This window comes from Streptomyces sp. NPDC048197, assembly GCF_043202395.1.
Classification (GTDB): domain Bacteria; phylum Actinomycetota; class Actinomycetes; order Streptomycetales; family Streptomycetaceae; genus Streptomyces; species Streptomyces siderophoricus.
Genome location: NZ_JBIDAJ010000045.1, coordinates 1 through 56,037, shown reverse-complemented (window position 1 = coordinate 56,037; position 56,037 = coordinate 1). Strand labels below are relative to the sequence as shown.

General features: G+C 70.0%; 51 protein-coding genes and 1 pseudogene. 24 read left to right on the top strand and 28 right to left on the bottom strand.

The annotated features are described in order from the left end of the window. Nucleotides 1-98: 98 nt before the first annotated feature. Complete coding sequence (locus ACGF4C_RS35350; protein WP_393572135.1) at nucleotides 99-539, top strand: hypothetical protein; 441 nt, start codon at nucleotides 99-101, stop codon at nucleotides 537-539. Between the two features lie 206 nt (nucleotides 540-745). Here the strand turns inward: ACGF4C_RS35350 and ACGF4C_RS35345 are convergent, their stop codons facing one another. Both ACGF4C_RS35345 and ACGF4C_RS35340 read right to left on the bottom strand, forming a co-directional pair. Next, on the bottom strand, nucleotides 746-1,174 hold the full coding sequence (locus ACGF4C_RS35345) for a VOC family protein (RefSeq protein ID WP_393572133.1): 429 nt from the start codon (nucleotides 1,172-1,174) through the stop codon (nucleotides 746-748). A gap of 161 nt (nucleotides 1,175-1,335) precedes the next feature. After that, on the bottom strand, nucleotides 1,336-1,782 hold the full coding sequence (locus ACGF4C_RS35340; protein WP_393572131.1) for an SRPBCC family protein: 447 nt from the start codon (nucleotides 1,780-1,782) through the stop codon (nucleotides 1,336-1,338). A gap of 322 nt (nucleotides 1,783-2,104) precedes the next feature. On the opposite strand from ACGF4C_RS35340, the pseudogene ACGF4C_RS35335 reads away from it, so the two are divergent. Then, a pseudogene (locus tag ACGF4C_RS35335) lies at nucleotides 2,105-2,940 on the top strand (RNA methyltransferase). 278 nt (nucleotides 2,941-3,218) lie between these two features. On the opposite strand, the gene ACGF4C_RS35330 reads toward ACGF4C_RS35335, so the two are convergent. Continuing rightward, nucleotides 3,219-3,893, bottom strand: coding sequence for a 2-phosphosulfolactate phosphatase (locus tag ACGF4C_RS35330; RefSeq protein ID WP_393572129.1), 675 nt, complete (start codon nucleotides 3,891-3,893; stop codon nucleotides 3,219-3,221). Between the two features lie 259 nt (nucleotides 3,894-4,152). Then, a complete protein-coding gene (locus tag ACGF4C_RS35325; RefSeq protein ID WP_393572127.1) occupies nucleotides 4,153-4,950 on the bottom strand; it encodes a phytanoyl-CoA dioxygenase family protein in 798 nt (265 codons plus the stop codon). A 304-nt stretch (nucleotides 4,951-5,254) separates the two neighbouring features. Between ACGF4C_RS35325 and ACGF4C_RS35320 the strand changes: the two genes are divergently transcribed. Continuing rightward, nucleotides 5,255-5,761: an anthrone oxygenase family protein gene (locus ACGF4C_RS35320; RefSeq protein ID WP_393572125.1), complete on the top strand. Its 507-nt coding sequence runs from the start codon at nucleotides 5,255-5,257 to the stop codon at nucleotides 5,759-5,761. 249 nt (nucleotides 5,762-6,010) lie between these two features. Here the strand turns inward: ACGF4C_RS35320 and ACGF4C_RS35315 are convergent, their stop codons facing one another. The 4 genes from ACGF4C_RS35315 to ACGF4C_RS35300 form a co-directional block, all read right to left on the bottom strand. Beyond that, nucleotides 6,011-6,970 carry an alpha/beta hydrolase gene (locus ACGF4C_RS35315; RefSeq protein WP_393572123.1) on the bottom strand — a complete coding sequence of 320 codons (960 nt, stop codon included), beginning with the start codon at nucleotides 6,968-6,970 and terminating at the stop codon, nucleotides 6,011-6,013. A 1,384-nt stretch (nucleotides 6,971-8,354) separates the two neighbouring features. Further along, the gene (locus tag ACGF4C_RS35310; RefSeq protein WP_393572121.1) at nucleotides 8,355-9,362 is read right to left on the bottom strand and encodes a MerR family transcriptional regulator; all 1,008 of its coding nucleotides are present in this window, start codon (nucleotides 9,360-9,362) and stop codon (nucleotides 8,355-8,357) included. Nucleotides 9,363-9,365: 3 nt separating this feature from the next. Continuing rightward, the gene (locus ACGF4C_RS35305) at nucleotides 9,366-10,067 is read right to left on the bottom strand and encodes a HEAT repeat domain-containing protein (RefSeq protein WP_393572119.1); all 702 of its coding nucleotides are present in this window, start codon (nucleotides 10,065-10,067) and stop codon (nucleotides 9,366-9,368) included. 247 nt (nucleotides 10,068-10,314) lie between these two features. Further along, a complete protein-coding gene (locus ACGF4C_RS35300) occupies nucleotides 10,315-10,929 on the bottom strand; it encodes a TetR family transcriptional regulator (RefSeq protein ID WP_393572117.1) in 615 nt (204 codons plus the stop codon). Nucleotides 10,930-11,040: 111 nt separating this feature from the next. On the opposite strand from ACGF4C_RS35300, the gene ACGF4C_RS35295 reads away from it, so the two are divergent. Next, a complete protein-coding gene (locus ACGF4C_RS35295) occupies nucleotides 11,041-11,976 on the top strand; it encodes a zinc-binding dehydrogenase (protein ID WP_393572115.1) in 936 nt (311 codons plus the stop codon). A gap of 333 nt (nucleotides 11,977-12,309) precedes the next feature. Then, nucleotides 12,310-12,795, top strand: coding sequence for a GDSL-type esterase/lipase family protein (locus ACGF4C_RS35290; protein WP_393572113.1), 486 nt, complete (start codon nucleotides 12,310-12,312; stop codon nucleotides 12,793-12,795). A 289-nt stretch (nucleotides 12,796-13,084) separates the two neighbouring features. Here ACGF4C_RS35290 and ACGF4C_RS35285 read toward each other — a convergent pair whose 3' ends face one another. Then, on the bottom strand, nucleotides 13,085-13,711 hold the full coding sequence (locus ACGF4C_RS35285) for a TetR/AcrR family transcriptional regulator (RefSeq protein WP_393572111.1): 627 nt from the start codon (nucleotides 13,709-13,711) through the stop codon (nucleotides 13,085-13,087). A 249-nt stretch (nucleotides 13,712-13,960) separates the two neighbouring features. Between ACGF4C_RS35285 and ACGF4C_RS35280 the strand changes: the two genes are divergently transcribed. The 4 genes from ACGF4C_RS35280 (at nucleotide 13,961) to ACGF4C_RS35265 (ending at nucleotide 19,010) form a co-directional block, all read left to right on the top strand. Next, nucleotides 13,961-14,812 carry an NmrA/HSCARG family protein gene (locus ACGF4C_RS35280; protein ID WP_393572109.1) on the top strand — a complete coding sequence of 284 codons (852 nt, stop codon included), beginning with the start codon at nucleotides 13,961-13,963 and terminating at the stop codon, nucleotides 14,810-14,812. Nucleotides 14,813-15,224: 412 nt separating this feature from the next. Then, the gene (locus ACGF4C_RS35275; protein WP_393572107.1) at nucleotides 15,225-16,130 is read left to right on the top strand and encodes an NADP-dependent oxidoreductase; all 906 of its coding nucleotides are present in this window, start codon (nucleotides 15,225-15,227) and stop codon (nucleotides 16,128-16,130) included. Between the two features lie 70 nt (nucleotides 16,131-16,200). Next, on the top strand, nucleotides 16,201-16,941 hold the full coding sequence (locus tag ACGF4C_RS35270) for an aminoglycoside 3'-phosphotransferase (RefSeq protein WP_393572105.1): 741 nt from the start codon (nucleotides 16,201-16,203) through the stop codon (nucleotides 16,939-16,941). Between the two features lie 197 nt (nucleotides 16,942-17,138). Beyond that, complete coding sequence (locus ACGF4C_RS35265; protein ID WP_393572103.1) at nucleotides 17,139-19,010, top strand: sulfatase; 1,872 nt, start codon at nucleotides 17,139-17,141, stop codon at nucleotides 19,008-19,010. A 97-nt stretch (nucleotides 19,011-19,107) separates the two neighbouring features. Here ACGF4C_RS35265 and ACGF4C_RS35260 read toward each other — a convergent pair whose 3' ends face one another. From ACGF4C_RS35260 to ACGF4C_RS35205, 12 genes are all read right to left on the bottom strand, one after another. Then, the gene (locus ACGF4C_RS35260) at nucleotides 19,108-20,403 is read right to left on the bottom strand and encodes a cation:proton antiporter (RefSeq protein WP_393572101.1); all 1,296 of its coding nucleotides are present in this window, start codon (nucleotides 20,401-20,403) and stop codon (nucleotides 19,108-19,110) included. Continuing rightward, nucleotides 20,400-21,365: a DUF6282 family protein gene (locus ACGF4C_RS35255; protein ID WP_393572099.1), complete on the bottom strand. Its 966-nt coding sequence runs from the start codon at nucleotides 21,363-21,365 to the stop codon at nucleotides 20,400-20,402. Before ACGF4C_RS35255 ends, ACGF4C_RS35260 begins: the two co-directional genes overlap by 4 nt. Further along, nucleotides 21,352-22,056, bottom strand: coding sequence for an RraA family protein (locus ACGF4C_RS35250; RefSeq protein WP_393572097.1), 705 nt, complete (start codon nucleotides 22,054-22,056; stop codon nucleotides 21,352-21,354). The genes ACGF4C_RS35255 and ACGF4C_RS35250 overlap by 14 nt, the downstream gene beginning before the upstream one ends. Then, nucleotides 22,053-24,269 carry an isocitrate/isopropylmalate family dehydrogenase gene (locus ACGF4C_RS35245; RefSeq protein WP_393572095.1) on the bottom strand — a complete coding sequence of 739 codons (2,217 nt, stop codon included), beginning with the start codon at nucleotides 24,267-24,269 and terminating at the stop codon, nucleotides 22,053-22,055. Before ACGF4C_RS35245 ends, ACGF4C_RS35250 begins: the two co-directional genes overlap by 4 nt. After that, entirely contained in the window at nucleotides 24,266-25,096 is an 831-nt protein-coding gene (locus ACGF4C_RS35240) for a hypothetical protein (RefSeq protein ID WP_393572093.1), read from the bottom strand. Before ACGF4C_RS35240 ends, ACGF4C_RS35245 begins: the two co-directional genes overlap by 4 nt. After that, nucleotides 25,093-26,031, bottom strand: a complete 939-nt coding sequence (locus ACGF4C_RS35235) for a hypothetical protein (RefSeq protein ID WP_393572091.1) — start codon at nucleotides 26,029-26,031, stop codon at nucleotides 25,093-25,095. The genes ACGF4C_RS35240 and ACGF4C_RS35235 overlap by 4 nt, the downstream gene beginning before the upstream one ends. 315 nt (nucleotides 26,032-26,346) lie before the next feature. Beyond that, nucleotides 26,347-27,270, bottom strand: coding sequence for a LysR family transcriptional regulator (locus tag ACGF4C_RS35230; RefSeq protein ID WP_393572089.1), 924 nt, complete (start codon nucleotides 27,268-27,270; stop codon nucleotides 26,347-26,349). A gap of 185 nt (nucleotides 27,271-27,455) precedes the next feature. Then, nucleotides 27,456-28,727, bottom strand: a complete 1,272-nt coding sequence (locus tag ACGF4C_RS35225; protein WP_393572087.1) for a multidrug effflux MFS transporter — start codon at nucleotides 28,725-28,727, stop codon at nucleotides 27,456-27,458. Between the two features lie 44 nt (nucleotides 28,728-28,771). After that, nucleotides 28,772-30,217, bottom strand: a complete 1,446-nt coding sequence (locus ACGF4C_RS35220; protein WP_393572085.1) for an FAD-binding protein — start codon at nucleotides 30,215-30,217, stop codon at nucleotides 28,772-28,774. Nucleotides 30,218-30,385: 168 nt separating this feature from the next. Further along, nucleotides 30,386-30,583, bottom strand: a complete 198-nt coding sequence (locus ACGF4C_RS35215; RefSeq protein ID WP_030413313.1) for a 4-oxalocrotonate tautomerase family protein — start codon at nucleotides 30,581-30,583, stop codon at nucleotides 30,386-30,388. 183 nt (nucleotides 30,584-30,766) lie between these two features. After that, nucleotides 30,767-32,392 carry an MFS transporter gene (locus ACGF4C_RS35210; protein WP_393572083.1) on the bottom strand — a complete coding sequence of 542 codons (1,626 nt, stop codon included), beginning with the start codon at nucleotides 32,390-32,392 and terminating at the stop codon, nucleotides 30,767-30,769. Between the two features lie 24 nt (nucleotides 32,393-32,416). Then, on the bottom strand, nucleotides 32,417-33,766 hold the full coding sequence (locus tag ACGF4C_RS35205) for an NAD(P)/FAD-dependent oxidoreductase (protein WP_393572081.1): 1,350 nt from the start codon (nucleotides 33,764-33,766) through the stop codon (nucleotides 32,417-32,419). 221 nt (nucleotides 33,767-33,987) lie between these two features. Here ACGF4C_RS35205 and ACGF4C_RS35200 point away from each other — a divergent pair, with 221 nt between their 5' ends. The 8 genes from ACGF4C_RS35200 to ACGF4C_RS35165 all read left to right on the top strand — a co-directional run bounded on the left by ACGF4C_RS35200 (nucleotide 33,988) and on the right by ACGF4C_RS35165 (nucleotide 42,909). Next, entirely contained in the window at nucleotides 33,988-34,254 is a 267-nt protein-coding gene (locus tag ACGF4C_RS35200) for an acyl carrier protein (RefSeq protein ID WP_393572079.1), read from the top strand. 11 nt (nucleotides 34,255-34,265) lie between these two features. After that, nucleotides 34,266-35,582, top strand: coding sequence for an NAD(P)/FAD-dependent oxidoreductase (locus tag ACGF4C_RS35195; RefSeq protein WP_393572077.1), 1,317 nt, complete (start codon nucleotides 34,266-34,268; stop codon nucleotides 35,580-35,582). Beyond that, nucleotides 35,582-36,358, top strand: a complete 777-nt coding sequence (locus tag ACGF4C_RS35190) for a thioesterase II family protein (RefSeq protein ID WP_393572075.1) — start codon at nucleotides 35,582-35,584, stop codon at nucleotides 36,356-36,358. The genes ACGF4C_RS35195 and ACGF4C_RS35190 overlap by 1 nt, the downstream gene beginning before the upstream one ends. 54 nt (nucleotides 36,359-36,412) lie before the next feature. After that, nucleotides 36,413-37,531 carry a phenazine biosynthesis protein gene (locus ACGF4C_RS35185; protein ID WP_393572073.1) on the top strand — a complete coding sequence of 373 codons (1,119 nt, stop codon included), beginning with the start codon at nucleotides 36,413-36,415 and terminating at the stop codon, nucleotides 37,529-37,531. Nucleotides 37,532-37,533: 2 nt separating this feature from the next. Further along, nucleotides 37,534-38,928, top strand: a complete 1,395-nt coding sequence (locus tag ACGF4C_RS35180) for an aldehyde dehydrogenase family protein (RefSeq protein ID WP_393572071.1) — start codon at nucleotides 37,534-37,536, stop codon at nucleotides 38,926-38,928. Between the two features lie 96 nt (nucleotides 38,929-39,024). Then, nucleotides 39,025-40,269: an LLM class flavin-dependent oxidoreductase gene (locus ACGF4C_RS35175; RefSeq protein WP_393572069.1), complete on the top strand. Its 1,245-nt coding sequence runs from the start codon at nucleotides 39,025-39,027 to the stop codon at nucleotides 40,267-40,269. Nucleotides 40,270-40,297: 28 nt separating this feature from the next. Beyond that, the gene (locus tag ACGF4C_RS35170) at nucleotides 40,298-41,431 is read left to right on the top strand and encodes an acyl-CoA dehydrogenase family protein (RefSeq protein ID WP_393572067.1); all 1,134 of its coding nucleotides are present in this window, start codon (nucleotides 40,298-40,300) and stop codon (nucleotides 41,429-41,431) included. Next, a complete protein-coding gene (locus ACGF4C_RS35165; protein ID WP_393572065.1) occupies nucleotides 41,428-42,909 on the top strand; it encodes an amino acid adenylation domain-containing protein in 1,482 nt (493 codons plus the stop codon). The genes ACGF4C_RS35170 and ACGF4C_RS35165 overlap by 4 nt, the downstream gene beginning before the upstream one ends. A 47-nt stretch (nucleotides 42,910-42,956) precedes the next feature. Here the strand turns inward: ACGF4C_RS35165 and ACGF4C_RS35160 are convergent, their stop codons facing one another. Together ACGF4C_RS35160 and ACGF4C_RS35155 are read right to left on the bottom strand one after the other, a co-directional pair. Further along, complete coding sequence (locus ACGF4C_RS35160) at nucleotides 42,957-44,396, bottom strand: sensor histidine kinase (RefSeq protein WP_393572063.1); 1,440 nt, start codon at nucleotides 44,394-44,396, stop codon at nucleotides 42,957-42,959. Then, entirely contained in the window at nucleotides 44,393-45,127 is a 735-nt protein-coding gene (locus ACGF4C_RS35155) for a response regulator transcription factor (protein WP_393572061.1), read from the bottom strand. The genes ACGF4C_RS35160 and ACGF4C_RS35155 overlap by 4 nt, the downstream gene beginning before the upstream one ends. Before the next feature lie 146 nt (nucleotides 45,128-45,273). Here ACGF4C_RS35155 and ACGF4C_RS35150 point away from each other — a divergent pair, with 146 nt between their 5' ends. From ACGF4C_RS35150 to ACGF4C_RS35140, 3 genes are read left to right on the top strand one after another with little or no spacing between them, the layout of a single operon-like run. Continuing rightward, nucleotides 45,274-46,635 carry a ferric reductase-like transmembrane domain-containing protein gene (locus ACGF4C_RS35150; protein WP_393572059.1) on the top strand — a complete coding sequence of 454 codons (1,362 nt, stop codon included), beginning with the start codon at nucleotides 45,274-45,276 and terminating at the stop codon, nucleotides 46,633-46,635. Between the two features lie 10 nt (nucleotides 46,636-46,645). Beyond that, nucleotides 46,646-47,086 (top strand): FMN-binding protein, encoded by a 441-nt coding sequence (locus ACGF4C_RS35145; protein WP_393572057.1) that lies wholly within the window; start codon nucleotides 46,646-46,648, stop codon nucleotides 47,084-47,086. Then, on the top strand, nucleotides 47,079-47,849 hold the full coding sequence (locus ACGF4C_RS35140) for an FAD:protein FMN transferase (protein WP_393572055.1): 771 nt from the start codon (nucleotides 47,079-47,081) through the stop codon (nucleotides 47,847-47,849). The genes ACGF4C_RS35145 and ACGF4C_RS35140 overlap by 8 nt, the downstream gene beginning before the upstream one ends. Before the next feature lie 69 nt (nucleotides 47,850-47,918). Here ACGF4C_RS35140 and ACGF4C_RS35135 read toward each other — a convergent pair whose 3' ends face one another. Beyond that, nucleotides 47,919-48,821, bottom strand: a complete 903-nt coding sequence (locus tag ACGF4C_RS35135; RefSeq protein ID WP_393572053.1) for an alpha/beta fold hydrolase — start codon at nucleotides 48,819-48,821, stop codon at nucleotides 47,919-47,921. 66 nt (nucleotides 48,822-48,887) lie between these two features. Between ACGF4C_RS35135 and ACGF4C_RS35130 the strand changes: the two genes are divergently transcribed. Together ACGF4C_RS35130 and ACGF4C_RS35125 are read left to right on the top strand one after the other, a co-directional pair. Next, nucleotides 48,888-49,439: a helix-turn-helix domain-containing protein gene (locus ACGF4C_RS35130; RefSeq protein WP_393572051.1), complete on the top strand. Its 552-nt coding sequence runs from the start codon at nucleotides 48,888-48,890 to the stop codon at nucleotides 49,437-49,439. Nucleotides 49,440-49,594: 155 nt separating this feature from the next. After that, nucleotides 49,595-51,151 carry a hypothetical protein gene (locus ACGF4C_RS35125; protein WP_393572049.1) on the top strand — a complete coding sequence of 519 codons (1,557 nt, stop codon included), beginning with the start codon at nucleotides 49,595-49,597 and terminating at the stop codon, nucleotides 51,149-51,151. A gap of 62 nt (nucleotides 51,152-51,213) precedes the next feature. Here ACGF4C_RS35125 and ACGF4C_RS35120 read toward each other — a convergent pair whose 3' ends face one another. Together ACGF4C_RS35120 and ACGF4C_RS35115 are read right to left on the bottom strand one after the other, a co-directional pair. Beyond that, the gene (locus ACGF4C_RS35120) at nucleotides 51,214-51,504 is read right to left on the bottom strand and encodes a hypothetical protein (protein ID WP_393572047.1); all 291 of its coding nucleotides are present in this window, start codon (nucleotides 51,502-51,504) and stop codon (nucleotides 51,214-51,216) included. 124 nt (nucleotides 51,505-51,628) lie between these two features. Next, complete coding sequence (locus tag ACGF4C_RS35115; RefSeq protein WP_393572045.1) at nucleotides 51,629-52,324, bottom strand: TetR/AcrR family transcriptional regulator; 696 nt, start codon at nucleotides 52,322-52,324, stop codon at nucleotides 51,629-51,631. A 113-nt stretch (nucleotides 52,325-52,437) separates the two neighbouring features. Between ACGF4C_RS35115 and ACGF4C_RS35110 the strand changes: the two genes are divergently transcribed. Then, entirely contained in the window at nucleotides 52,438-53,814 is a 1,377-nt protein-coding gene (locus tag ACGF4C_RS35110; RefSeq protein ID WP_393572043.1) for a serine hydrolase domain-containing protein, read from the top strand. A 29-nt stretch (nucleotides 53,815-53,843) separates the two neighbouring features. Here ACGF4C_RS35110 and ACGF4C_RS35105 read toward each other — a convergent pair whose 3' ends face one another. Then, the gene (locus tag ACGF4C_RS35105; RefSeq protein WP_393572041.1) at nucleotides 53,844-53,981 is read right to left on the bottom strand and encodes a DUF3761 domain-containing protein; all 138 of its coding nucleotides are present in this window, start codon (nucleotides 53,979-53,981) and stop codon (nucleotides 53,844-53,846) included. A 67-nt stretch (nucleotides 53,982-54,048) separates the two neighbouring features. Continuing rightward, complete coding sequence (gene wrbA, locus ACGF4C_RS35100) at nucleotides 54,049-54,660, bottom strand: NAD(P)H:quinone oxidoreductase (protein WP_393572137.1); 612 nt, start codon at nucleotides 54,658-54,660, stop codon at nucleotides 54,049-54,051. A gap of 243 nt (nucleotides 54,661-54,903) precedes the next feature. Between wrbA and sigJ the strand changes: the two genes are divergently transcribed. Then, nucleotides 54,904-55,860 (top strand): RNA polymerase sigma factor SigJ, encoded by a 957-nt coding sequence (gene sigJ, locus ACGF4C_RS35095; RefSeq protein ID WP_393572039.1) that lies wholly within the window; start codon nucleotides 54,904-54,906, stop codon nucleotides 55,858-55,860. Nucleotides 55,861-56,037 lie beyond the last annotated feature (177 nt).

Below are 56,037 nucleotides of genomic sequence, written 5' to 3'. Positions count from 1 at the left end.
CACTCGCTACGACAAGACCACCGAGTCCTACCAGGCCGCCGTCACCCTCGCCTCGCTCCTGATGTGGGCGTGACATTTGAAGACATCTCCTAGCACGGGTGGTCACGAACCGCGCGGGGATGAAAGGCGCCCCCTCCGACATCGGCAACACGACCGCCCGGCACCTCGCCGAGCGCGGCTCCACCGTCCTCGTCCACGGCCGCACCGCCGAAGAGGCGCAGGCCGACAACGACGCGATCGTGCAGATCAGAGCAGTCATCGAGTGGGCAGCGACGCGCGGCGGCAAAGCCCCTGCCGAGGCACGCCTCAGCCCCGGGCCAGGCAATGGGGTGACGGTCCCAGCTCGCATGTGGTCTGCCGGAACCGGGCATGGTCTGACGGCGCAGTCGTCTGCTGACCTGCAACGCGAGCGTATAGAGCCGCCGGTCGGGCTCACCACGCAAACACTTCAGCGGCAATCATCCGTGTCGTCTGTTCGAAGTAATCGTCGTGTCGGCCTGACCACATCTCGCCACCTCGTTTTCCCATGGAAAGGTTGAAGGCCAAAGGGCTGTCGGCTGGTTGGGACGCACACTGCGCTACCCAACGGACGACGCGCCACGGTTCGAGGTCGGGTGCGGGTAGACAACTCGGCGTGAGTCACGGGGGGGGGGAGAAGAGACCATAGGAAGAGACCGCCGTATGGGTTCCGGCAAGCTCACCTCGCACTCCCTCCACCAAGATCACCCCCACTTCCATGGGTTGCTCAGTCGAGGCAGAACTCGTTGCCCTCGATGTCCTGCATCACGATGCACGAATCGTTGCCGTCATACAGGAGTCGCACCCGTACTGCGCCGAGCGGGAGCAGTCGTGCGCATTCGGCCTCGAGCGCGGCCAGGCGCTCTTCACCCACGAGTCCGGTGCCGACCCGCACGCAAAGATGCACCCGATTCTTGACGACCTTCCCTTCGGGAACGCGCTGAAAGAACAGTCGCGGGCCCACACCTGAGGGGTCACTGCAGGCGAACCATGAACCCTGGTCCTCCGGTGACTGGGAGCGGTTGAAATCGTCCCAAGTGCTGAACCCCTTTGGCGGCGGCGGTACGACGTACCCCAACACCTCACACCAAAAGCGAGCGACGCGCTCAGGTTCTGCGCAGTCGAAGGTGACTTGGAACTGCTTGATCGACGACATCAGCGCACCATAGCAAGGGACTTTGACTCTCATCTCCCAGTTTTAATAAGCCTCTTGATGGGCGATGCGGCAGCGAGCCGTAGAAGTGTTGCCCGGATCACCCGGATCAAGCTGCCCTCAGCTACAACTCGGCTGTGGCGACGACTGGCGTGCGTGGCGTGTCAGAGCGTGGCAGCCAGGTAGGCGTTGCGCGAACGGATGAGCCTGGGCATGTACCGGTTGAGGAGGGTCACGTCGGCAAGCCGGCCGAGGGGGCCCCACGGCGAGGCGAAATCGATGACGTCGGTCATCAGGGTGCCGCCTTGACCGTGCGGCGCAAAGTGGTGAACGTGCCGCCAGTACCGAAAGGGCCCGGCTTCCTGCTCGTCAACGAAGGAGTGCGGGGGGTCCCAGGAGGTAATGCGGGCGGTCAGCCGCCAGGTCAGTCCGAAATGGCGGGCTTGGAAGGTGACCATCTCACCGAGGGCGAGCTTGCCTTGGGTAGTGCCGCCCACCGCGTGTTCTCTCGACGACGCCATCGACCGCGTGTGCGCCTCGACGTCCAGGCAAGCGTCGAAGACCTGGCGTGGGGGCGCTGCGATCACGGTAGTGATCTCGAAGTGCGACACCACTCCCTCCCCCTTCCCATTCGGCGATCTTGCCTCACTGTAAACAGTCCGCCGTCGGGCTACCGCCCGGGGGGGGAGCGGTCCGCTCTGCTCACTCTGCACGGGCACATGGTCCGGCCTCGTTGCGCGCAACGGGTGAAGAGGTTTCCCCCTCCCGGCGCCCCGGCCCCACACCCCCGACCCCGCCCCTCCCAGACACCACACGATCCGGGCCAGGACCCGCCGCCATGTCCGACACCTCCGTAAACCCTCATAGGCTGGCCCTCAACACAGCATCATTACTGGGAACACAGCATCATTACTGGCTCAGCTTGGAGAACATGTGCCGCCGGTTCAGCGCATCACCTCACGCAACGCCCGCTTTCAGCAGTGGGAGTCGCTGCTGACCAACCGCAACAAGCGAACGCGCGTGCGTGAGTTCCTGGTGCAGGGTGTTCGTCCCCTCTCGATGGCCGTCCGGTACGGCTGGCCCGTCAAGGCGCTGATATACGACGCAAGCGGACGCTGTCGCAGTGGGCGGAGGACCTGCTGCGGACTGTCGATGCCGAGCGGATCGCGATGGCGCCAGACATGCTGGCGGACCTCGGGGAGAAGAACGAGAACGCGCCGGAGCTGGTCGCCGTCATCGAGATGCCGGCCGACGACTTCGGCCGGTTCAGCGCCGGCGACAACTTCCTGGGTGTCCTGTTCGACCGGCCGACCAGCCCTGGGAACATCGGCAGCATCATCCGTTCAGCGGATGCCTTCGGGGCACACGGGCTCATCGTGTCGGGACACGCCGCCGACGTGTACGACCCCAAGTCGGTGCGAGCGAGCACCGGTTCGCTGTTCGCCGTGCCTGCGGTACGCGTCCCCTCGCCCGGCGATGTCATGACCTGGGTCGAGGCGAAGCGGGCCGAAGGACAGTCGATCGTCCTGGTCGGCACCGACGAGAAGGGGGACTGTGATGTCTTCGACTTCGACTTCACCCAGCCGGTGTTGCTGCTGATCGGCAACGAGACAACCGGGCTGAGCAGCGCCTGGCGGGGACTGTGCGACCACACGGTCAGCATTCCGATGACCGGCTCGGCGAGTTCGCTGAACGCCGCGAACGCCGCGACCGCCGTGCTGTACGAGGCTTCCCGGCAGCGGATCGCCGCGAGGAAGCGCCCGGTCTGACGCGGTACGTCAGCACCCGACGCGAGCGCCCGACCGACCGAACCGGCCCCGGAAAGGTCCGGTCGGGCCCGCTCGCCGTCCTCGTTACTAGGGTTACGCCCTGCCTGGGCACCACCGCGGTGCGTCCCGGCCTCGGTGCGTTCCAGGCCGCACCCGGCCAAATAATCCAGAGGTTGGGAATGACAGCCAGCCGTTTCCAACCTGATCGCTCGGGTCAGCGTGGGGTGGTATCGGCTCATCAAGTACCGTGCGCGGTGTACAGCGGACAGCGCAGTTGGTCAGATCTGGAACGGCCGCAGCACTGCCATCCCTGCCTCGAGTCCGACCTTCATGGCGAAGTCGAACCGGTCCACCTCCAAACACAAGCCCACATCGGCGGGGTGAGCACCGCGGCGTCGTCCGCTGCGCAGGTCGTCCGCGGCCGAGGAGCTGCGGGCACGGTGCAGATAGGGGCCTGGGTCGAGACGATCCCCGACCAGTAGCCGGTCCAGGTACTCGGCGCAGGCCAGATCCTCAGCGGCACGGCCGTCCTCGCCGGTGGCCACGAACGTCACCGAGTCGGCGCCAGCATCCGCCAGGGCCCGGGCCGTCGCGCCGGCCACCACGAAACTGGCGCACAGGGCCAATTTCGCCTCGACGACCGCCAGGGCCCCCACCGTTCCTGCAGTGGTCTTTTGAATCACTGTGCGGCCGCTCAAGTCGGCCTCCCGTATCAGGCCAGGGGAGTTGACCAGGTCGAACCCGCTGGCTGATGCCCCGTCCTTGAGCGCAAGCCAGCCCGGGTGCGACGCCTTGATAGCCAGTGCCTTTTCCTCGTCGGCAGCGAGAACGATCTTGTCTGCCCCGCGGTGGAAAGCCCAAGCGGCGGTGGTGAACGCCCGCATCACATCGATCACCACCGCCACCTGTTCGGTGCCGTCCAACCCCGGTATCCCGACTACTCGCGAGTCCATGCCGGGATGGTCGCAGCCCACTGAACCGGTTCACAAGACACGTTGACGATCTTTCGGCGACTCGGGACGTGCGGGCGGTGACCTCACGGGCACGCGCTTGAGTAGCAGGCGGGCCAGCGGGGAGACCAGTGCCTCGTCGCCTGTGTTCTGTGATCTGTGACCTGTGCTCTGCGACCTGTGCTCTGACCTAGAGCTTCAGTGAGTTGGAAAGGGCTCAGTGGGCGATCAAGTGCTACGACCGGCCAACCACGCGGTGCACTCAGTCGGACCGCCGGCCCAGTCCGAGCCGCACCGCACGCTCTAGCGGCGAGTAGGCGCCGTCGGTGCGATCGAGGTCGAGCGGAGCAGCCGCCACCAGCGGAGGCTGCGCCATGAACTTGGGCCGGGTGCCGTGGTTGGGCTGGGCAGCATGGATCAGGAACGGGTGGCAGAGATAGACGTCACCGGCCTGCCCGGTGGCGAGCGCCAGCGGGCGGTCGGGGGCGTCGAGCCTGCCCGCTGCGTCCATGGTCTTGCAGAGTTCCATGAAGTCGAGGCCGCGCTCACCCGCCGGGGCGAGGAAGCGCGGGACGTCCAGGTGCGAACCGACCTTGATCCGGGTCGGCCCGTGGTCGGCGTCGACGTCGGAGAACAGGAAGAGCATCAGCAGCGCCCGCTCGCGGGAGCGGAGGTTGAGCCAGTAGCCGCTCTCCCCCGCAGGCACGTAGCTGGCATCCATGTGCCACCCGGTGTCGCCCGGGTCGTCCGGGTGCGGGAACCGGATGGGGAACGTGCCGAGCCCGGTGCGCGGCAACCATCGCCCCCGGCCGACCAGTTGGTCGAATGCGCCGTGCAGACGCGGTGTGGTGGCGGCCCGCTGGAACGGCTCGTCCCCGTAACCAGACAGCCTGACAACTGGCCGGGTCCAGGTGGCGGGATCGTCCGGGTCGCATCCGGTCTCGCGCCACAGGAAAGCGCGGCACTCGTCGGCCAGCGACCGCGGAAAGGCGCCCTCAAGATGGACGAAGCCATCGGTGACAAAGCGCTCTACCTGGTCAGTTGTCAGAACATTCGGCATGAGGGAAGTCTCAATCGAAGTCCTCACGCCCGCAAAGGGATTTCGGCGCCCGTGCCAGGGACGGGCGCGACGGCCCGACGGCCCGACGGCGCAGCCCAGAGGCACCACGTTTCCGCAGCCACCGCTGATTCAGAAGCGATGGTTCAGAAGCAATGGTTCTGGATGCCAGAAGTGAAGGATCTTGGACTTCTGTCGGAGGCCCGGCCACCCTTGAAGCGAGCCCCGACTCCCGGGTCTTCGCCTATCAGCGCCGACCCCACGGGCAGCTCATCCGCCCCAAGCCCATGCACCGGAGCCAACCAACATGCGCCTCAGACATCTCGGACTCGTCCATGGAATCGCCCTGCTGTGCACCGGCCTCCTCGCCGGCGCGTTCGGGTACGGCGCGGCCAATCTCGTTCCCACCTTCAACGCTGTACCGCTGGAGATGCGGCTGTCATTCCACGCCGAACTGATGAAGATGAACGGCATCACCATGCAGGCGGCGATGGGCGCATCGATCCTGAGTTGCCTGACGCTCGCCGTCCTGACAGCGGGCCGCGCCAGACTGCTCGCGGGTGCGGCAGGCCTACTGGCCCTCGCGTCCTTCCTGATAACCCGGTTCGGCAACGTGCCCATCAACGGACGGATCAAGCAGTGGGCGGTCACCGCGGCCCCGGCCGATCACGCGGAGATCCTGCGGCGTTGGGAACTGTTCAACGACATACGCACGCTCACCGCCATCGCAGCCCTTGTTCTCCTCATCGTGCTCGCCGTCAGCGGACGGCGAGCGGCCGCCCACCCCGTGCGTGCTCGGGCGGACCGGCCCTAGTTACCGGAGACCGGCCCTAGTTACGGCACCGTCGAGGTCTGGTCGAAGGCGCGGTGATACGTCTGATGGATGAGCGACTGCCCTCCCAGACGCCTACTCAGCGCTACGGAGACCTGGCCGCCTTGTCCAGTGCCTGGTGAGTGACGCACGGTCTGCGGGAAGGGCTCGCCGGGTGCCGGAGTCTGGTACTCAGTGGAGCACCCTGCAGAGGGGCCATCCGCTGCTCCGGGGAAGGTTGTGGCCCGTGAATCAGAGAGTGCCGAGTGCCTTCCGCAGGACGTGAATGGCCTGTTCGATGGCGGCGGTTGATGCCTTGGTGGAGCGGACGGGATTGAGCATCATGAAATCGTGGAGGATGCCGTTGTAGCGCACACTGGTGGTCGGCACGCCTGCCTGAGTGAGCTTGGCGGCGTAGGCCTCGCCCTCGTCGCGCAGTACATCGTTCTCGTCGACGATCACAAAGGCTGGCGGCAGCCCTGCGAGGTCCTCAAGGGTGGCGCGTAGCGGCGATGCCGTGATCTCGGCTCGTTTCGCCGGGGAGGTCGGCGGAATGTACGCGTCCCAGAACCAGGCCATCGACCGGGCGGTGAGGAACGGTCCGTCGGCGAACTCCCGGTAGCTGTCGGTGTCCTGACCCGCATCGGTCACCGGGTAGTACAGCGATTGATGCACAAAGTGCACGTCCCCGCGCTGCTTGGCCATGAGCGTGACCGCCGCGCTCATGTTGCCGCCGACCGAGTCGCCCGCGACGGCCATCCGCCTGGCGTCGAGGCCCTCGCTCGTTGCGTTCTTGGTGATCCACTGCGCGGTCGCATAGGCCTGTTCGATGGCGACGGGGTACGGCGCCTCCGGCGAGCGGTCGTACTCGACGAACGCAACGGCCGCCCGGGCGCCGTCGGCCAGCTCACGGATGAGCCTGTCATGCGTGCCGGCGTTGCCGAGGATCCATCCACCACCGTGGATGTAAAGGATCACCGGCAGGGGCCCGCTGGTGCCCACCGGCTTGACGAGCCGGACCCGCACGTCTCCCACCTGGGCCGGAACCGTGATCCACCGGTCCTCACCGACTTCGACCTTGTCGATGGGAGCGGCCTGGATGTCATCGAGTACCTTGCGGGCGCCCTCCGGACCGAGCTCGTAGAGGAAGGGCGGCGTGGCGCTCGCATCCGCGAGTTCCCGCGCCTCCGGTTCGAGGACGTGCTCCACCACGACCCGGCTCCTTTCGCTGAGGGACGGCGGCACGACGCCTGGGCACCTGCACATCCAGTCGCCGGTCGATGTACATCCAGTCGCCACAGCGACGCTAAAGGCAGGCGCACCGGCCCGCGAGTCCTGGTGAGTGACCGAAGGGGTCTGCCCAGGTGCAGCGGCCATGCGGTACGGGCCAGGTGCGCCATGACGTTCCAACATGGCGTGACCTCAGGACTGGCCCGGGCGGTGTCGCTCGATCGGCCGACACCCAGGCGGCAGCAGCCGGCTACCGGTCGCAGACGGCAGAACGAACGCGCCGCCCACAGTGTGGTCAGCAACCTCCGTGCCGTCCCGCCCCTTCTTCAACCATGCACAGATCACGAACAGCATCACCGAACTCACGCTCAACAGCCCGGTGTTCGCCTCGTGGCACATTGCGCGCCGGTCGAACGAGACTTGGCCTTCAGCTGCGCACGTGGTGGATTCGGCTGCACCCGCATCATCCACCTTCTTGGAGGATGACGGATGACGTCCTTCTTGTGGATGAAGGATGACGTCCGAATTCGTTTGAGTCCTTAGGATTGACGGAATCCATAGAGCTACAACTGACCACTTTCAGTGCACGCAATACGCGAATTTACGCAACCTTTCAGGCTTCCTCCGTTTGAGTTGGCCAGGTCTCGCGGCGTAGCGTGGGAAACGGTTCAACTGAACAGGGGTCGGACCATCTTTCGGGCTCAAAGGAGGAACACGATGAGCATCCGAAGCATACTTCCCCTCAACGGCGGCTGGGGTCACGACCACGGTGGACGCGGCTACGGACGCGGCTACGGACGTGGACGCGGTTACGGACGCGGACGCGGCTACGGACGCGGACGCGGGTTCGACGGCGGACGCGGCTTTGGTGGCGGACGCGGGTTCGGTTTCGGTCGCGGAGGCCGTTACTAGCGACTCTTGAGTTCTAGCGACCCCACGAGCCAACTGCGAGGCTGGTCCCCGTTCTCGGGGACCAGCTTCATGAATTGCGGGGCCAGGCCCGTATTCCCCGACGACGTCGGAACGCCCGGTCTCGCTCGCCACTGTCGGTGCCCCCATAGCGAAAGCGGCTACGGGAGGGCCCGCTCCGGGAAACGCATCGCCGCCTGGTATTGCAATGCCGGGAATCGAGGAGAATACTCAATAGACCTAGCGGGAAGCCGCCGGAAGCGCGCTGCGTGTGGAGAGATATCCTCACGCAGCGCTTGTAATTTGCAGGCAATCGCGCAGGGCTGGCCAAGGTCTCATTACGGCGCGTGGTGCCTGATTCACCAGGAGCACGCGGAACGGCTGCTCGGAACGACAACCGTCCCCACGCACACCACGTACCGCAACCCGCAGCCCACAGCCCACACCCGGGAGCGCTTCACTCTCGTGCGTTCCGTAGCTTGAGAATGTATGTCGCCGTGAGCGCAACGGCACGGTCTTCGTCATGTGACAGGTCTGCGAGCGCACGTGACGCCGGGGTCCCCGGGATGTCCGCGAGCGCCTGTGTCAGCCGTCGACGTGCAGGCGATCCGATGGTGTCCTGGGCGAGGCAGTCGACGAGCCCCGTAGCGATCTGATCCGCCAACGCGGGATCACTCGCCAGCGTGCTCAGCGCATCGGCTGCGTCGACGTCGTTCCTCTCCTCGACGATCATGTCGAGGAGAGTCGGGACCGCGTCGGCCACTCCACGTGCCCCGAGCGCCAGCGCCGCGTACCTGCGGACCACAGTGTCTGGATTCGTGAGGGCGTCCTGCAGCAGTGCGGTCGCCGCACCGTTCGGAAGCTCGGCGATGGACTGGACGGCACGTTTCCGTACCTCGGCCGCGGGTGAGCCGAGGCCCTCCGCCAGCAGTGCCAGCCCGTCCTCGCCCGACTGCACCAGAGCCCACCGAAGGGCTCCGGCGACGTTCGGGTCAGACTCGTTCAGCACGGCCTCGACCAATGCCTCCACCGGTACGGAAAGTTCCTCGACCGCAGACAGAGCCGCGCGCTGCCGTTCCGTCGCGCTCTTTGACCCCAACGCCTGGAGGAGTGCGACGATTTGGAGGACGTCCTCCCAGCCGGCGGGTTCCGCGGCATCGATCCGACGAAGTCGCGTGAGCAGCTCCGTCTCCGCTGCGATGCGGTCTCGTGTCTGGCGGATGAGGTCGTCGACGAGCTCGGCAGGAGCGAAGTCGGGATCATCGAGGGCGCGCCTGACGTCGCGCAGCGACAACCCTAATGACCGCAGGCTCTCGATGTGGAAGATTCGCCGGATGTCCTCGTTGGAATACTCGCGATAGCCGGAGCCGGTGCGACCCGTTGGCCGGACCAGGCCGAGCGATTCGTAATGCCTGAGCATCCGGGCGCTGACCCCGGACCGTCGCGCGACCTCACCGATCAACACTGCCTACCGCCCTCCTTGGCCCGCCCCGCCGAGGGCCACGATGCGCTTCGCCTCCTCGGTCGCGAACTCGAATCCGGCCTCCGGGTCGCGCCACAACCGTTCCGTGGCGATTGCATGCGCGCGCACGCGGGGGTCGAGATCCCTCGTCGCGGCGCCCAGCGCCGGCAGCATCACCTCCCCGAGCGCGATCAGCGCCCGGCTGAGGCTCAGCTGCGTCTCGCGTTCGCCACGCCCGAGCTGCGTCGCCAACACTACGGCCAACTCGCCCTCCTCACCTTCGGGTACGAGTACGACCGCTGCCCGCCAGGCACTCCGGGCCACCTCGTCGTCGGTGTCGGACAGCAGCGCCGGTGTGATGGCCGGCCACGCTTGCCGATCCCCGATCTTGGACAGCGTGTGCAACGCCTGGCTCCGTGCCTGGGCGCGCTCCGAGCGAACTTCGTCAAGAAGCACCGGGATCGTCATCGATGCAGCGTGGCGGGTGAGTGCCCACGTCAGTATCTCGCGCACGTAGAACTCGGGCTCGATCGCGCACCGCTCGATGAGCTTATCGATGAATCCCGGGTCCGGCGTCGTGCCGACCGCCAGCGCTGCCTGCAGCCGGACCGACGAGCTGTTGTTCTCCAGGCCCTGGAGAACACGCATCGTCGGCGCCGCCCCGCAGTCCTCTTCCGGCACGTTGATGTCCTCTCTCGGCATGGGCATTTCGACCGCCTCCTTGGCTGCAGTGAAGGGCTTGTCACTGTGTCAAGGTCAAGCGGAGCCAAGCGGGAGATGGCCAGGCGTCCTCCCAGCCGCCAAGTCCGGTGCTCGCCACGGACCACCTCGCGAGATACGTAGCCAAGCGCCTCGGCGCCTGTCTCCTCGTCTCCTCGCGGCGACGCCGCCTGTGCTGTCCGGCCGCGAGGGTGCGGTCCTCCTGGACGACGCTCGGTCCTCCTGGACGACGGTTTCACGCCGCCGCGTTGAGGCTGTGACGCATGGCGTCGAAGGCGCGTCGCACGCAGCGGGGCAGCTCCGCGGGAGTGCACTGGGGCAGCCACTCGTCCAGGGCGCACCGCCAGGTCGCCACGCAGAACTCGATGAGCAGTCGCGCTTCCAGCGTGTCCGGGGCGCCGAGTCGGCGGGTGATCCCGGCCTGGATCTCAGCGCAGTGCCGGAGGGAGTGCCCGTGCAGAGACGGCGATTGGTCGATCAGCTGCAAAGTGGCCGCGAACCGGGGGAACCAGTCCTCGTCCATGCGCTCGAGGGTGGTCAGGATCGCGTTCTGGAACGCATCGACCAGGTGCCCGGTGCGCCCGGTCACTTCCCTCTGCTCGCTCTGCTCCATGACCTCCAAGCAGGTGCTCCACAGCTGCTTGACGGCTGTGAGCGTCACGTCCTCCTTGGACCGGTAGTTGCGGAAGAAGGTGCGCCGCGAAACCTCCACCGCTTCGAGGAGCGCATCGAGAGGCGTGTCGTCGAAGCCGCTCTCGGTGAACAGCGACACGGCGGTTTCGGCCAGTGCTTGGCGGGTGCGCAGCTTCTTGCGCTCACGCAACGAGGCGGGCTGCGGGGCGGTCGTCATGGGCATCAGCTTACCGCCCGCGCTCTCAGTGAGCATGTGCTTCAATGGCGCAAACGCCACACTGTGGCACTTCACTTCACTGTGGCACTTCTGCTTCGAGGAGACGGGCACATGCGAGCACTCGTTATCGACCACAGCGCAGCAACTCACCTGTCGATGACCGAGACATCAGATCCGATACCGGCACCGCACGAGGCCTTGGTCAAGGTCGCGGCGGTTTCGCTCAACCGCGGCGAGGTGAAAGGCGCCACCAGCTCGGAGACGCCGGACGGCACAGTGATCGGCTGGGACGCCGCCGGTGTCGTGGTGAAGGCAGCCGCCGACGGGTCGGGGCCGGCAGAGGGCACCCGCGTCGTCACCCTCGGCGCGGCGGCCGGATGGGCGGAGCTGCGCGCGGTCCCCGCTGCCATGCTGGGCCAGGTGCCGGAGCACGCCGACCTCGGCGCCGTGAGCACGCTCCCGGTGGCCGGGCTGAGCGCGCTGCACGTATTGCGCCGCGCGGGCCAACTCCTCGGCCGCCGAGTGATGATCACCGGCGCGTCCGGCGGTGTCGGTCGCTTCGCGATCCAGCTCGCCGCTCGTGCGGGGGCAGAGGTCGTGGCCATCAGCGGGAATCCTGCCCAGGCGGACGGCCTGCGAGCGCTGGGCGCACACGAGGTGCACACCGATCCGGCCGCCGTGGAGCGGCCCGTATTCACAGTGCTGGACAACGTCGGCGGACAACAACTTGTGGACGCCTTCGACGCTCTGGAGGCGCACGGCACGCTGTTCAGCGTGGGGCGTGCGTCCGAGACCGACGCCGTCCTCCCTCCCGAAGCCCTCTTGGGAACCGAAGGACGGCACGACAGGTCGATCCGCACGTTCTTCCTCTTCAGCGACCCCGCCACCGACTTCTCCGCGGACCTGACGTGGCTCGCCGCTGAGGTCGCCGCAGGCCGCATCGACCCGGGCATCAGCTGGCGCGGCCCGTGGGCCCGCCACGACGAAGCAGTCCAGGCTCTGCTCGGCCGCCGCCTGCACGGCAAGGCGGTGCTGGACGTCAACTGACCTCCCAGGCATGCCATTCCGAGCATGACCTTCCGCGCATGACATTCCATGTACGGAAGGTCATGCATGACCTTCCGCGCAGTCTTCATAGCGGGCGCAACAGGTTGGGCGGCAGGAGGCCCAGCGGCCCGTCGGGCTGCGCCGTGAGCCGCTGGGGCCCGCTGAAGGGGCCCAGTCGGCGAGCCGCACGGTCAGGCCCTCGGACGGTGTCCCGCGATGGGCTGGTCACTAAGACTCATCTCGCCGCCGATGGGCGTTGCCGACCGCTGGACTGTGCCCTGACGCTTGGTCGGGCCGCCAACGCGCCCGGCGGCGCCCGCGTTCGGACAGGTCATGACCCTCCTGCGGTGTCGCGGCCGAGCCGGCGGCAGTTCACCTCCTCGCCCCATCACCTCACCGCCCCACCGCCCCACCGCCATGGTTGAGTTCGCCCCGGACCTGCTCCACGTGCCGTGCGGGGCCAACGACATCGTGCGGCGCAGGCCAGACTTCGGTGAGATAGAGCGAACGCTTCGGCGGATGTACGACCTGGCGACGGGCACCGGCGCCTTGCTGACCACTTTCACGCTCGGCAGGGCGTATGTCGTCCCGGTCTTTCCTGACTGGCCGGAGCGGATCGCCGCGGTCAACGAGATCGTGCGCGGGCTGGCTTCCGAATGCGGCGCTGTCGTGGTGGACATGTGGGATCACCCGGTCAACGACCGCGACAACCTGCTCAGCGCGGATCGCCTCCACTTCTCGGCCTCGGGTCAGGCCGTTATGGCGGCCGAGGTGGTCAAGAAGCTGGCCGCCTCCCTGGGACACATCGCCTCGGCGTAGTTCTCTCCAGCTCTTCCCAGCGCTCCCCAGTTCTCCGTCTTCCTTCTGCCGAAGCGGCCGGCGGCCCAGGCCTGAGTGCGAGGATCACCAGTCACGGCCAGGGTTGCGGTGGGAGCGGTCCCAGCCGTAGCGACGTCCGGGCAGGTCAATTGCCCGGACGTCCGTCTTTGGGAAGGTCCGCGTCTCGGATGGGGATGAGGGACGGCCAAGCCGGCCAAGTGACCCGACGCGACGATGCGGCGGCCCCAAGTCGCCCGTACCGGCGGGTCGTTGCCGTGTTGTTGTCGCGTTATTGCGGGGCGGTCAGCAGGCCCTCGACGATGCGGCGGACCTTGCTCACCGCGCTGTCGTCCCCGAGGCGTAGCGCCGTGTTGGCGGCGCACAGCAGCGCGTCGATCTGGAAGACGGCGAGTTCGACGTCCAGCTCTGCGATCTCGCCGTGGGCAATGGCGTGCCGCAGTTCGCCGGCGATGACTTCGAGCCACTCCTGCTGGTCGCGGAAGAGGGCGTCATGGACGGGCCCGGTCTTGCCGTCGAACTCAGCGAGGTTCGCGGCCCGGAAGCATCCGCCCGCGAACAACGGGGTCGAGGCATAGACGACCCACTCGTCGAGCAGCGCGCGCAGACGTGCGACGCCGCGCGGCGCGGACCTGGCCGGCCGGACGACGTTGTCGGTGAACATCTCGCGGGCGAAGTCGATGACCGCCAGCTGCAGCGCTTCCTTCGTCTTGAAGAGCGTCTGGATGCCCGCCTTGCTGTGCCCGGTATCCATGGCCAGACGGCCGAAACTGACCCCTTCGAGGCCGTCGAGCGAGGCGATGTCGACCGCCCGCTTCAGTACGGTCTTCCGGGTCCGGGCGCCGCGCAGGAGGCGTTTGTCGGTGACATCTGCGACATCTGCCGTGGCACTACCCATACGGTCGATCGTACCCCAGGTCGTCGGACCGGACGGCGATCGTCCCGCGCGGCGTCACGCACAGTCGCCCCGCTCCGCCAGGGCGCCCGTCGACGAGCCGGTGACAGCTGCCACGGCCGGTGCGGCCCCGGACCGCTTCACCGGACCAACGGCACACCGTAAGAGCTGGGCTTGTCGTTCCGGGCCGAGGGTTACCGTGGGTCCGGCTGGTGATCATGGCCACCTGGCTGCGAGGAAAGGAGTTGTTGGATGGCCGAGGAGCCGATCTTGGTTCTTGCTGCAACCGGCGGACAGGGCAGGGCCGTGACCGACGCGCTGAGGGCTCGCCGGGCCCGGGTCCGGGCGCTGGTGCGTGACCCCGACCGGCCCGCCGCGCGGGAACTGGCCGGCCAAGGCGTCGAAGTGGTGGCGGGATCCCTGAGCGATCGCGAGTCTCTCGCCGCCGCGATGAGCGGGGTGGCGGGTGCCTTCGCGTTCACCACACCCTTCGAGGCCGGCGTGGAGGCGGAGGTCGGTCAGGGGCGGGCAATTCTCTCTGCCGCGACAGCGGAGCGCGTTCCGCATCTGGTGTTCAGCTCTGTCGCCGGGGCCGACCAGGAGAGCGGGGTACCGCATTTCGACAGCAAGGCACGCATCGAAGCGGAGCTGGCGGCCGGCGAGGTGCCGTACACGATCCTGGGGCCGACGTACTTCTTCGACAACGCGCTGGGCGGAACGGAGCGCATCCTTGCCGGCGTCCTGGAGCTGCCACTGCCACCCGACCGCCCGTTGCAACAGCTGGCCCGCCCCGACCTCGGCGCATTCGCGGCGGAAGTGCTGCTCAACCCTGCCGCCTACGTGGGGCAGCGCATCGAGCTGGCCAGCGATGCACCCACTCCCCGGCAGATGGCTGACGCACTCGGCGCGGCGGTGGGACGGGAGGTCCGCCATGAGCAGGTGCCGCTGACGGCGGTCGGCAATCCGGATATGCATGCGATGTGGACGTTCCTGAACGGCCCCGGCTATCGCGTCGACCTCCCCGCCCTCCATGCGGCCCACACAGAGGTCCGCTGGACTCGTTTCGCCGACTGGGCGCACCACACGTGGGCGACCGCGCGCTGAAGCGGCGGCGTGCGGTACGCGGACGCGAACGGACGCGGACGCGAGGGGCACACGCCGTGACGGTTCCCGGCAGGTGTCCGCACTGTTGATCTTGCGTAGCGGACCATGAGCACACCAGGACAGGCGCCCACAGGATGGACATTGCCGACGCACCGGTGTGCCGGAGGAGCGGAAGCTGCGCGGCGCACCCGTTGTGGTGATCTTGGCCGGCTACCGGGTACCGGATGCCGGAGATGAACGGCATTGAGTTCCTCGAGCGAGTTCTCGACATCCGCACGTCCTGAGGTGCTGCGGACACCCATGACGGCAAGCGTCGACTCGCCGCTGGCGAACCGTCGCCGTTGAGGGGAATCCCCAGCTCATCAACGGTGTTGAGCCCTGCTGTCAGCATCCGCGATGTGAAGGGTTTTTCGTGCGCGCCATACGAATCGATCGATTCGGCACCCCTGCTGTCCTCGATGCCGTCGACGTTCCCGAGCCCTCTCCGGGCCCCGGGGAGGTGCTGATCCGCACCGTGGCGACGAGCATCAACCCCGTCGACGACAAGACGCGGGAAGGCGCCATCGGCGAAGGAACGCCGCCCCTGCCGTTGACCCTCGGCTGGGACCTGGCAGGCATCGTGGTCGACGGCGGGGACAGTGGACTGCGGGCCGGTGAGCGGGTGATCGCCATGTCGCACCAACTCAGCTCCGGTCGGGGGACCTGGGCCGATCTGGTCGCGCTTCCCGCGCATGCAGTTGCCGCTGCGCCAGGCTCGATCAGTCTGGTGGAGGCGGCCACCCTGCCGCTGCCCGGCCTCACGGCCTGGCAGACGCTGGACTGGCTGGCGGTCAAGGAGGGCGAGCGGCTGCTCATCGCCGGCGCCGCTGGTGCCGTGGGTGGATTCGCGCTGCAGATCGCGCGGGCACGCGGCGTCAAGGTCGATGCTCTGGTCTCCCGGGATGCGCAGGTCGCCTTCGCCCGCGAGCACGGCGCCGATGTCGTCGCCACCGACCGCCATGCTTTCTCAGAGCGCAGCTACGACGCCGTCTTCGACACCTTCGGGGCGTTCGTGACCGAGGCGGTGGCCGATGGCGGCCGCTACGCGTCGATCGCCACCCAAGCCGGTCCGGTCCCCGACCTGTCCTCCCGAGGTGTCCGTACCACTGTCCATCAGGTGCGGGAGGACGGCGCGGGCCTGAACGAGCTGACCAAGCTCGTCGACAGCGGCGCGTTGCAGGTGCGGGTGCACGCCACCTTCGGCCTCCAAGAGATCCAAGCCGCCCACACGCGGTTTCTCCAGGGCGGCCTGGCGGGCAAGATCGCTGTGGTCTTCTGAGCCGGCCACGGTTGCTCGACAGGTTGAAAACCGTTCGTCCGAGGCCCCGTTGGTGGAGCAGCATGAGCGGATGAGGCTTTCCGGACCGCCGACGTGCGAGGTCCGCGTCCCCGCCCCGATCGCCGCTCAGGCCGGGGACCGGCCGCTGCGGCCCGTCTGGCAGAACGCGCTGGGCGGCCTGACCTTCCAGATCGGCACCGGCCAGGCCCGGCTGTTCGCCAAGTGGGCCCCGGCGGGCTCGGGCCTGGACCTCGCCGCCGAGGTCACGCGCCTGAGCTGGGCGGCCCGCTTCACACCGGTGCCCCGCGTCCTGGACCACGGAGCCGACGAGGACGGGGCCTGGCTCGTCACCCACGGGCTGCCCGGCGAGAGCGCCGTCAGCCCGCGCTGGACGGGCGATCCCGGTACCGCGGTACGTACCCTGGGGGCAGGACTGCGCGCCCTGCACGAGCAACTTCCGGTGGCCGACTGCCCTTTCAGCTGGTCGGTCGCCCACCGCCTGGAACGCGCCCGGAGCGCTGGACTGGACGTCCCCGCAGATCTGCGGACGCCGCCGATCGACCGCCTCGTCGTATGTCATGGAGACGCCTGCGCGCCGAACACGCTACTGAGCGAGGACGGTTCCTGGTCCGGTCACGTGGACCTGGGCACGCTCGGCGTCGCGGACCGCTGGGCCGACATCGCCGTCGCCGGCTGGAGCACCGAGTGGAACTACGGCCCGGGATGGGAGCGGACCTTCCTCGACGCCTACGGCATCGCCCCCGACCCGGAACGCACCGGCTTCTACCGGAACTTGTGGGACCGCACCTGACTGACCCGGCTCAGGTGACTCAGGTGACTGCCGCACTGATATACGAGGAGGCGTACCCGCCCTGCTCGTCAACGAAGTCATGCCCTGCGATTGAACCGGATCCGCCGCCCTGCCGTATAGAGAAGGGCGGCGGCTCTGATCTTGCAGGTCCTGGCCTGCCGTGCCACCACCGGGCCCCGCACGGAAGGACCTTCGCGTTGTCACTCTCCCCGCGCCTTCATCAGCAGCCGAATGCGGACGCAGCGGCCACCGCGGACGAGGCAGCCACAGCCGAAGAGCCACTCGCGGACGCGGGCCTGCCGCCGGACGCGCCTGCAGAGCGGGTCCCGGACGATGCCGCCACGGGTGATGACATCGCCGCTGGCGACACCTGGCGCGACCGTCACCCGTCCACCGCGCGGATCCTCGCCTACGGCACCACGGCCCTCTCCGCCCTCCTCGTCCTCCTCGCCCTCCTCCTGCCGAGTCAGCTGACTCTCCTGACTCCCGGTCAGTTCATCCGCATCCCTGTGGAGGCCGTCTTCGGTGCCGCCCTGTTGCTCGTCCTCCCACCGAGGGCGAGGCGCGTGGCGTCTGCTCTCGCCGGGGCCGGCCTCGGCCTGCTGACCGTGCTGAACCTCCTCGACATCGGCTTCAACGAGGCTCTCGGCCGAGGGTTCAATCCGGTCTTCGACTGGACACTGCTCGGCGATGGTGAATCGTTCCTCCAGGACTCGATCGGCCGGGCGAAGGCGAGCGCTGTCGCGATCGGAGCCCTGGTCCTCGTTCTCACCCTGCTCGTCCTCATGACGCTGGCGGTCGTTCGGCTCGGCACTCTCATGGCCCGGCACAGCGCCATCGCGACCCGGGTCACTCTGGTGCTCGGGACCCTCTGGGTCGCCTGCACGGTGAGCGGCGTGCAGGTGGCCGGCGTACCGGTGGCCGCGGAAAGCACAGCCGGAGTCCTGCAGAACCGGGCGCAACAGGTGCGGGCGAGCCTGGCGGACGAGCAGGCGTTCGCGAAGGAGGCCGGCGCCGACGCGTTCCGCGACACCCCGGGCGACCGGCTGCTGACCGGACTGCGCGGCAAGGACGTCATCTTCGCGTTCATAGAGAGTTACGGGCGCAGCGCCATCGAAGACCCGTTGATGGCGCCGGGAGTCGACGCAGCCCTCGCGGACGGGACCAAGCGGCTGCGTGCGGCCGGGTACTCCGCCCGGAGCGGCTGGCTCACCTCGTCGACCTACGGCGGGAGCAGCTGGCTGGGCCACTCCACGTTCATGTCGGGCCTGTGGATCGACAACCAACAGCGCTACCGCACCCTCACCGCCAGCGATCGCCTGACCCTCACCAGCGCCTTCAAACGCACCGGCGCCTGGCGGACGGTCGGCATCATGCCGGGCCTCACCAAGGGCTGGCCGGAGGCGTCCTTGTACGGCCTCGACCGCGTCTATGACTCCCGTGACCTCGGCTACCAGGGGCCAAAATTCAGCTGGTCGACGATGCCCGACCAGTACGCCCTGTCGGCCTTCGAGCGCCTGGAACACGGCAAGAACCGCGCCAAGGAGCGGGCCGGGCAGCGGGCCGAGCCACACTCGAAGCCGCTGATGTCCTTCGTCATCCTCACCTCCAGCCACAATCCCTGGGCCCCCCTCCCCAAGATGATCGGCTGGGACGAGATCGGTGACGGCTCGGTCTACAACGCCATCAAAAAGGCCGGGAAAAACCCCGTGGACGTCTGGCAGCACACCGCTCACATACGCACCGAATACGGCAAGTCCATCCAGTACTCGCTGCACAGCCTCATCGCGTACCTGCAGAAGTACGGCACCAAGGACACCGTCCTGGTCTTCCTCGGCGACCACCAGCCCCTCGCCAAGGTCTCCGGCGACCATGCCGTCCATGACGTCCCGGTCACGCTGGTCGCCCATGACCCGGCGGTGCTGAAGCGCATTTCCGGCTGGCACTGGACGCCCGGCCTCCGGCCCGGCCCGAAGGCACCGGTCTGGCGCATGGACACCTTCCGCAACCGCTTCCTGACCGCTTACGGCTCCCAGCCCGGTTCCGGCGCGCCCCGGCCCGCCTCATGAGGTTGTACCGCTGGAAACCAGGCCCACCCGCTGAGCCACCCGCCCGCGCAGCCGCTGCCCGTCCGATCACCAGGTAGGTGCCCAGCTGACGAAGCGCTCAGCTGTTCCCGACCGGCTGCGCTGTGCCACGTGGTGCGCCCGATGTGCTCGGTGGGCTCGGTGAGCGGTGTCGTTGGGGTGGTCCCTTGCGCAGGAGGACGGTCAGGGCGGGTGAAGTGAGCGCCGTGGCGGTCAGGGCCATCAGGACGAGCATGGTGTAGAGCTCGGGACCGATGAGGTGCAGGTCCGATCCGGCGGTCAGCACGATGAGTTCGGTGAGGCCGCGGCAGTTCATCAGGGCGCCGAGGGAGAGCGCGTCGCGCCAGTCCGAGCCGCAGGCACGGGCCGCGAGGGCGGTGCCGCCCCATTTGGTGGCGGTCGCGACGAGCAGGATGACGCCGCACCACAGCCAGGAGGCCAGGTGCGGTCCGAGCGTGCCGATGTCGATCCGCAGACCTGTGCTGATGAAGAAGAGCGGGAGCAGGAAGGGGATGGCGAACTGGGCCATTCCCGCGGCCACTTGACGGACGGAAGCGGAGTCCCGGGGGGTGGCGGCGCCGAAGAGGAAGGCCCCGACGACCGCATGGACGCCGATCCGGTCCGTGGCCAGAGCCGCCAGGCACAGGCAGCAGGCGACGAGTGCGAAGGTGGTGGCGGCTCCGGTGTGCCGCAGGACGCGGGCGAGCAGCGGGCGTACGACGCGGAGCAGCAGTGCCGCGAAGGCAACGGTGAGGAGGACCGTGCGCAGGACGGCGCCGAGCGAGGTGTTGCGGGCGAGGGCGGCGACCAGGGCCAGCAACGACCAGGCCAGTACGTCGTCGACGGCAGCGCAGGTCAGGGACAGGGCGCCCAGGCGGGTGCCGGTCAGCCCGCGGTCGGCGAGGATGCGCGCCAGGACCGGGAAGGCGGTGATGCTCAGTGCCACCCCCAGGAAGAGGGCGAACGGGAGGCGGTCGGCGGTCTCGGGTGCGTAGGGGCCGTAGAGGGCGAGGGCGAGCAGGGCACCGCACACCAGCGGGACGGCGAGGCCGGTCAGGGCGACCGTGAGGGCGGTGCGGCGCTCGCCGCGTACCACTTCCGGATCCAGTTCCCGGCCGAGCAGGAACATGAAGCACAGCAGGCCCAGTTGGCCCAGGGAGTCCAGGACGGGGGCGAGGTCGGGTGGGAAGAGCGCGGCCGTCGCCGCCGGGCAGGCACGGCCGAGCACGGAGGGGCCGAGCAGGATGCCGGCGGCGATCTCGCCGATGACGGGTGGTTGACCCAGGCGCTTGCACACCGCTCCCCCCGCCCAGCATGCGGTGAGCACGAGGGGCAGGGAGAGCAGCAGCGCCGGCAGGATCGGCGGTGCGGTCACAGGCTCAGCATCTCCAGCGGCGCGGTGTGGATGAGTTCCGTGATCCGTTCCTGCGTCAAGCCGGCCCAGTGGAAAACCTTCTGGTTCCACGTCAGCCAGGACTCGATGTCCATCTGGGACGGCTGGCCGAGGTCCGAGCTGTAGACGACCCTCGGGAGGAGGGACAGCACGTCGGCGAAGTCGGTCCAGTCCTGATATTCGAGAAGGCGGGTGAGCGCGGTCTGCTCGGTCCACACCTGTTCGGCAGCGGCCACCTCGACGAGGTCCTTGCAGGTCAGGCCGGTCATCGGGTTGGCGGGCTGGTTGAGCATCAGGCGGGGCAGGTCCAGCCGCACGGCCTCGTCGACCAGCAGCCGCACCTCGTGTCCGTCGGCGTGGCCGGTGGAGATGACCACCGGCAGATCGCGGGCGGCGCGCAGGAGTTCGCGGACCTCCGGGCGCAGCGTTCCGCGGTCGTCGGTGACGGTCAGCGGGCGCTGCCCGTCGGCGAGGAGCGGGTGGGAGGGGGTACGGGTCAGCCGGCTGCGGTGGCTGCGGCCGGTGACCGTGGGGAGGTGGACGATCAGCCGCAGCCCGCTGTCGTCACCGTGCTGGATGACGGCCTGTTCCACGGCCCGCAGGTCGAACCCGCCCGCCAGGTCGTTGAGGACGATCGAGCCGGAGACGGGCAGCCCCTGCTGGCGGGCCTCCCATGCCTGGGCGGCGGTCGAGCCGAGATGGTTCTTGAGGACCACCCAGCCACCGTGCTCGGCATAGATCGCGCCGGCGGTGGCGGCGGTGTGGCGGCGCAGATACGCGTCCGGGCCGACGTGGTAGTGGACGTCGATGAACCGCGCGTCCCTCGGGGCCGGTGGCGCGGGCCGCGCGGCGGCCGGTTCCGGTGCGGTGACCGCCTCGGTGGACGGCTCTGCGGCCGGGCCCTGAGCTGGGGTGGTGCCCTCGGCGGACTCAGCGGTCGCCATGCTCGCCCCCGTCCTCCCACGGACGCGCGTAGCCGAAGCGGGCGCGGGCCTCGTCCAGCCGGCTGCCGCCGAGCGCGGCTTCCCGGATACGGGACTCGGTACGTTCCACGGCCTCGGCGCGGCGGACGACCTCCTCGACGAGAGCGGCCGGGATGCGCAGCGCACCGTTGTCGTCGGCGACGATCCAGTCGCCCGGGGCGACGGTGGTACCGGCGATGTCCACCTCGACGCCCGTGCGGTCCAGTACCACCCGGTTCTTGCCGCTGACCATGGTCACATCGGTGCTGAACAGCGGGTATCCGGCGGATCGGCTCTCCTTCACATCCCGCACCGAGCCGTGCACGACGGTGCCGGAGATGTCGCGGTGCAGGGCGACGGAGCTGAGCAGGGAGCCCCAGTTGGTGCAGGTGCGGCTGCCGGCGTTGTCCACGACGACGACCGAGCCGGCCGGCACGTCGTCGATGTAGTTGGCGGCGTTGTGAAAGGTGGTGGTGTCGTCGATGGGGCGGTAGCGGACGGTGAAGGCGGGTCCGCAGGCGACGGTGCCGGGGGTGCGCGGCCGGATGCCGGGCAGCACGCACGGCGGGGTGCGCATGCTGTCCATCGCGTCGGAGAGGGCGGCGGTGTCCAGACGGGACAGGCGCTCACGCAACGCCTCGGTGGGCACCGGGGTATCGGTGGCGGTGGTCATGCGGATTCCTCCGTGGGCGTGCGGCGGCCGGTGAGGTGCCGGGCGAGGGACCAGGCGGCGAACTCGGTGGCGTACGTGGCGACTTCGGGCCCGCGGTTGGGGACCGTCAGGGTGCTGGTGTGCTCGCCGGTCCCGTCCTGGACGGTGCAGGTGAGCGCGAGCGTGCCGGTGTGGGTCGTACGGTCCCCGCCGTCCCAGACTCCGGACAGGGCGACATCGAGCTCGCCCGAGCCGTCGGCGGTGGCGCGTTCGCGGGCCACTTCGGAGGCGAAGAGGCCCTCGGTGAGCCGGTCGTCGACGGTCAGGACGAGGGCGTGCTCGTCCAGGAGCTCGGCCAGTTCCTGGACCGCGGTGCGGTCCCGGTCGGTGACGATGTGGTCGGCGAGCGCCGCGTCCAGCCGCTTGGCCAGGTCATCGGCGGCTTCCGGCGGGCAGCCGAGCCGGATGTCGACGTACGGGTAGTGCCAGCGGTAGGCGGGCTTCCCCGGCACTCCGCTGTCGCGTACGAGCTCATCGACCAGGGCTGCCGCGTCCGCCTCGATGATGCCGAGCGTGCGACGGAAGACGGTGGTCACCTCGGGCGGCTCGGGGAGGTGCGGCAGGCCGTCGCGCAGCACGGACTCCAGCATCGGCAGGCATTCGCGGGGCGGGCCGGGGAGCATGATCACGGTGCTGCCCTGGGCCTCGGTGCGGCAGCCCCAGGCGGTGCCGTTGGTGTTCGGCAGCAGGTCGGCTCCCGCGGCGAACAGCGCCTGCCGGCGGTTGTCGTCGTGGATGGCGACGCCGAAGCGGGTGAGGCGTGCCACGACGCCCTGCCAGGCCTCCTCCCGGTGCTCCAGCGGGCGTCCCAGCGCGCGGGCCACGGCACTGCGGGTCACATCGTCGGAGGTGGGGCCGAGTCCGCCCATCACCACGATGACGTCGTCGCGGCCGAGGGAGGGCCGGATGGCGTCGGCGATGGTCGCCTCGTCGTCGCCGATGGTGTGGCGGACGCGGACCGGGATGCCGCGCTCGCCGAGCATCCGGGAGGCGTTGCCCGCGTTGGAGTCCTCCAGGTCACCGCGGAGCAGTTCGTCGCCGATGGTGATGATGGCGGCGGTGGGGGTGTGGGGTACCTCGCGGCAGGCGTCGATGACCGCCCGGGCCGCTTCGGTGGTGGTGGCGGCGCCGCCCAGGTCGTAGGTGACCCGGTCACGGCGGCGGGTGACATGCCGTACGGCGTCCTGGATGCTGCCGGCCTCGTCCTTGAAGCCGAGGTGCGCCAGCATCAGGCCGATGGTGAGGAACGCCGCGGCGGGGTTGGCGCGGCCGTGTCCGGCCATCGCCGGGGCGCTGCCGTGCACCGGCTCGAAGTAGTTGCCGGCCTCGCCGATGTTGGCGCTGGGCGCCAGGCCCAGTCCGCCCATCACGCCGCCGCCGAGGTCGGAGAGGATGTCGCCGAACATGTTCTCGGCGACGATCACGCCGAACCGCTCCGGGCGGCGCGCCATCCACAGGGCGACCGCGTCCACGTTGAGGACCTCGAAGGGAATCTCCGGGTAGTCGGCGCCGATCGCTTCCAGTCGCTCCAGGACGTATGCGCTGCTCTGCCGGAGGACGTTGGGCTTGTCGGCGAGGGTGACCCGCTCGTAGCCGTGGTCCCGGGCGGTCTCGAAGGCGAAGCGCAGGATGCGGTCCAGGCCGTGCGAGGTCTGCAGCCGGATGCTCGCGGTGGAGCCGGAGCGGCCGCTGCGGCGGACGTTGGGGTGTTCGGCGACCAGCGGCCACATGTCGTCCGGTACGTGGTTCCAGTCCAGGCCGGCGTACAGGCCCTCGGTGTTCTCCCGGACCACGCAGAAGCGGTACGGCGTGCCACCGCCGAGGTAGTTCTCGACCGGCCGCAGGTTGGCGAACAGGTCCAGGCGCTGGCGGAGTTGAATGATCGGCGAGATGTACTGCGGGGCGGCTTCGCGGAGTTCGGGGGCCAGTTCCGCCAGCGCCTCGCGGCGCGGCTTGCTGGTGGTGGCGCCGAGCAGGACGGCGTCGCTGCGGTCGATCAGGTCCCAGGTGCGGTCAGGCACGGGGGTGCCCTCGGCGCGCCAGCACTCCCAGCCGATGTCACCGAATTCCAGGTCGATTGGCAGGCCGAGGGCCTCGATCACCGGCAGGGCGGCGTCCAGGACCTCCGGTCCGATGCCGTCGCCGGGCAGGACTGCGACGGTCTTGCGGTTCATGACTCTTCAGCTCCCAGGAAGCGGGCGACGGCGTCTCGGGTGAGGGCCGGTTGGTCGGCGTGCGGGCGCATTCCGGCCTGCGGGATGCCCACCAGGTGGTGCCGTGGGCGGGGGCCGGTGGCCAGGTGCTTGGCCTGGACGAGCAGCGACTGTTCGCCGTACAGGTGCAGCAGTGGTCCGGGGAAGTCCCGCACGGACTGCCGGGCGTCGGCGTCGTGCAGCAGTCGCAGTCCGGTGGACAGTCGTCGTCCCGCCGCGGCTTCGTCCGGCGCGGGGCCTGGTGCGGCCGCCGGTCGGGTCCGCTGCCGCGGTCCGCTCCCGGGCCCCCGGGCCGGGCCGCTGACGACCTCTTCGAGGAGGTGCAGCGCCGTGGACAGGCCGTGGGTGCCGACGGCGGCGGCGATCCGTTCCAGTTCGGTGTTCAGCTGGTCGTCGGCGACGGTGGGGCCGGAGAGCAGCAACACCTTGGAGCGGTGGGTCCATTCGTGGGTGAGCAGGGCCTGGACGACGGCGCCGCCCAGGGCGTTGCCGGCCAGCAGGTCGGGGCGGTCGGTGCCGGAGGCGAGGTGGGTCGCCCAGCGGTCCACGAGGGCCTTGAGGTCGTCGCCCTCGCACAGTAAGGAGAGGGTGTCGTAGATCGTGATCCGGTGGCCCGAGGCGAGCAGTGGTTCCGCGACCTGCTGGAAGAAGGCGCCATGGTCCCAGCGGGGCATGACGGGGGCGAGGACGACCGCATGCCGCGGTGCGTCGGGCTCGCCCAGAACTGCGGCGGCCGGAGCCGGCGCGGCGTCGCGCACCGGCTCCGGATGCGGGAGACGCGACGTCACCGGGCGCCCGCCGCGGTGAGCTCGCGGGCCGCAGAGAAGGCATCGCCGATCCGGTCCACGGGGAGCTTGGCGCGCTCCTCCACGGAGAGGTCGAAGTGGCCCAGCACCAGGTCGGGCAGCGGCAGGGAGGGCGTGGCCTCCGCGATCTCGGACTCCATGCGGTGGGCGAGGTTGAGGATCCGGCCGAGGTCGTACCCACCGTCGGCGGGACGGCTGTGCCGGCCGAGGTAGGCCAGCCACTGCTCGGTGACCAGATTGCCCGGGCCCTTGCCCATGCCCAGGACCGAGGAGTCGATCCAGGTGGCGCCCGCGTCCACGGCGGCGATCGCGTTGGCCAGCGCCAGACCGAGGTTGTTGTGGGCGTGCAGACCGATGGCCGCGTCGGTCACCGAGCGGACCAGGGTGACCAGTTGGGAGACCTCGCGCGGCAGCATGCTGCCGTTGGAGTCGGCGAGGTACACGACGTCGGCGCCGGCGTCGCCGGACAGTGCGGCGAGGTCGACAAGTCTTCGCCGGTCGAGCTGGCTGACCCGGGTGATGTTGACGGTGGTGGTGAAACCGAGGTCAGCGGCCTGGGCGAGCAGGGCAAGCCCCGGCTCGGGCGCACCGGAGGGCAGGCAGAACCGTACGAGGCGGATGCCGGCCTCGTACATGCGCGGCAGGTCCTCGGAGGTGATGTTCTTCGGGTGCAGGATCATGCAGAGGCGATCGGGCGAGACGACCTCGGCGACCGCACGGATGTAGTCGTCCGCACCCACGCCGGTCCGGCCGATGCCGGGCTGCGGTTTGAACGAACCGTTGCGGTAGCCGATCTCGACCCACTCGATGCCGGCCGCGACGCTCTCCCGCGCATGGTGCAGCGCGTAGTCGAGCGGGAAGTCGAAGTTGTTGCGATAGCCACCGTCGCGCAGCGTCACATCAAGATTGACGATCATTACCCCTCCATATATGGCGCAGGCAGTCGGCGGGGTGACAGCAGACGTGCGCGTCCGTCGCGATGCGACGGACCGATGAGAATTGCGCACTTTTGTTGAGCGGGACCCCCCTAAGAGCCCGCAACACCCCGTAAGTGAACTCCACGGACCAAAAAGGCCACACTCTTCATTCGGTGAAGCACCGCGATGTGGCAGGAGCCGGGAGTCCGACGCGGCTAAACCTACCGCACGCTTTCGGCCGAACTCTAATGACCGGGTAAAAAGTCGCCGGGGGCTTGTACCCCCACCCGACAGCAGCCATTAACCCCGGCTCTTTCATTGCGGCCGGCGGCTTTGCCGGAGCTCCCCCGCGACCTTCCGGCGCACCTGCGCACTCGTCTCCGTAAGCACTTCCAGGCGTTCCGGATCTGCGGTTTCTCGCACGGCGAGAAACATGCAGATGGTGATGGGCTCCCCCTCCAGGGGCAGCAGCGCGATCCGGCGGGAGGAGACGGTCCGGGCCGCCGTCGGATACATCAGCGTCCAGGCGGGCGCACCCGCGCCGATCTCGGCGAGGGTGTCCTGAAGTCCGGTGGAGGACGGACCGAGGGGCGGCTCGAAGCCCGCCTTGCGGCAGGCGGAGAGAACCGTGTCGAACAGCACGGGGTTGTCGGTGCGGGAGGCCATCCGCAGGGGCAGCCCGGCAAGGTCGGCCAGGTCCAGCACCTCGCGCCGGGCCAGCGGGTGCGAGGCGGACAGGGCGACCACCAACGGGTCGTACCAAAGAGTGAGAAGCCGCAGGCCGGGAGCGCTGTCGATGCCGCGGATGAAGGCCGCGTCCAGGCGCCCGGCACGCACCTCTTCCAGGCGGGTACGGGCGTCGAGCGTCTGGAACTCGAAGCGGGTGCCGGCGCCGCGGCCGGGCAAGGCGTCCAGGAAGTCGTCCAGTCGTCCCCCCAGCGCGGAGCTGATGCCGATGCGGAAGGTGGCCTCGCTCTGCGTGGCCAGCCTCCTGGCCTTTGCGGCGAAGACGTCCAGCGCCTTCAGCAGTTCCCGCCCCTCGGGCAGCAGTGCCCGGCCGACCGGTGTGAGGGTGACGGTGCGACTGGAGCGGTCGAAGAGCTGGGTGTGCAATTCCCGTTCCAGTCGGCGTACCTGCTGACTGACGGCGGGCTGGCCTATGTGCAGCCGCTCGGCCGCCCGGCCGAAATGCAGCTCTTCGGCGACCGCAACGAAGTACTGAATCTGACGCAGTTCCACAGGACCCCCCGATTTTCAGAGCGATCCCATTGTTGAAAGCAAAACGGTTGGTTGCTGGGGATCGCCCGCACGGCGAATCCTCGCATACTGACGAGCGGCGCCACCACTGGATGGGGCCGCTCGTCGGATCGGGCACTACGAAAGGAGTCCGCGGCGTTTTACCCAGACACTTTTCGGACGATTGTTTACTCGGCAGTAGCTCCCTGCAATTCCGCGGCAGGCTGCGCGACGCTCCGCATTTCACGGCCGGCCCGCTCCTGCCGCCGGGCCAGTGACAGGAACAGCGCGAAGGCCGCGATTCCCACCACTGAGGCACTCAGGACGAACCACCCCAGGGCGAACAGGTCGCCGGCAGGCAGCCGGCTGGAGACGAAGATCCCCAGCGAGGCCGCGAGCAGTTGGAGCGCGCCCATGAGGCCGGAGGCCGAGCCGGCGGTCGAGCGGAAGGTCGTCACCCCCGCGCTCATCGACAGCGGCAGCAGGAAGCCGTTGCCGTACGTCATCACCGGCATGAAGACCAGCACCAGCAGGCCCCAGGGCGCACCGGCCCCGCTCAGGCCCAGCCCCAGCATCATCAGCGCTCCGACGAGGAAGAACCCGTGGCCCATCCACAGAAGCTGGTTGATGGGCCGCTTGCGCACCAGCGTGCGCGAGGTCAGGTTGCCCGCGACGTAGGCGATCGAGACGGTGATGTAGCAGTAGCTGGTGGTCTCGGTGGCCAGGCCCATCTTCTCGAAGACGAGCGGGGAGGCGGCCAGGTAACCGAAGTAACCGCCGTACGCCACCCCCAGGTTGACGGTGTAGGCCCAGAACAGCGGGCGGGTCAGCAGCTTGGGGTAGCCCTTGAGCGTGGCGCCCAGGTGCTTGCTGCGCCGCTCCGGCGGCAGGCTCTCCGGAATGGAGGTGACCATCACGATCAGCGTCGCCACCCCGATCAGCGCGGTCACCACGAACGGGGCGCGCCACGAGACATAGGTGGTCAGATATCCGCCGACCAGCGGGGCTATGGACGGGGAGACGCCCACGATCGGCATGACCGTGGCGAACATCCGGGCCGCGTCCTTCTCCTCGTACAGGTCACTGATCACGGCCCGGCCGAGCACCATGCCCGACCCCGCGCCCAGCGCCTGAAGGAGCCGGCCGGCACCGAACACCTCGACCGTGGGTGCCACCGCGCACAGCAGGGACGCCACGACGAACAGTCCGAGACCGGAGACGATGACGCGCTTGCGGCCGTACGCGTCCGAGATCGGCCCGTAGACCGCCTGCGAGACCGCGATGCCGATCATGAAGGCGCTGAACGTCCATTGCACGGACGCGACCGGGGTGCTGAAGGCGTGCGCGGTGGCCGGCACGCCCGGCAGGTTGATGTCGGAGGCGAACAGGCCGCCGGCGTTCAGCGAGCACAGGACGGCGAGCAACAGCGCGTAGGGCGTGCGTGTTGATGCGGTCTTCATGGCAACGGGACAACTTCCTTGGTCGAGGGTGAGCGGCTGAGGACTCACCTGGTGGGGGTCGGTGCCTGGGCGATCTCCGCCCCGGCCAGCCGCCCGAATGTCAGCGCCCGCAGCACCGAAGTGGCCCCCGGATAGCGGCTGTAGTAGAGCCCGGCGGTCTCACCGATGGCGTACAGGCCCTGCACGGGCTCGCCCTGCTCGGTCAGCACGCGCGAGCGGGTGTCGGTGCGCAGCCCGCCGAAGGTGAAGGTGATGGCGCAGTGCACCGGCCAGGCCATGTACGGCCCGGTGTCCAGCTCCACGGCCCAGTTGGACTTCGGCGGCACGAGGCCGACGGTGTGCTTGCCGTCCGGCCGGGTCGGATCGAAGGGAGTGGGCCGGCAGGCGTCGTTGTACCGGGCCACGGTCCAGCTCAGCTCGTCGGGCGCGATGTCCAGCGAGCGGGCCAGCTCGTCGATGGTCGGCGCGGTGATCGGGTCCTTGTCGGTGAGCAACGACCGCTCGTGTCCCTCGATCTGCAGCAGCTTGGCGTCACAGATCAGGTACGCGGACTGCCGGGCCTCGCGCCAGATGCGGTAGGCGACGTCCTCGAAGGTGTTGTCGGGGGTGTCCGCCCCCTCGTCCAGGAAGCGCCGCCCGTCCGCGTTGACGAGGATCCCGTACGGGTAGGCCATGATGAGCGCCTCGGCCTGGTGACTGCGCGGGTCGACGGGCTCGCCGTGGAAACGGTCGTACTGGCCGCTGCGGGCGGCTCCCACCGCCACCGCCATCTCGATGCCCTCGCCCTGGTTGTTCTCGCCGCCGGGCGCGATCGGCCGCAACCCGCCGCCGGTGGGCCCCACATGGCGTTCCAGCAGCTCCGGGTTCCCCTGGAATCCGCCGCACGCCAGCACGACCCGCCGGGCTGCGATGTGCCGCAACCTGCCGTCCTCCTGTACGTGGACGCCGTTGACCCCGCCGAAGACGTCGGTGCTCAGTGCCGTGGCGCGGGCTCCGTAGGCGATCGAGCCGCCGAGCCGCTCCAGCGACGTGGCGAGCTTGTCCACCAGGCTGGCGCCGCCGCCGGCGGGCATCAACCGGGGGCCGCGCGCGGTCACGAAGTAGGTCGGCCGGGTCTCGAACTCCACGCCGTGCCGCTCGGCGAGCCAGCGCACGGTGGGCTCCGCGTTCCGGCTCAGCGCAGCGATGTGGCCGGCGTCCGACTGCCCCTCGCTCAGTTCGTGCATCCGGCTCTCGAAGTCCTCCGCCGGCGTGCCGTCGGCGGCGAGCCGGAGGAACGAACCGGTCCAGGTGGTGTTCCCGCCGCGGTTGTAGCGGCTGGACCGCTCCAGGACCAGGACCCGGCTGCCGGGGGCGTTCTCGGCGAAGCTGACCGCGGTCGCCAGGCCGCCCGCACCACATCCCACCACCAGCAGGTCCAGGGGACCCGAGGCAGCGGCTGCGGCGGCGGCGGCGGAAGACGGTACGGCGGTGTCAAGCGCGTCGCTCACGGCGGCTCATCAACTCCTGTTCCTGATGTGGGGGGACCGGGCGACCGGACGACCGGGAGCCGGCGGGGCGGCCGTTTCCGGGCCGGACTCGGGGGTGATCCGGCCCGGAAACGGCGCCAGGGAGTGGGTCCGTCCGCAGGCCGTGGTTCCCGCGGACGGACCCTGTGGTCAGCGCTTGGCGGCGCGGGCCGCGAGCGTGTCGCCACCGATCGACCAGCTGTCGGTGGCGATCTCCTGCACGGTCACCCACACGCTCTCCGGCTTGCTGCCGGTGGCCTTCACATAGGCGTCGGTCAGCTCACGGACCAGCTCCGCCTTCTGCTCGGCGGTCTTACCAGGGGTCTGCTGCACGTGGATGAGAGGCATGGATGTCTCCGGGGGTCGTGACGGAACTGTTGACGTACGGTCCCTGGGCCGAGGGGGCCGGGGAACCGCCGTGCACCCAGTCCAGCACCGGGCCGGTGGCCGTCCAAGACGCAATCCGATCTGGCACCGATCACGAATCGTGATGCCTCCGGGCGGCCGCCCTCCGCTCCGTGCCGGCCCGGCTCACGCGGCTCCTGCTCGCGCGCCGCGCTCGTCCGTTGTGTGACGGAGGACGGCCGCAGGGTCCGGTGCTCCCTCCTCCAGTTCCCGCCCCACGGTCTCCCGGCCCTTCAGCCCGATGGCGACGGTCGCCAAGGCCATCGGCACGGCGGCGCACAGCCCGATGACCCGCATACCGGGGTAGTGCGCCAGCAGCAGCCCGATCAGCGGCGGGGCGAAGAGCCCGCCGGCCTTGCTGCAGGCCGCGGTGAACCCGCTCGCCGCGCCTCGTACGTCGGTCGGGTAGATCTCGGCGGCATACGGGGCCAGTGTGGCCACTACCCCACTGGTGCCGATGAGCAGCAGGGCGAGGGAGAGGTAGCCGGCCGGCCCGGTGCCGGCGCGGCCGGTGGCGGCGAGGCCCAGCAGGGCCAGCACGGTGACCACGCCGGAGAGGACCATGGTGCGGCGGCTGCTCCATCGGGCATAGAGGTACGCCACCAGGACGGTGCCGGGGACGGCCAGGAGCGAGGAGAGGGGCAGCACCCGGCCGCCGGCGGCCTTGCCCAGGAGCGTGGGCAGGAAGGTCATGAAGCCCCAGTTGACGAGGGACCAGGAGAGCGCATAGCTGCCGACGACGAGGGTCTTGGCGAGCGCCCCGCGCCCGAAGAGAGGCGCCACCGTGCCCTGGCGCCCTGGGAGTTCGGCCGGCGTGCGGTCCGCGTCGGCCAGCACCATCCGGTAGTCGGCGAGGATCCGTTCGGCCTCGGCGACCCGGCCGTAGCGCACCAGGAAGCGCGGGGACTCGGGAATCCACCGGTTCATCACGATGATGGCGACGGCGAACGGGAAGTGCACCAGCCACATGATGCGCCAGCCGAAGACCGGGATCAGGACGGCGGCCAGCGCGCTGGTGAAGAAGTACGCGGCGACCGTGGCCAGGCCCGCCTGGAGCACCATGACGATGCTGCGCTGACGGGCCGGCACCGACTCCGCCATCAGTGCGTACACGATGGGCAGCAGTCCGCCGGCCGCGGTCCCCATGACCAGGCACATGAAGAGGTTCCACTCGAAGGTGGGCATCACGGCACACACGGTGGTCGTGATGAACATCAGGGAGGACAGCAGGATGGTGGCCCGGCGCCCGAGGCGGTCGGCGAGCCAACCCCAGACCAGCGAACCGGCAATGGTGCCGGCCAGCGCCACCACCGGCAGCGCGGCCGCCTCGGCGGCGCTGATTCCGTACTCCTCGCGCATTCCCGGGATGATGAACGCGAGCGTGGCGGGCTTCATCACATCGATGACCAGGGCCAGCGAGAGTGCCGCGATCAGCCGCCGGTGGGCCGGGCTGAGCCGGTCCTCGGGGCCGGGCTCCACGCGGTAGCGGCCGGCCGCGGAAGCGCCCTCGTCCGAGGGCCGGTGCCGGACCAGCCCGATGACGGCGGCGACCAGTCCCACCACCAGCAGGACCATGCCGGCGATCATGTCGGGTGAACCGCCCATTCCCATCCCGGCCATGCGGTAGTGCATCGTGCGCATGGCGAAGAACATCGGCAGGTGCAGGCCGACCCCCGCGCAGGAGAGGACCACACCGGTCCAGAACCACCAGGGCCGGGCGATACCGGCGCTGTTGTTGTCCGTACGAGCCATGACGATCCGCCTTCCCGGTCGCCGTCAGCGGCCCGTTGCGGGGGCGGTGGCCCGCAGTGATCCGAGGTGCCGGTGCCACAGGTGGTTCGGGTCGGCCTCGACCTCGCGCAGCACCTCCCGCATCCTGCCGAGCGCCGCCGGTTCCTCGGCGTCGTACACATCGCCCTGGAGCATCTTCAGGACGTCGACGCGGTAGCGCGGGTCCTGGACGAAGGCGGTGAAGAGGATGTTGAGGCGGTAGTAGATGGAGATGAACTCGTGCCAGTTGCGGACGGCCTTGCCCAGCTTGCCCTCGTACCTCGCGAACCGCTGCCGGGCGAAGTCCCCGGCCTTGTGCGCGGCGATGATGTCGCCCGCGGCCAGCCGGGCGCTGTTGAGGGCGACGCTGACGCCGCTGGAGAAGATCGGGTCCACGAAGCGGGCCGCGTCACCGACCAACAGCCAGCCGTCGCCGCACAGTTCGCGCATCGCGTAGCTGTAGTCGCCCTCTGCCTTGAAGGGGCGGACCCGCCGGGCGGCGCGCAGTGCGCGGCCCAGTTCGGGGCGGGTGTCGATGGAGTCCCAGAAGAAGGCTTCCAGGTCGTTCGCGGCGGCTTGCTTGAAGCGGCTCTTCTGGGTGACGACGCCGATGCTGGTGATCGTGTCGGTGATGGGGATCTGCCACACCCAGGTGTCGGTGAGCGGCAGGAAGTGGACGAAGATGTAGTCCGCCCGGTCCTCGGTACCGCTGACCGCCTGCCGGTCCAGCCCCTCGAACCAGGTGTGGACGGCGTACTGGTCGAAGACCGGGTCGGGCTCCTTGAGCTTCAGCTGCCGTCCGAGGTGGGTACCGCGGCCACTGGCGTCGACGACCATCCGGGCCGACAGCGACGACTCGTTGCCGCCCTCGCGGTAGGTGAGGCGCTTGATGTCGCCGTCCAGGTCGACGCGTTGGACGCGGGCGCCCTGGCGGACCTCTGCGCCCAGCTCGGAGGCGTGCTCCAGCAGCAGCTCGTCGAAGCGTCCCCGGTCCACGTGGTACGTGTGGTCCTGGTGGACCCCGGGCTGGTCGCGCTCGCTGAACTGGACGTCCGCCAGCCGGAATCCGCTGTGCAGGCCCTGGAATCCGAGCCGCGGAATGGAGTCGTCCACCGCCGCCGTCCAGGCGGCTCCGAACTTGCGGGGGAAGCCCGCCTTCTCGACCTTCTCCAGGGCGCCTATCTCCGCCAGTACGGGGGTGGTGGCCGGCACCAGGGATTCGCCGACGTGCGGCCGCGGGAAATGTTCGGCTTCGAGTACGACGCAGGACAGACCTGCCTGCGCGAGATAGGACGCCATGGTCGACCCGGCGGGGCCGCCACCGATGATTCCGACGTCGTACAGGAAATCAGACACAGAGAGTCCTTTCACGGGTTGGCCGGAAAATTAGCAGCCGGTCACACCGATTAACAACCATCGCCGAGAATTGATACCGAGCGCCGTCAACGCATCGGAAAACCCGGGCAATCGATCAGGGAACGTGATCGATTCATTGCGAATCGGGTGTGGTTCGGCCCTCTCTCCTGTGGTCAGCTAGCCGGGTCCGAACGGCCCGCGGTACGAGAGGGTGCAGCGCAATGACCAAGGACGAGGCGGCCGACGTCGTCAGGGATTACCTCCAGAGCCAGGTACTCGGCTCCCGGGAGGAGGAGATCGCGCTGGACGCGCCGCTCCTGGAATGGGGGATTCTCACCTCGCTCACCACCGTCCAGCTCATCGGCCACCTTCAGACGGCCCACGGAATTTCCATTCCGCACGACCAGGTGGTGGGCTCCAATTTTGCGACGATCAACAGCATCGCGACCTTGCTCGCGGAATTGTCGGACACTCCGGCACGGACCTGAGGAGGCATCGCATGACCGATTTTGATATCGGAATCATCGGGGGCGGTCCGGGCGGTTCCACAGCCGCTTCCTATTTGGCGCGAGCGGGTCTTTCGGTAGCCGTTTTCGAGGGTGAGACGTTCCCGCGCGAACATGTGGGGGAATCGCTGGTCCCGGCCACCACTCCCGTACTGGCGGAGATCGGCGCACTGGAGAGGGTCGATGCGGCCGGCTTCCCGAAGAAGTACGGCGCCGCCTGGACCTCACCCGCCGGGGTCCGCGCCAGTGACGCCTTCGACGTCGCCGACCTGGCCTTCGCCGAGGACGAGGACCTCTGGGGGGACCAGACCTACACCTACCACGTCGACCGCGGCCACTTCGACCAGCTGCTGCTGGAGCACAGCGGCAGCCTCGGTGCCAAGGTCTTCGAGGGCGCCCGCGTCCGCCGGGTGGACTTCGAGGGCGACCATCCGCGCATCGTCCACACCTCCGGCGGCGGCGAGCACGAGGCCACCGTACGCATGGTGATCGACGCCAGCGGACGCGGCACCGTCCTGGGCCGCCAGCTGGGCCTGAAGGTCACCGACCCGACCTTCGACCAGTACGCCGTGCACGGCTGGTTCGGCGGCCTGGACCGCGGCGCCGTCGCCCAGCGCGACGAGCTCGGCGGCTACCTCTTCGTCCACTTCCTGCCCGCCGAGGACAGCTGGGTGTGGCAGATCCCCATCACCGACACCATCACCAGCGTCGGCGTGGTCTCCCGCAAGAGCCGGCTGCGGAACGCCGGCGGCGACCGGGAGCAGTTCTTCTGGGGGGCACTGGAACAACGGCCCGAACTGGCCGCGGCGCTCCGCGCCTGCACCCCCGTCCGCCCGCTGAAGGTGGACGGCGACTTCAGCTACGCCATGCGGCAGATCACCGGCGACGGCTGGGCGATGGTCGGCGACGCCGCCCGCTTCGTCGACCCGATCTTCTCCAGCGGCGTGGGCATCGCGATGCACGGCGCCCGACTGCTGTGCAAGGACGTGCTCGCCGCCGCCGAGGCCGGGGACTTCCACCGGCCGCGGTTCGCGGAGTACGAGGCCGCCCAACGCCGCGGGCTGACCAACTGGTACACCTTCATCACCCTCTACTACCGCCTCAACATCCTGTTCACCGCCTTCGTCCAGGACCCCCGCTATCGGCTGGACGTCCTGCGGCTGCTCCAGGGCAACGTCTACAACACCGATCGGCCGCCGGTCCTGGCCGCCATGCGCGAGGTCATCGAGACCGTGGAGAACAACCCGGACCACCTCTGGCATCCGCACCTCGGCTCGCTGCGTGCCCCGGCCGCCGCGCCACTCTTCTGATGCCGGGGGCGAGACCGGAGCGGCCCTGGTCGCGGCCGCTGGCCGGGGACGACCACGCGACCACGACGCTGGTGTGCCTGCCCTATGCCGGCGGCACTCCGCAGACCTACGAGGGGTGGGTCCCGCACCTTCCCGCGGACGTCCGGCTGTTGGCGGTCGACCTCCCCGGCCACGGGCTCCTGCGCGGCGACGAGCCGGTGCACACCGACCTGGCCCACGTCACCGACACGCTGTGCACCGAACTGCCCGACCCCCGGCGGGCCGGCCGGCTGGTCCTCTTCGGCTACAGCCTGGGCGGCTGCCTGGCCTTCGCCCTCGCCCGCGCCTGGCGTGACCGCTGGGGCACGGCGCCGTACGCCCTGGCCGTCGCCGCCTACGACGCGCCCTGGGCGCCGCGCCGGCTCCCGTTCTTCGCCGACCTGCCGCCCGACGAACTCTGGTCGCGCGTCGGCGCGTTCGGCGCGATTCCGCGCCCCATGCTGGAGCACCACGAGCTGGCGCCGCTGCTCGTCCGGGCCCTGCGCGCCGACATCACCATGGCCGAGGGCTACCGGCCCGCCCCCGCCCCGCCACTCGGCTGCCGGGTATCGGTCTTCGGCTGTGCCCAGGACCCGTTGACCACCCCGGAGGGGCTGGCGGCCTGGTCCGCGCAGGCAGCGCCCGGCAGGTACCGCCGGCACCTGTACACCGACCCGCCCGGCGGCCACTTCTTCGCGGAGCGCGACCCGGGGCCCGTGGTCGCCGCCCTCTTCGCCGACCTCGACGCCTCCGTCTGAGCCCGCCCAAGCCCGCCGCCCCCTTTCCCGCCGGACACCCTGAAGGACACCGTCATGGACACCCGTACCCCCACCCCGCTCGTCACCTCCGACGGCCCCGGCTTCCGCGCCGACGATCTGGTCCAAGCGGCGATGGACTGGCACTTCGGTCCGGACACCGGCTCCCGTTTCTGGCTGGAGAAGGCCCGCACCTTCTCCTTCGACCCGCGCAAGGACGTCACCACGCTCGCCGATCTGGCGCTGCTGCCCGACGTCACCGACGAGATCCGTACGGTCCCGGTCGGCGACCTCGTACCCAAGGGCCTGGCCGGTGCCGGGCCGATGCGGGTCTTCGAGACCGGCGGCACCACCGGCCGGCCGCGCCGCATCGTCGACTTCCACGAGTTCCGCCGGCAGGCCGGCTGGTGGTCCTCGTTCCTGGACCGTGAGCAGGTCCCGCAGGGCGGCAACTGGTTGCTGATCGCCCCGACCGGCCCGCATGCCGTAGGCCATGTCCTGCGCGAACTGACCTCGCTGCGATCGGCCGTTCCGCTGCACATCGACCTCGACCCGCGCTGGGTCAAGGAGCTGATGCGCACCGGCCGGGACAAGGAGGCCCAGCACTACATCGAGCACCTGGTCTCCCAGACCATGGACCTGCTGACGACCCAGACCATCGACGTGATGTTCTGCACCCCGCCGCTGCTGGAGGTGCTCGCACAGTCGCCGCGCGCGGTGGAGCTCATCAACCGCAGCGTCCACACCATCTTGTGGAGCGGGGCATCGATGGACCGCGACACCCGGGACATCCTGCGCCATGAGGTCTTCCCCCGGGTGAAGTTGCGCGGTGCGTACGGGAACACCATCACCGGCGTCTCACCGGAGTACGTCCCCACTGCCGCGGACGCGCCGGCGGACGGCTCGTACGACGACGGCAGTGCGGTCTTCGTGCCCTGCTACACCGGCTTCCTCATGGAGATCGTGGACCCCGCGTCCGGCCGGGGAACCGTGCCGTACGGGGCCCGCGGGCGGGTCCTCGCGCACACCCTCACCCGCGAGACCCTGCTCCCCAACAACCTCGAACGGGACCTCGCGACCCGTGTCGCCCCGGTGCCCGGCCATCCGGCCGACGCGGTCGCCGATGTCGCGCCGTACGCCGAGGCCGAGGGCGAGATCATCGAGGGCGTGTACTGAGCATGCCCGCCACCACCGCTTCGGCGCCGCGCACCCTCAATGCCCTTGTGCCGTCCGGGAGTTACGCGCCCCACCGCCGCGAGGCCCTATCCGATGTCGCGGGCCGCCCCATCGCCGACCTGGCGAGGATGCCGCGGCTGGCCGTGGCCCGCACCATCGAGGAAATGCGCCGGGCCGACGCCCCCTCGGCCGACGGGACACGGGAGGTGATCGCCGCCGCGGGCCGCCTCTTCGCCACCGCCACCCTGGACGGCGAGGGCCCGGAGGACTACTGCCACGCCGTGGCCCGGACGGCCGGACTGCCGCTGGCCACCCCCCGTGCCGCGCTCCGCCTCTTCGCCACCGGCACCGCGGCCATCGCGGCCGGTGCGGCCGGCCAGCGGCCGACGGCGGTGGCGGCCCGCCACCCGTGGGCGGGCGAGGCCCCCGCCACCGCCCCGGGCGCCGTCTGGACCCGGAGGGGCGACGTCCTCGCCGTCCTCGCACCCGGCAACCACCCGGGGCCGCACCTCGAATGGCTCACCGCCCTCGCCCTCGGCTACCGGGTCGCGGTACGCCCCTCACGCCGCGACCCGTTCACCCCGGCCCGGTTGGTCCACGCCCTGCGCGCGGCCGGCCTGGACCCCGCGCACTGCGCACTGGTCCCCGGCGGCCACGAGGTCGGCGACGCACTGGTGGAGGCGGCCGACCGGTCCGTCGTCTTCGGTGGCGATGACGTCGTCCGTCGCTACGGCGCGGACCCCTCGGTCTTCGTCCAGGGCCCCGGCCGCTCCAAGATCCTTCTTGCCGAGAACGCCGACTGGCGCGGCCACTTGGACGTCATCGAGGAGTCCCTCACCTCCGGCGGTGGGCTCGGGTGCGTGAACGCCACCGCACTGCTCGTCGAGGGAGACCCCCGCCCGGTGGCCGAGGCACTGGCAGCCCGGCTCGCCCGGCTCCCGGTCCGGCGACCCGAAGCCCCCGACGCGGTCCTGCCCGTCACCCCGCTCGCCCGCGCCCACGCGCTGCGCGACCACCTCGCACGGCGGGCAACGGGAACCGAGGCGCTGCTCGGAGCGGACGGCCTGGTCGCCGACCTGGACGACGGCAGCGCCGCGCTGCGCCCCGCCCTCCACCTCGTCACCGACCCGCGGGATCCCGTCCTCGGTGCCGAAATGCCCTTCCCCTGCCTATGGGTGGCGCCCTGGAACCGCCGCGACGGCCTCGGCCCGCTGCGGCACAGCCTGGCACTGATGACGCTGACCGACGACGCCGACCTGGTCGCCGCGGCCGTCAGCGACCCCACCATCCGCAACGTCTTCCTCGGCACCCGCCCCACCAGCACCTACGTGCCCGGACTCCCCCATGACGGCCATCTCGCGGAGTTCCTGATGACCGCGACCACCGTCGTCCCGTAACCGAACCGCCCCTGAACAGCTCCGCCGGCGGAGCCGAACCCCGCGGCCAACCGGCCGAAGTCCACCAAGTCCCCGGGAAAGCAGAACGGAACAGCCATGAAGTTCCTCCTCTTCATCACCCCGACCGTCCCCGCCACCTTCGAGGAGCGCGAGCGCCTGCGCCCCATCGGCCGCAACAACGAGAAGTACCAGGAGATGCTCACCGAGGTCCGCGAGATCGCCCAGCTCGCGGACGAGATCGGCTTCGACGTCCTCTCCACCACCGAACACCACTTCCACTCCGAGGGCTTCGAACTCTCCGTCGCCCCGCTGCTGCTCTACGCGGACCTCGCCGCCCGCACCGAACGCATCAAGTTCAGCCCGCTCGGCCTCGTACTGCCCTCCTGGGACCCGCTGCGCGTCGCCGAGGAGTTGGCGATGCTGGACCACCTCACCAAGGGGCGCATCTACGGCGGATTCGCCCGCGGCTTCCAGGACCGCTGGCTCAACGTGATGGGGCAGCACACCCGCGTACGCGGCGCCCCGATGGACGGCTCGGCGACCGACGATCACAACCGCAGCGTGTACGAGGAGTACCTGAAGATCGTCAAGATGGCCTGGACGCAGGAGACGATCGACTACAACGGCCAGTACTACCAGGTGCCCTTCCCTTACGAACAGGGCATCACCCGCTGGCCGGCCCAGGAGTGGACCAAGAAGTACGGTGCCCCCGGCGAGCTGGACGAGAACGGCGTCATCCGCCGGGTCTCGGTCGTCCCGGCCCCCTACCAGCAGCCCCACCCGCCGCTGATGCAGCCGTTCTCCCTCAGTGAGAAGACCATCCGCTACACCGCCCGTGAGAACATCACGCCCTGGATCCTCGGCCCGCGGCCCGAGAAGTTCGTCGACCTGTGCCGCGCCTACCAGCAGACCGCCGCCGAGCACGGCCGCGACCTGAAGCTGGGCGAGGGCGTCGGCGCCATGCGCTCCCTCCACTTCGCGGACACGCCGGAGGAGCTGTACGACATCACCGAACGCACCACCTACGCCGCCTTCAACGAGTACCTCGGCGACTTCGGCTTCTGGGAGGCGTTCCGGCTGGCCGACGACGACGAGAAGTACCCCGGCCAGATGCTGCCGAAGAGCGAATGGACCGTACAGCGGATGTTCGACTCGCAGTACGCGCTCGGCGGCACCCCCGAGCAGGTCCGCAGCCAGGTCGCCGAGGTCGCCTCCTGCTACGGCAACGGCGGCGAACTGAGCTGGTTCGGCCTGTACGTGGAGCAGGGGCTGATGCCGCTGGAGGAGACGAAGAAGCAGCTGCGGCTCTTCGGCGAGCACGTCATCTCCCACTACCGCTGATCCTCCCGCCTCCCTGAAGGGCCCGCCCATGGACTTCTCCTGGACCGATCGCCAGCAGGCCGTGTACGACCGTGTGCTGGCCGGCGCCCGTGCACTCGGCGGCACCGTTTCGCGTACGCCCGCCGCCGTCCGCGACCACTGGCGCGCCTGTGCCGAGCTCGGCCTCACCGGTCTGTCGGTTCCCGAAGAACTGGGCGGGCGCGGGTACGACGCCGTGACCACCGCGCGCGCCGTCGAGGCGGCCGGGCGCGGCTGTCCGGACATGGGCCTGCTGTTCTCCGTGCTGGCCCATCTCTTCGCCACGGTCATGCCGATCGCCGAGCACGGCCACGACGCCCTGCGCCAGGAGCTCGTACCGCGCCTGGCCGACGGCACCGCGATCGGCGCCAACGCGATCACCGAGGAGGAGGCCGGCTCGGACGTCACCGCCCTGCGCACCACGGCCGAGCGGCACGGCGACCACTACCTCCTCAACGGCACCAAGTCCTTCGTCAGCAACGCCCCCGTCGCCGATCTCCTGCTCGTCTACGCGGTCACCGACCCGGCGTTCGGCTTCCTCGGCGTCACCTGCTTCGCCGTCGACCGCGACACCCCCGGCGTCACCGTCGGTGCCCCCTTCGACAAGCCGGCCCTCGCCACCTGCCCGGCGGCCACCGTCACCTTCACCGACGCGCCCGTGCCCGCCAGCCGCGTCGTCGGACGCCCGGGGCAGGGCGCCGCCCTCTTCCAGTCCTCCATGCGCTGGGAGCGCAGTTGTCTGTTCGCCGCGTACCTGGGACAGATGTCCCGCCTCATCGAAGAGTGCGTCCAACACGCCACGACCCGCGAGCAGTTCGGGCAACCCCTCGCCGCGCACCAGGCCGTCTCCCACCGCATCGCGGACATGAAGCTCCGCCTGGAGACCGCCCGGCTCCTGCTCTACCGCACCTGCTGGCTCCTGGACCGCGGCGAGCACACCCCGCTCGACATCGCACTGAGCAAGCTGCACACCGCCGAGAGCGCCATCCGGACCGCCCTCGACGCCACGCAGCTCTTCGGCGGCTCGTCCTTCTCCACCCGTACGGACATTGCGCGTGCCCTGAGCGACGCGCTGCCGGCCCGTACCTTCTCCGGCACCTCCGACATTCAGCGCGAGCTGATCGCCAAGGGGCTCGGCCTGTGACCCGCTCCGCCCTTCTCCACGACCTGGTGATCCGCGCGGCCCGCCGCACCCCCGGCGCACCGGCCGTCACCGACCCCGTCACCACCCTCACCTACGCCCAACTCGACGCGGTAGCAGACCAGTTGGCGGCCGATCTGCACAACATCGGAGTCACGGTGGGCGACCGGGTGGCCATCTGGACCGACAAGACCGTGCGGGCCGTCGCCGCCACCCAGGCCGTCCTTCGTCTCGGCGCCGTCTACGTCCCCATCGACCCGCTCAACCCGGCGCACCGCGCGGCACAGATCATCGAGGACTGCACTCCGGCCGCCGTCCTCACCACCGCGGACCGCGCCCCGGCCGTCACCCGGCCCGGCACCGCACTCCTCCTCGACCACCCGGCCGCACCGCACCACACCCCGGGCGCCACGCCCTCCCGCTGTGCTCCGCGCCCCCGTCCGTCACCCGACTCCCCGGCATACATCCTCTACACCTCGGGCTCCACCGGCCGCCCCAAAGGCGTCTGCCTCAGCCACCGCAACGCCTTGGCCTTCGTCGACTGGGCCGTCGACACCCTCCACGCCGCCCCCTCCGACCGCTTCGCGAACCACGCCCCCCTCAACTTCGACCTCTCCGTCCTGGACCTCTACACCGCCTTCGCCGCCGGAGCCTCGGTCCACCTCATCCCCGCCGACCTCGCCTACGCACCCCAGGCGCTGACCGAGCTGCTCGATCACCGGCAGCTCACCGTCTGGTACTCGGTCCCCTCCGCCCTCCAGCTGATGATGCGCGCCGGCGGCCTCCTGGACCGGCCGCTGCCGCAGCTGCGTGCGGTGCTCTTCGCCGGCGAGGTCTTCCCGGCCGACGACCTCCACCGGCTACGCCGGCACTGGCCGGGCAAACGCTTCCTGAACCTCTACGGCCCCACGGAAACCAACGTCTGCACCGCCTACGAACTCCCGCCACCCGGCGCGACGCCCCCGCCGACCCCCACCCCCATCGGCCGCCCCACCTGCGGCAACGACATCACGATCCTCGCCCCCGACAACGAACTGGCCGTCGCCGGCCCCACCGTCATGCTCGGCTACTGGAACCGGCCACCGCACCAGGGCTGGTACCGCACCGGCGACCGCGTACGCCTCACCGAGAACGGCGACCTCCTCTACCTCGGCCGCCTCGACGACACCGTGAAGATCCACGGCATCCGGATGCATCTGACCGAGATCGAGGCGGCCCTCTCCTCCCACCCCCATGTCTCGGAGGCCGCGGCACTGGTCACCCGCTCCGCCCTCGACACCCGGCTGACCGCCTTCATCGTCCCGGCCACCACGACCCCGCCCACACTGCTCACCCTCAAACGCCACTGCGCCACCCGCCTGCCGCGCGGCATCACCATCGATGCCGTCCACCACCTCCCGGCCCTCCCCCGCAACGCCAACGGCAAGGTCGACCGGCAGCAACTACGCCGCGACAGCGACCCAAGCTCCGACGCTCCCTGACCGGCGGGACGCCTGGTGTGGTGGTGACGGGGAGCCGTTCGTGGAACTCACCGACCGGATGCTCCCGCGGGGAAGGTGGCCGTGACCTCGGTGTGCCCGGGGCGACTGGTCAGGGAGACCGCTCCGTGGTGGGCGGTGACGACGGCCTCCACGATGGCGAGTCCCAGACCGGTGCCGCCGGCCGCACGGGAGCGGCTGTGGTCGACGCGGACGAAGCGGCCGAAGACCTCCGGCCGGATCTCCTCGGGCACGCCGGGGCCGTCGTCCAGGACCGTCAACCGGACGTCGTGGTCGTCGGCGGCGAGTCGCACCGTCACGGCGGTCCCGGGCGGGGTGTGGGTCCGGGCGTTGGCGAGCAGATTGCTGACGACCTGGTGCAGGCGGTGTTCGTCACCGGTCATGGTCACGGCCGTCTCGGGGAGGTCGAGCAGCCACCGGTGACGGGGACCGGCCGCCCGTGCGTCGTCGACCGCGTCGAGCACGAGCCGGGTGAGATCCACCGGCGTGCGTTCCAGCGCACGGCCGGCGTCGAGGCGGGCGAGCAGCAGGAGGTCGTCCACCAGCCGGCTCATGCGCTCCGACTCGGCCTGGATCCGCTCCAGGGAACGCCGGATCTCGCCGGGTACCGGCCCCTTGTGCCGGAGGGCGAGTTCCGCATGGCCCCGGACATTCGCCACCGGAGTCCGCAGCTCATGACTGGCGTCGGCGGCGAAGTGCCGCAGCCGGTTCTCGCTGGCGTGGCGGCGCTCCAGTGCGTTGCCGACGTGGCCGAGCATCCGGTTGAGGGCGGTACCGACCTGCCCGACCTCGGTGCGCGGGTCGGCCACCGGCACCGGCGCCGGCATCGCCACCTCGCCGCTGGCCAGCGGCAGCTCGGCGACCCGCGCGGCCGTGGTGGTGACGCGCCGCAGGGGGCGCAGCGACAGCCGTACCCACAGGGCGCCCAGGACGCCGGTGACCACGAGCGCCCCGCCGAACACCGCGGCCTCCACCGCCTCCAACCGGTGCACGGTCTCCTCGACGGGGTGCAGCGGCAGGCCCGTGACCAGCACGTCGCCGTCGTCGCCCGATACCGCGTTGACGCGGTACCGCCCCAGTGCGGCCAGTCGGACGCTGTGTCCGGAACCGTCGGTGGGCAGGGCCGCCAACGCGCGGCGGTCCCCGGCGGACAGCGGCACCGCGGCATCCGTCTGGTCCCGTACGACGGCCGCCTGGGTGGGTGTGCCGCGCAGCAGCCGGGCGCCGAAGGTGCCGTCGGACTGGCCGCGGGTGTCCGGGCGGTTGTCGGCGTCCGGCCGGGCCTCGTGCTCCAGGCTCACCGCGAACCGCCCCGCGGAGGCGGAGAGTTGCTGGTCCAGGCGGCTGACCAGGAACCCTTCGAGCGCGACGACCGTGGTGATGCCGACTGCCAGGCAGGCCAGCGCCAGCAGGGCGACCAGACCGGCCGTGAGCTGGCTGCGCAGGGTGCGGGGGCCGATCCGCGTCACGAGGACTCCGGCTTGAGGACGTATCCGACACCGCGGACGGTGTGGATCATCGGGGTCCGGCCGACGTCGATCTTCTTGCGCAGATAGCTGATGTAGAGCTCGACGACATGGGACCGGCCGCCGAAGTCGTAGGACCAGACGCGGTCCAGGATCTGCGCCTTGGACAGCACCCGCCGGGGATTGCGCATCAGGAAGCGGAGCAGCTCGAACTCGGTGCGGGACAGTTCGACGAGCTCGCCGGCGCGAAGGACCTCCCGCGCCTCCTCGTCCATCACGAGGTCGCCGACGACCAGCCGGTCGCCGTCCGGCTCGCGGGCCATCCCGGCCCGGCGCAGCAGACCGCGCAGCCGCGCCAGTACCTCTTCCAGGCTGAACGGCTTGGTCACGTAGTCGTCACCGCCCGCGGTGATCCCGGCGATCCGGTCCTCGACGGCGTCACGTGCGGTGAGGAAGAGGACACAGACCGTCTGCAGCTCCCGGCGCAGCAGGTGCAGCACCTGCAGGCCGTCGATGTCGGGCAGCATCCAGTCCAGGACGACGGCGTGCGGGCGGAAGGTCCGTGCCGCGGCGAGCGCGGAGGCGCCGTCGGCCGCGCTGCGGACCTCCCAGCCCTCGCCGGCCAGGGCGCCGGAGAGCACCTCGGTGAGGTCCGGCTCGTCGTCGATCACGAGGACCCGTACCGGCGAGCCGTCGGCGCTGTGCAGCGGGGCGGGGGTGCGGTGCATGTGCATGGTGCCTCCAGCATCCCTCGCCCGGTGACCGGCGGAGGTATGAGCCGGCTCTGAGTTTCCTGTGAATCAGCGGGCGGGAGCGCCGCTCAGAGGGTCTTCAGAGGTTGCGCTGCGACGCTGGCGCCGACCACGGAAGGGAAGCCGCCATGAGCACCGTCTCCGCCACCCGCCGGACCACCACCGGCAGCACCCCGCCGCGGCGGCCGCCGTCCCTGGCACCCCTGCTCGCGCACGTCGTGATCTGGGCGGGGGCGGCCGGTGTGCTGGCCCTGTGGTGGACCGGTACGGCGTCGGTCGTGGGCCCGGCGGGCTGGCTGACCGGGGCCGGCCGGATCACCGGGCTGCTGGCCGGCTACGCCTGCGCGGTACTGGTCGCACTGATGGCCCGCGTGCCGCTGCTCGACCACACCCTGGGCACCGACCGCCTGGCGCGCTGGCACGCGGCGGGCGGCCGCTACACCGTCTCGCTGGTGCTCGCGCACATCCTCCTGATCATCTGGGGTTACACCCTCACCACCCGGAGCGGTGTCCTGCACGAGGCGACCACCCTCGTCCTCGACTACCCGGACATGCTCAAGGCCACCGCGGGCTTCCTGCTGCTGGTGGGCACCGGTGTCGTCTCCGCGCGGTTCGCCCGCCGCCGGATGAGCTACGAGGCCTGGCACTACCTCCATTTCGCCACCTACCTGGCGATCTTTCTCGCCTTCGGTCACCAACTCTCCAACGGCGCCGACTTCGTGGGGCGACGGCCCGCCCAGCTCGCCTGGTACGCCATGTATGCGCTGGTGGCAGCGCTGATCGCCGGGTACCGCTTCATCGCTCCGATCCGCCGTGCCCGGCGCCACCGCCTGCGGGTCACCGAGGTCCGGCCGGAGGCACCGGGCGTGGTCTCGGTGCACCTCACCGGCGAACGGTTGGCCGAACTCGGCGCCCGGCCGGGCCAGTTCTTCCGCTGGCGCTTCCTGGCACCGGGCCTGTGGTGGACCGCCAACCCCTACTCCCTCTCCGCACCGCCGCTCCCCCACCACCTGCGCATCACCGTGAAGGAGGCCGGCGGCCACAGCGCGGCCCTCGCCCGGCTGCGGCCCGGCACCCGGGTGTGGGCCGAGGGCCCGTACGGCGCCTTCACCGCAGCGCGGCAGCGCGCATCCAAGGTGCTGCTGCTCGCGGGCGGCGTGGGCATCACCCCCTTGCGGGCACTCTTCGAAACCCTCCCCGGCGAGGTCACCCTCGTCTACCGGGCGCGGCGCCCCGAGGACCTCGCGCTACGCACCGAGCTCGATGCCATCGCCGCGGCCCGCGGTGCGGCCGTCCACTATTTCGTCGACGAACCCGCCGTGTACTCCGCACCGTTGACGGCCCGCGCACTGAGTCGCCTGGTGCCGGACCTGGCCGCGCACGAGGTGTATCTGTGCGGCCCGCCCGGCATGACCACCGCGGCCCGGCGGGCGCTGCGCGGTGCCGGCATACCCCGACGCCACATCCACCACGAGTCGTTCGAGTTCTGAGGAGTCCGCCGTGCGCCGAGCCGTTCTGACCGCAGCGTCGACCAGCGCACTGGTCGTCCTCCTGCTCTCCCTCAAACCCCACCAGCCCGCCGGCCTGACCGGCGACCCGGCCCGGACGGGTGCCGCACCGGCCCCGACGCCCTCCGGACCCGCCTCCCGGGGCAACCGTCCGGCCGACGGCACCTACACCGGCGCCTCGATCAGTACCCGCTACGGCACCGTGCAGGTCATGGCCACCGTCAAGGCCGGCCGGCTGACAACGGTCAAGGTGCTGCGCGCCCCGGCCGAGAACGGTCGCGACCGTGAGATCGCCGCCTACGCCCTGCCGCGCCTGACACAGGAGGCACTGAGCGCGCACAGCGCCCACATCGACGCGGTGTCCGGCGCCAGCTACACCAGTGCGGGATACATCCGGTCCCTGCAGAGCGCACTGGACCGGGCCGGTGTCTGAGTTCCGGCGCGGTCTGCGCCATGTCGAGCGGGCGATGGGCACGGTGTTCTCCTTCGACATCCGCGACGCGCGCACCCCCGCCATCGAGGCCGCCGTGCACGACGCCGTCGCCTGGCTCCACCACGTCGACGAGGTCTTCTCGACCTACCGCTCCGACAGCGCCATCAGCCGGCTCGCCCGCGGCGAGATCGGACTCGACGACTGCCCCGCCGAGGTACCCGAGGTCCTCGACCTGTGCGAGCAGGTGGGAGCCGCCACCCGCGGCTGGTTCAGCGCCACCCCGGACGGCACTCTCGACCCGTCCGGACTGGTGAAGGGCTGGGCGGTCGAACGCGCCGGCCAGCTCCTGCGGGCGGCCGGTGCCCGGCACACCTGCGTGAACGGCGGCGGAGACCTGCAACTCAGCGGTGAGGCGGCGCCCGGCGTGCCCTGGCGCATCGGGATCGCCCATCCGCTGCGTCCGGGGGAACTGTGCGCCGTCGTCACCGGCCGCGACCTGGCCGTCGCCACCTCCGGCAGCGCCGAGCGCGGCCCCCACATCCTGGACCCGCACACCGGCACCCCCGCGGCCGGCCCCGCATCCGTCACGGTGGTCGGCCCCGGCCTGACCACGACCGACGCCTACGCCACCGCAGCGTTCGCGATGGGCGCGGGAGCGCAGGCCTGGCTGGAGGGGCTCGACGGTTACGAGGGCCTCGCGGTAACGGGTGGCGGCGAAGCCTGGCACACCCCGGGCTTCCCGGGAATCCCGTGCGCCGTTTAGCGGGCCTTTCCGGTGCCGGTGCGGAGGTCGCCTTCTCGTCCTACGCCGATCAGGCACGGCGGGCCGTCATCAACGTACCCCTGCGAGCAGGTGATTGACGGCCTCGATCACCGCGTCCGCCCGTTCCTCGTGCAGCCACCCGTGGCCCGCGTCGTCGAGGACCCGCTGTTCGCCGCGCGGGGACTCCGCGGCGACTTCGGCGTGCAGGGCGCGCTTGTTCTCGTTGATCTCGCGGAGCAGCTCCGCGGGCCACAGATGGGCCTGGGTGGCGTCGTGCCCCATGGCCGTGAGCACCATCAGCGGCACGTCAGGGGTGGCCGGGGCGTCCCGGAACTCGGCGGCGACCTTGTCGTAGAGGTTCTGGTTCTCGCGCGAGGCGGTCCGCCACGTGGCGAGGTGGCGCGCGACCAGGGGCTCGCGTACCGACTCCGGCCATGCGGCGAAGTGCTGGGCCATCTGGGCTCGGGACTGCTCGCATTGTTCCGGCGTGGGCTCCGCCGACTCCTGGTTTCCCATCTGCTCCAGCATCTCGTGGAGCTTCTCCCGTGCCTGCCGGGGAGCGCGGGTCACCATGTCCTCGTGGAAGGGGTCGAGCAGGAGCAGGCCGGCCACCTCGTCGGGGAAGCGCCTGGCGTAGTGGCGCGCGTAGGCCCCGCCCAGGGAGTGGCCGATCAGCAGGTAGGGGCCGGGAACGTCGGCGGCGTGGAGCAGTTCCTGCAGTTCGTCGGTCACTTCGCCGGCGGTACGGGGCAGTTCGGCGGGATAGCTCCAGCCGTTGCCCCCGCGGTCGTAGAGCACGCTCGTGGTCAGCTCGGCGACGCGGTGGTGGATGTTCAGGTAGTCCAGGCTCATCAGACCGACCCCCGCGAGGAACACCGCCGTTGGGCTGCCGGTGCCGGAACGGTGCAGCATCAGGCGGCGACCGCCACCGATGTCGTGCAGACGTCCGAGGGGAGGCGCTGTGTCAGTCATGGTCTGCTCCTCTGCGCGTTACATTCTCAGGTTTGAGAACAGTATCAGCTGTGAGAACATAACCGCATGGACACGGTCGACCTCCTCCTGCACCCCGTGCGACTGCGCGTCGTGCATGCCATGTCCGGCGGCCGGACGCTGACCACCTCGCAGTTGTGCGCGCTGCTGCCGGACGTGTCGAAGGCCACCGTGTACCGGCACGTGGGCGTACTGGCGGACCATGGCCTGCTGGAGATCGCGGGCGAGCAGCGGGTGCGCGGCACCGTCGAGCGCCGCTATCGGCTGCGGCGGGAGCGGGCCGCGATCGACGCCGACACCGCCGCTTCGGTTCCGGTCGAGGACCATCGGCAGGTGTTCGCCGTGGCGATGGCGACCCTGCTGTCCGAGTTCAACGCCTACCTCGACCGGCCCGGCGCCGCACCCGCCGCCGACTTGGTGGGCTACCGCCAGCACGCGATGTGGCTCAGCCGGGACGAACTCACCGAAATGATCGGCGAAATGCGCGACGTCCTGGTCCGCCGGATCGCCAACGAGCCCTCACCGCAACGCACCCGCTACCTGATCAGCCCGATCATGTTCCCCTCAGAGGAATCGCCCACAGCCGGCGACGAGGAATAGGGGCGGCCTGACCCTCGGTCGGCGATCAGCGATTCGACCATCGGGGAGGGGGCGATCGCTGATTCGGCGATCACTGATCGGCGATCGGTGCTCGGCGCGTCAGCTCGCAGCGAGAGGGCCGGAACTTGCCCGTCGGCCGACGCGTCGTGACTGGTGTGACGAACAACGAAACGGGCCCGGCCGCCCACCCCGAGAACACCGGGAGCGGGAACACCCGCAACACCGCCAGCACCGCCAGCACCGCCAGCGACACCTTCGTCGAAGACATCCAACAGCTCGCCGTGGCCTGGGAGAAGCTCCACCACGAGTACGAGGACTTCCACGACGGCGCCCACGACCAGCTGGTCCTGGATGCCGCGGCGAAGCTGGGCGCCGCCCCCGGCGGCCCGTTGGCCTATGTGTGGATCTTCGGGCTGGTGCTGGCCCTGCCGCATCTGTCCTGGGTGCCCGGCGACGGGGTCAAGGACGCTGCGCTCCAGGCACTCAGGGCCGCGGAGCCGGTCCTGTCGGCACAGGACTGCGCGCATGACTCCCATCCGTACGACGTCCACGACGACGAAGAGGACGAGGAGTTGGCCGGGTGGCTGGTGTACCTCGTCGACGAGACACAGGAGTGGTACGAGGACCGCCCGCGCGATGAGTGGCGCTGCCCGCGCAACGCCGCCGGGTTCGCGCGCATCGCCCTGCACGTCCTCGACCCCGGCTCGGTCCCTGACATCCCGGCACGGCTCCCACCCGAGGCCCACGCCGCCATCGACACACTGTCGGCGCTGCTTGAGGGCTATCCAAAAACCGATGTCTACGACGAGATCGAGGAGCAGGCCCGGGCCCTGCGTTCCGTCGAGGACCCGGACGACCGGGCCGGACGGATCATGGTGGTCAGGGCGGTTGGCTGGTACGCCATATCGGGCATGGTTCGCCGCAAGGACATCCTCGACGAGCTGATCGAGGCGCTGGAGGAGGCGCTGAGCCACTACCCCGTCGAGCCCTGCGGACACGCCTGGGACGCGCACCCCCTCCTGCCCCCATTCGCACCGGAGGCCGCCAGGCTCGGCATCGAACTCAGCCACGCCGGCGGCCGCGTCCGCCACGAACGCCGCCGCACGGAGCACGGGGACGACGCCGCACCGTTGGAGCTGCTGCTGTGTCCCGCCTTCATCGCCGGGCTCGGGCAGGAGTCCCTGACGCAGCTGCGCACCGGCCGCGACCGTCTCTTCGCGCCGCGCGACGTCGCGCACCTGGACGCGGAGTACCTGGACGCGGACGGCCGTCTGCAGATCGAGAAGATCGCCGAGCGGGTGGAGTACACGTCCCGGAACGAGCAGTACGCCGACGATCTGAGCCTGTGGGCGGCTCGGCGCTTCGAGCGGGCCGCCACCGCGCGCGAGCGTGCCGTACTGCTGCTCGCGGCGCACCAGACCCTGCAGATCGCCTATCCCGAGCCGGCGCGGGCCGTGGCCGAAGACGTGCTGGGGGTGCTGCGTACCGTCGCCACCGCACCGCGCCCGGCCCGGTGCGCCCACGACGACGACCACCCACAGCTGCGGTACTCCGGCTTCCGGCACGCCGTGGCGCACTTCTACGCCCCTGAGGACTTCCCCACCCCCGAACGACCGGAGCAGGCGCGCAGCGAGGCGGCATGGACCTGTCCGCGGTTCTTCGGCGAGGTCGCCGAGGCGGCGGTGCGGAAGCTGGAAGTCGTGGTCGCGTAATAGGTCGTTCTGCTGGACGCTCTTGGAAGTCGTCAGAAGTCGTCAGAAGTCCCGAGAAGACGTCAGTCTTCGTCCGGATAGCGCCAGTTGATGGCGGCTGTGGCAGCCGGCGCGAGTGCCTGGATCCGTTCGCGGAAGGCGGCTTCGAAGTGCGGACGCCAGGTATGGAAGCGACTGATGCCGATCGGGTAGTCGGTCTCGCCGGAGATCCAGTGCCGTCCGCCCTCCACGCTCCACCCGAGACCGACCTCGTGGTCCTGCAGGCCTTCCGCACGGATCAGTTCGACGAGTCCGTTCAGGACGGACTGGGTCTGCGCCTCGTCGGCCAGGCCGTGCACCTCGAAGTCGAGCATGATGTTGACACCCCTGAACCCATGCTAGGTGGACGCGTTCGTGCGGAGCCGCGGATTGGCCCTGCTCCGACGCGCCAGGGAGACGGCGAAGGTGGGCGGGTGACGACCGGGACGGGGATACGGGTCACTCGCGGCGAGCGGCGCTGTCGGTGGTGAGGCGGGCCTCGAAGCCGTCGAGGAGGGACTGGAGGCCGAACGCGAAGGTGTCGTCGGGCGCTGCGGCGTACTCCGTGGCGGCCGTGGTGTTGAGGCGTTCGCGCAGCCGTGGGAATTGCCTGGCGGTCTCGGTGGCGCGGGTCATCGCGTCGGCCATCAGTTGCTCGGCGTCCGCCCCGTTCTTGCTCAGCCGGCGGTTCAGTGAGACCTGTGCGGCAGGGCCGAGCGTGCTGCCGAGCACGAACGTGAGGACGGTGGCGGCCGCCCGGTCCGCGTCGGCGGCGGCGAAACCCGCCTTCTCGTAGATGCCCAGGCTGAGGTCGTTGTGCCGGGCCTGACCGGGGCCGTGCAGGAGGTGGCTGCCGAATGCCTGGCCGAGCCACGGGTGCCGGGTGAGCATCGCGTGCATGCCGGTGGCGTGGGCGGTCGCGGCCGTGCGCCAGTCGGTGGTGTCGAGATCGGGCAGCTCGACCTCGTGCCAGATCGCGTCGCTGGCGAGCCGTACCAACTCGTCCTTGGTCTTGATGTGCCAGTAAACGGCCGTGGCGGCCGAGCCGAGCCGTTTCGCCAGGCTCCGCATGTTGAGGCCGTCCAGCCCCTCGTCGTCGAGCAGCTCGATGGCCTCACGGACGATCCGGTCTGCGGTCAGGGTGTCTCGCGGCATGGCCGCCATGCTACTTGAACTTAGTTAAGTCCGCTCACGCCCAGTCTTGCACTTTGTTCAAGTGAGGCCTACGCTCCTTCTCGTACTTAGTTCAAGTGCCCGAAGGGGGAGCCATGTTGCAGGACAAGCTGTCGGAGTTCGTCACCACGCAGGCCACGGAGCTCGGCGTTCCGGGTGTCGCCGTGGGGGTGCTCCTGGACGGCGAGGAGATCTACGCCTCGCACGGCGTCACGAGCCTCGCCAACCCGACGCCGGTCGACGAGAGAACGCTCTTCCACCTGGCGTCGGTGTCCAAGACCTTCACGGCGACCGCGCTGATGCGCCTGGTCGCCGAGGGGAAGGTGGACCTGGACGCGCCGGTGCGGCGTTACGTGCCCGAGCTGAAGCTGGCCGACGAGCAGGCCGCGGCCCAGATCACCGTCCTGAACCTTCTCAACCACACCGCGGGCCTGGACTGGAACCTGATCGACGACGGCGAGGGCGACCGCTCCCTGGCCGGCCTCGTGGCCAAGCTGCCCGAACTGCCGCTGATCGCGCCGCCCGGGGCCCGCGCGTCGTACAGCCAGGCCGGATACAACCTGGCCGGGCGGGTGGTCGAGAAGGTCACGGGCCTGCCTTTCGAGCAGGCCATGGCCTCACTCGTCCTGGAGCCGGTGGGCCTGTCGGACACCGTGTACGGACTGGCGCAGGTGATGGTCCGCAAGTTCGCCGTGGGCTACAACCGGGGCGACGACGGCGAACTGCGCGCCGCCCGGCCCTGGGGAGCGTTCAAGGAGGGCGCGCGCGGCGACAACCCCGGCGGCGGCCTGGCCTCCTCGGTGAGCGACCTGCTGCGCTGGGCACGGTTCCAACTCGACGACGGAGCGGGCCTGTTGCCCGCCGCGGAGCTGCGCCGCATGCGGGAGCAGACGGTCGCGCTGCGCGCCAGCACCCTCGGCGACGGCTTCGGCATCTGCTGGTTCCTGCACGACCTCGACGGCCTCCAGGGCATCGGCCACGGCGGCTCGGGTAACGGCCAGTTCGCCGAACTGCTCATCGTGCCCGAACGCAACTTCGCGGTGGTCTCGCTGGCCAACGTCGGCCCCGACGGCTACCCCTTCAACCAGTCCGTCGTGCGGTGGGCGCTGGAGCACTGCCTCGGCGTGGTCGAAAAGACGGCGGAGCCGCTCCCCTACGACGCAGAAAAGGCCCAACAGGTCGTCGGCCGCTACGACATCGACGCCATGAACCTCGACCTCGCCACCGACGGCACCCGCCTCACCCTTGCGGTCGGCATCAAGCCGGAGATCCGCCAGGCATCGGACGAGGAGATGCCCCCGGACTACCCGGCCGCGGCCATCGGCTTCCTCCCCGGCGACGGCGACGAGTACATCGTCACCGAAGGCGGCCTCAAGGACCAGCGCGGCTACTTCTCCCGCGACGCCGACGGCACCATCACCGGCATCGACCTCGCCGGCCGGCTCTTCAACCGCACCACGGAAGCATCCTGATCCCACAGAGGCGCCCAGTAGGCGCTTCTCTACGAAGGCACACTGGCCAGCCAGACAGCCACGCCATGGTGATGCGAGCAGGTACCCCGACGGTGGGCGGAATAGCTGTAGGAACCGTCGTTGCACCGGGCAGTGCCACCGGCCGGCGCTTGCTGCGAGCCGGCCAAGGACGAAGAAGAACACGTATCACCCGGCCCGCAGGTGAGCCCCCGCCATCACGGGGGCTCACACGGATCAGGCGGTGCGGGCGGCCTTGAGGGAAGCCGTTGTGTCGACGACGCGGCGGGCCTGGTGGCGGGCCGCCTGCAGGGCGACCTCGCCGGGCGGGCCGTCGGCGGTCACGTGGGACGTGCCGTAGGGGTTGCCTGACTGGAACTGGATGGGGTCGGTGTAGCCGGGGGGCACGATGATGCCGCCCCAGTGGTAGAACGTGTTCGCCAGCGCCAGGAGGGTGGATTCCTGCCCGCCGTGGGCGGTGTTGGAGGCGGTGAAGGCCGAGTACACCTTGTCCGCGAGCTTGCCCTGGAACCACAGCGGGCCGGTGGTGTCGATGAACGCCCTGAGCTGGCTGGCCGGGTTGCCGAAGCGGGTGGGGGTGCCGAACAGTACCGCGTCGGCCCACTCCAGGTCGTCGTGGCCGGCCTCGGCGACCTCGGCGGTGTCCGCCAGGTGTTGGGCCCACTCGGGCCGTGCGTTGACCGCCTCCGGTGGGGCCGTTTCGGCAACCTTGCGCAGTCGCACGTGGGCACCGGCCTTCTCCGCGCCCTCGACGGCGGCTTGCGCCAAGGTATGTACGGTGCCGGTGGAGCTGTAGTAGATGATCGCGACGTTCACGGGTTCCACGATCGGTTTCCTTCCATTGTCGGTCCGATTGGAGTCGGCCTCATGGGGCCGGCCTCAGCCGGGCCGGTCTCAGCCGGGCCGGTCTGATGGGTACGACGAGGCAGCCCGGTGAGGTGTGAGGTGCGACCCTCATAGTCGAGGTGACGTGCGGATCTCACAGTGGGAAGTGACGTGCGGACCTCACAGTTCGAGGTGACGGGTCGTCGTAGAGGGTGAGGCAGAGCATCCGAAGGAGCCGGTGACACCATGACCCACCCATCCGGACCCGAGCCGCGACCTGGCCGGACCGATCCGCAGCTGAGCGCGATCATGAGCGAGCGACGTCAGCTGACCAACCTCGCGTACCGACTGCTGGGCTCCCTGGCCGATGCCGAGGACGTCGTGCAGGAGACCTACGCCCGCTGGTACGCCATGTCATCGCAGCAGCAGGAAGCCATCGGCTCCCCGGGTGCCTGGCTCACGACCGTCGCCAGCCGTATCTGCCTCGACCTGCTCGGGTCTGCGCGGGCCAGGCGGGAGCGTTACGTGGGCGAATGGATCCCGGAACCGCTGCCCGACCGTACGGAGTGGATCAGCGGGCGGCCGGGCGCCGGCATCGTCGACCCGGCCGACCGCGTCACCCTCGACGAGTCGGTCAACATGGCCTTCCTCGTCGTGCTCGAGGCGATGACCCCGGCGGAGCGCGTCGCGTTCATCCTGCACGACGTCTTCCGCTACTCCTTCCCCGAAGTGGCCGAGATCGTCGGCCGGAGCCCGGCGGCATGCCGTCAGCTGGCTTCTTCGGCCCGTCGGCGCCTACGTGCCCCGCAGCCTGGCGAGGGCGCTACCACGGCCCGGCACGCCGACGTCGTCAGAGCCTTCAAGCAGGCGTGGGAGGCCAAGGACATCGACGCCCTCATCGGCTTGTTGGCCCCCGACGCCACGGCGACCGGCGACGGCGGCGGACTCGTCACCGCGGCGCTCCACCCCGTCGAAGGCGCCGAGCAGGTCGCACGCTTCTTCGCCGACCGACCGGGTGCGGCGCCCGGCATGACGCTTGTGGAACGTACCGTCAACGGACAGCCGGGGCTGGTGGCTGAACGGGACGGCGCCACCGTATCGGTGATGGCGTTCGACGTCACCGGCGACCGGATCCATCACATCTGGGCCGTCCTCAACCCCGAGAAGCTCCGTTCCTGGGCGACGGGCTCGCGGACCCCGTAGGCCGGCCCGACTGCCTGGCTTTCCCCGGGGGTTCGGCCGGCCACATCCCCGTGCCCCCGGCCCGCCGCCGTCGCCGTCAGCCGCGTCCGGTGAACTGCTGCCCGACGCCGAGCCGGCGCAGGTCGGTGAGGACCTTGGGGTCCTGGGCGTCGAGCCAGTCGCAGAGCTGGCGGAAGG

Excerpts from the sequence above, each read along its gene's own strand:
- ACGF4C_RS35345 (WP_393572133.1), bottom strand. The coding sequence starts at position 1,174 with ATGTCGTCGATCAAGCAGTTCCAAGTCACCTTCGACTGCGCAGAACCT.
- ACGF4C_RS35330 (WP_393572129.1), bottom strand. The coding sequence starts at position 3,893 with ATGGACTCGCGAGTAGTCGGGATACCGGGGTTGGACGGCACCGAACAG.
- ACGF4C_RS35325 (WP_393572127.1), bottom strand. The coding sequence starts at position 4,950 with ATGCCGAATGTTCTGACAACTGACCAGGTAGAGCGCTTTGTCACCGAT.
- ACGF4C_RS35320 (WP_393572125.1), top strand. The coding sequence starts at position 5,255 with ATGCGCCTCAGACATCTCGGACTCGTCCATGGAATCGCCCTGCTGTGC.
- ACGF4C_RS35305 (WP_393572119.1), bottom strand. The coding sequence starts at position 10,067 with ATGCCCATGCCGAGAGAGGACATCAACGTGCCGGAAGAGGACTGCGGG.
- ACGF4C_RS35300 (WP_393572117.1), bottom strand. The coding sequence starts at position 10,929 with ATGACGACCGCCCCGCAGCCCGCCTCGTTGCGTGAGCGCAAGAAGCTG.
- ACGF4C_RS35295 (WP_393572115.1), top strand. The coding sequence starts at position 11,041 with ATGCGAGCACTCGTTATCGACCACAGCGCAGCAACTCACCTGTCGATG.
- ACGF4C_RS35290 (WP_393572113.1), top strand. The coding sequence starts at position 12,310 with ATGACCCTCCTGCGGTGTCGCGGCCGAGCCGGCGGCAGTTCACCTCCT.
- ACGF4C_RS35285 (WP_393572111.1), bottom strand. The coding sequence starts at position 13,711 with ATGGGTAGTGCCACGGCAGATGTCGCAGATGTCACCGACAAACGCCTC.
- ACGF4C_RS35280 (WP_393572109.1), top strand. The coding sequence starts at position 13,961 with ATGGCCGAGGAGCCGATCTTGGTTCTTGCTGCAACCGGCGGACAGGGC.
- ACGF4C_RS35270 (WP_393572105.1), top strand. The coding sequence starts at position 16,201 with ATGAGGCTTTCCGGACCGCCGACGTGCGAGGTCCGCGTCCCCGCCCCG.
- ACGF4C_RS35255 (WP_393572099.1), bottom strand. The coding sequence starts at position 21,365 with ATGGCGACCGCTGAGTCCGCCGAGGGCACCACCCCAGCTCAGGGCCCG.
- ACGF4C_RS35250 (WP_393572097.1), bottom strand. The coding sequence starts at position 22,056 with ATGACCACCGCCACCGATACCCCGGTGCCCACCGAGGCGTTGCGTGAG.
- ACGF4C_RS35245 (WP_393572095.1), bottom strand. The coding sequence starts at position 24,269 with ATGAACCGCAAGACCGTCGCAGTCCTGCCCGGCGACGGCATCGGACCG.
- ACGF4C_RS35235 (WP_393572091.1), bottom strand. The coding sequence starts at position 26,031 with ATGATCGTCAATCTTGATGTGACGCTGCGCGACGGTGGCTATCGCAAC.
- ACGF4C_RS35225 (WP_393572087.1), bottom strand. The coding sequence starts at position 28,727 with ATGAAGACCGCATCAACACGCACGCCCTACGCGCTGTTGCTCGCCGTC.
- ACGF4C_RS35215 (WP_030413313.1), bottom strand. The coding sequence starts at position 30,583 with ATGCCTCTCATCCACGTGCAGCAGACCCCTGGTAAGACCGCCGAGCAG.
- ACGF4C_RS35210 (WP_393572083.1), bottom strand. The coding sequence starts at position 32,392 with ATGGCTCGTACGGACAACAACAGCGCCGGTATCGCCCGGCCCTGGTGG.
- ACGF4C_RS35200 (WP_393572079.1), top strand. The coding sequence starts at position 33,988 with ATGACCAAGGACGAGGCGGCCGACGTCGTCAGGGATTACCTCCAGAGC.
- ACGF4C_RS35195 (WP_393572077.1), top strand. The coding sequence starts at position 34,266 with ATGACCGATTTTGATATCGGAATCATCGGGGGCGGTCCGGGCGGTTCC.
- ACGF4C_RS35190 (WP_393572075.1), top strand. The coding sequence starts at position 35,582 with ATGCCGGGGGCGAGACCGGAGCGGCCCTGGTCGCGGCCGCTGGCCGGG.
- ACGF4C_RS35185 (WP_393572073.1), top strand. The coding sequence starts at position 36,413 with ATGGACACCCGTACCCCCACCCCGCTCGTCACCTCCGACGGCCCCGGC.
- ACGF4C_RS35180 (WP_393572071.1), top strand. The coding sequence starts at position 37,534 with ATGCCCGCCACCACCGCTTCGGCGCCGCGCACCCTCAATGCCCTTGTG.
- ACGF4C_RS35175 (WP_393572069.1), top strand. The coding sequence starts at position 39,025 with ATGAAGTTCCTCCTCTTCATCACCCCGACCGTCCCCGCCACCTTCGAG.
- ACGF4C_RS35170 (WP_393572067.1), top strand. The coding sequence starts at position 40,298 with ATGGACTTCTCCTGGACCGATCGCCAGCAGGCCGTGTACGACCGTGTG.
- ACGF4C_RS35155 (WP_393572061.1), bottom strand. The coding sequence starts at position 45,127 with ATGCACATGCACCGCACCCCCGCCCCGCTGCACAGCGCCGACGGCTCG.
- ACGF4C_RS35150 (WP_393572059.1), top strand. The coding sequence starts at position 45,274 with ATGAGCACCGTCTCCGCCACCCGCCGGACCACCACCGGCAGCACCCCG.
- ACGF4C_RS35135 (WP_393572053.1), bottom strand. The coding sequence starts at position 48,821 with ATGACTGACACAGCGCCTCCCCTCGGACGTCTGCACGACATCGGTGGC.
- ACGF4C_RS35130 (WP_393572051.1), top strand. The coding sequence starts at position 48,888 with ATGGACACGGTCGACCTCCTCCTGCACCCCGTGCGACTGCGCGTCGTG.
- ACGF4C_RS35120 (WP_393572047.1), bottom strand. The coding sequence starts at position 51,504 with ATGCTCGACTTCGAGGTGCACGGCCTGGCCGACGAGGCGCAGACCCAG.
- ACGF4C_RS35115 (WP_393572045.1), bottom strand. The coding sequence starts at position 52,324 with ATGCCGCGAGACACCCTGACCGCAGACCGGATCGTCCGTGAGGCCATC.
- ACGF4C_RS35110 (WP_393572043.1), top strand. The coding sequence starts at position 52,438 with ATGTTGCAGGACAAGCTGTCGGAGTTCGTCACCACGCAGGCCACGGAG.
- sigJ (WP_393572039.1), top strand. The coding sequence starts at position 54,904 with ATGACCCACCCATCCGGACCCGAGCCGCGACCTGGCCGGACCGATCCG.